The sequence below is a fragment of the Legionella stuttgartensis genome (assembly GCF_977063405.2).
Window position 1 is genome coordinate 115,343 of the sequence record NZ_CDRUHA020000104.1, and the last position, 57,671, is coordinate 173,013.

Sequence of the window (57,671 nt, forward strand, 5' to 3'; positions counted from 1 at the left end):
CTCATTTACCCATTAAAAGTATTAAGGATTTGATATCCCGAATAGAACGATTTATTCCCCAGCTCACTGAATTAAAAATTTTTTTAGATTCTTATGGCAATCTAAGCGAAGAACTACTCCATAGTACCACCCCTTTTTCCTATAACATGATTCATACTCTCTTGTCATTAAAGAAACGGATTGAAAATCTACAAAGATTTGATAGGTGGGGGGAAGATCCTATCTATGTAATTGCCTTTCAAAATAAACTTGATGATACCCACGTTCGCAACCGTTGGACTGCTTTTTCCTTAACATGCGAAGCGCTTCGAATCTGTATCATCAACGCCTTTGCTAAAAGACTCTCCAATACTGACAGCGGACATCACATTGAAGACTTGCCCAACCATAAGATTGATGATGAACTGTGTCAATTGCTAAACCATCTGATTGATGATTTAAAATTAAAAACTCACGAATTATTTCCGCTTGTCCAAAACTCTGGATTGAGTGACCAGCAGCCGGCAATGTCTTCTGTCATGCCACCAAAGGAAGAGCACCTATTTTTTTCGCTGCCAGAAGAGCTAAAAGTAGGTATTTTGACTCATTTGGATGTAAGGGATTTAATCTCCGCCCAGCTTGCATCAAAAGATTTATCAACTACTGCAAGTACCGCTTTTGCAGTGCGCTTTAAAAAAAATCCTATGCAAGTTCTCGACCATTTGAATAAAATTCCTCCAAAGGAGGCCTATGAGTTTGTTGAAGGATATCAACGGACAAGTGAATATAAAGCTCTAAAAAGTCTGGTTGAACATAGAATGCCAATGTCTGATTATGAGGTGGCCTGTTACATGTTGACTCGACATCATCAGCTACTTCCCAATGTCGAACAATTAAAAAGGATTTGCACTGCTTCGCATATTGATGAACAGACAAAAGACCATCTACTTATACTTATCCAAAATGCCCTGGAAATTGATATAGCAAGTGAATCTAATCAGTCATCGCACAGGATATCCGAGAAAATAAATGCATTATTCGATTTATTTCTAAAAACTTTTTCTAACCGCTACCTCAATCTTCTACCCTCTGTCTATTTTCCAAGTATCCACTTGGTTGATGTAGATTTATCACATGCACCGCTTTCTCATACTCATATCTTCATGAGGGACATGTCCAAAATAAACTTGGCTAACGCAGACTTGAGGTATATAAGTTTTACACGTAGTTCATTGAATTTTGCTAATATGCAGCACGCAAATTTGAAATGGGCTAACCTGAGCGGTAGCTCATTGAAGTTCGCTAATCTGCAACACGCAAATTTGAGAGGAGCTAATTTGAGTGGTGCTGTACTTGAGGGTACTCTTCTTGATGGGGCTGATTTTACCGGCGTAAACCTAGCAAATGCTCAGCTTATTAATCTGGATATGCGCAACATCGATTTGAGCCAAGTTAATGTTGAATGGAGTTATTTGAACAAGGTGCGCGTGGTACCTGATGTAGCTCTTGCACATGTTGAAGCATTGGAAGATTTTTTTAATTCCTTTGAACAAAGTCTTACGGAACATCCTCATGAGAGTCAAATAAAATGGCGGTTCCAGATGTTAAAGGATTTGAAACGATTGATAAGTTCATCTTCAGAAAGTCATGAAACCAATCTACAATTTTTAAAAAAAATTCTCGCGCAGTATCCTCCGCAATCATTATCAAACACTATTTTTACCAAGAAACATCCATTTAAATATTTATTCGAACACTTTCAATTAATTCAAGCTGAACATCCAATGAATAATGAAAAACCCCCTCTGCAGGAGGAAGTAATTTCCATACTAGATGAGTTGCAACATCGAATTGATGGTTCTCCCTTCCCCGACTGTCCAGTCAGGACTGGGGACTTAGATAAAAAATTCGGCGATTGTTTCACAAAGGTGCCAGGGTTAACGAATGTGAATCAGATTTGTCAGCTCACAGGCAAGCATTTTTTTCTTCAGCAACTGTTTTATTTAAACTCCAAATACTCAAAGCTTAAACCCTATTTAGTGAATTACCCACAACATGAAAAAAGTGTTAGAGAGGATTACTCGCGGTATGCCAGTCAAATATTTGATGGCGAGTTGTTTAACCTTGAGCAATTACAAAAAATCCAGCCCGAAGAATTAGACACTTATCTTTATGGCGATGAAGATTTTATTATCAAGAAAAGCGGGCGCAACTTAAACAAAGTAAAATTGGGGGGCTTATTGATTAGCTATACTCCGGGAGGTAAAGGTTATTGCCCCGTTAAGGTTGAAGTTATTGATTTTCAGAACAAACGTTTAAAGTTTGGGTTTGATATCGAATCTTACTTTTCAATAAAGTCTGAAATCTACCTGCCTTTAAATCTCCTCAATCTTGACTCGACTCGTGGTGGATATTATCTATATCCAGAGGAGGTAGCAGCTACGCGAGCAGCTCTTGAGTTGAGAGCAAGCATCACGCATTACATTTTTGCAACCCAAAAAGGGCCTGTACCTAAATTGGCTCCAATCACAAGAATAGCGTCCCTCGCTGAAAAAGAAAGTGGGGGGACCGAAACTCCGCAGGATGAGGCTGAAAATCTGTTACTTGGAAAGAACCGTTATGGCTTATACCACCAAAAACCTAAAAAGCCGCGTTTAATGGTTTCTGAAACAATGCTTTGCGTACTAACGTGAGCAATTGGAGGAACATTTATATGGCCAGCGCAGCGTTGTCCATAAATATGGCAACTTGTCTTTGTTATTATTTAGAGTACTATCTTCGCTTTATTTCAAAATTTTGTCGTTTTTTAAGGTCTTAAATGAAATCGTATCGAAAAGAGTTATGGTTCCACGTACCCGAACGTATGGGATTTATTAATATCACCGAACAAGTACGTGAATGTCTAAAGGAAAGTCGCATTCAAGAAGGATTTGTTCTAGTCAATGCAATGCATATTACCGCATCGGTTTTTATTAATGATGATGAGGAAGGTTTACACCAAGATTTCAAAAAATGGTTAGAACAAATGGCTCCGCATGAGCCCATATCGCATTATCAACATAATAATACTGGAGAAGATAATGGAGATGCTCATATCAAAAGACAAATAATGGGCCGAGAAGTTGTAGTCGCGATTACGGAAGGAGCGCTTGATTTTGGACCTTGGGAACAAATTTTTTATGGTGAATTCGATGGATGTCGGGATAAAAGAGTCCTCATAAAAATTATTGGTGAATAAGGGGATCTATTTGTTAATTCATCCTCACTACTTACGTGTCGCAAACACTTCGTGGGCACGTAGGTGGAGAGGCGTTGCACTCACCTCAAAAGGTAGAACTGCTCCAAGTCGTAACAGCAATTTTATCTTATTTTCAATAAGTTGACTTAAAGTAATAATTCGCGAGTTCCTTTTAATATCAGCATGTTTGTTTTAATTTAGGCCAAAAACAGCAAAATAATCACATTAAATCAACAGGCATTCGCAATTGTCTATGATTGCCTGAAATTTCTGTGTATTATCACCGGCAATTTGTGTTTATTTTAATAAAAGGGGAGTTTTATGAAGCATCTTGTTAATAATATGCTGCGCACAAAAAATATGGTGGAATTGTTACATGCTATGGGTGTTCATTTGGATGACACTAAAGTGGTATGTCATGATGAGCGCGTTGTTTTTCACTCTAAAACAACAAAAGAAAATGAAAGTCTTGGGGCGGAGCTGCAAGAACTTTTACAACAAAATACTGTAAAACCCGCCCTAAAAAAAGTAACTATGGCAGAGTTGCTGACTGATGAGATAACTCAAGCAACCTGTGTTGACAGTGTCACTGCTGATACCCACAAAAAATCCTGCCTTGCCGTATTAAATGTTTTACAACTTACCGGGCTCGATTTCACCATCGATGAACAACAGGAATACTTGAGTATTCAATTACCGTCTTTTGCCTTTGCCCCATTATTTAATTCACTGAATTATAAAAACATGAGTATTGAAGGTGAGAAGATAAAATTCAACGTCAAAGCGTTTCTAAAAAATCACCCGCAAGAACTCATTTTGCTTGATGGAAAATCACCTTTGCTTCTGGCTCACTCAAAGTCATTTGAAGATAAAAAAGTTTTTTATGCACAAAAGCAAGTTAGCGAAGATACGCTTGAAGTAACTCCTTACTTTTTCGTTCCCGAAGCATTAACACCTCCCACTTATCATTTTATTCTAGATACTAGCTTCAGTATGGAGGGAGAGCGGTTAACGAAATTGAAAAAGAGTGTCATTGAATTTGCTGATGCTTTATTTAAATTTCAGCCCGACGCAGTCATTAATCTCATTGAGTTTAATATCAACACGACGAACGTGGGCATGGGTAGCTACCAAACTAAAGATATGGTTAAATTGTCTGATGATGTCAAAAGTTTACGTGCTCGAGGAGAGACTCGTCTTTTTGGTACCATCGCCGATCAATTATCGATGCTTATGAAATCAACTCAACACAATAATGTTCTATTATTTACTGATGGTGAGAATACCGTAGGCACTTACGACATAATGATGGAACATGTTGAAAGCTCTATTGATCTCTTAAAAAAGACTTCACCCCTTGTTCCTATTCGCAATAAATTTTTTATCCTGAGTTATGGTGTGAACCAACCTCAGATCATACATACAGTCGCTGAACTATTTGGCTCACTTGTTCTGCAGACAGATGATGTTGATTTTGTTGAGGCTTTAGACAAAAAAGAGAAACTTCAGGAATGGGCAGCGGCTCGAGAATTATTTAACTGTCGTATGGAAGTGGTTGACAATACCAGTCTTGATGCGAAAGCAGATGAATATGTTTGTTCTTATGATCTTTCCGGCCAATTTGTTGCATTAAAGCCAAAACAATATCAAAACAACGAAATGTTACATTTAACAATCACCGATAGTCAGGGTAAAACACTACTGGATGATAAAAAAATGTTTGCAAATAAACCAATGGAGACCTCTCTATTGCCAGGTACTGCAAAAACCGCAACTCATGTTGGTGTATTTAAATTCCAGCCAAATAAAACCAAAGAAGAAGAGACTTTTACAACAACACCACCATTTAATTTATAATGTGTCTCCTGACTGCAAGCAACTGTCTTGAGCACATTTCTACCCTCGCCCCGCGTCTTGTCTGTGGGGTCTAGGGGCTTAGCACAGCTCTCCTGGATCTCGCGGTAAAGCCGCGGGACGTCAGAGAATAGAGCTAAACAGGTTTTTCAGAAATGTGTATAAGATTCTGTTGCAAGCACCTGGATACGAAAAAATTCTCGATTTACAGATTGAAACCATAAGGTCTCGTGAATTAAAAAAATCGTCTTGGAACATGCAATGGAATACGTCAAAATGAATGCTTTATCTCGAGTTACTCAAAAAGCGATGCAGCAAGGATATTTAATTGAGCGCTAAGAACTTAACAAATGATGATTTTTTTGGAAAAACGATAATTTATCGCACGCATGATTCCTGGGGCAATATTTTCGTCGTTGATAGAGGAAATATTAGAGCGCTAAATTTCGATCCAGTTTATGATCAGAGCGGTATTTATATACAATTCCCTCATATTCCCGTGCATGAATACACTCGTGTGATGTTGTTAGTTCTTGCATTCGTCAATCCAAGCCACATCACTTTATTAGGCCTTGGTGGAGGAAGTTTGATTCATTGCCTTAACTTTCTTTTACCTGAATGCTCGCTTTTTTGTATTGAACTACGCGAAAAAGTATATGATGTAGCAACGAATTTTTTTCAATTACCAGAAAGCCCAAACATCGAAATATTAATTGCAGACGCCCAAACTGCAATCAAATTTCAAAAAAGTAACAACACGCAAGTCATTTTCTCTGACATATACCTCGATTATGGGATGGATTCATTTCAAATCCAACAACAGTTTATCGAACAAGCTTATCGAGTATTGGATGATACAGGTTGGCTGGTTATCAATTTCCATGAACTTCCTGAGTTGGATTCCGCTTTTATACAATACATGCAAGCTCATTTTGCTGAATTATTTATCTGCCCTACAGTGAGCGATAATTATATTTTATTTGCCAACAAGTCCCTTGTAGATTTGCATCTAGATCACTACCAAACCATCCTTACTCAACTAGAAAATAAACTCAACATCAAGTTAATTCGCTTATTTAAAAAAGTAAAACGTTATAAAAGTGAATAGCCGGGGACGACTATTCATTAAATCGAATATTACTTCAATCGCAAAACTGCTTTACAATATAAAGAAACTAACTAAAAGAGTGCTTGTCACTCGTACTATAGAATACGACGATGCCAAAAATATTCTTCTCATCCATTGTACTCATCACCTCCTGTTTATTAACCGGATGCTGGTCTGTACAAAAAGGCCAAAAATCCGGGGTAATTGTTAAAGTTGCCAAAGAAGGTAGGTTTTGGGGCACCTATGAAGGAGAAATGATCCTGGGTGGTTTAGAAAATGCCAGCGGGGCAAGCGGACGTGCTTTTCATTTCACTCTAGGCCAATTCAAATCCGAGCTGGTTGAGCAAGCCGATTTTGCCATGCAAAATAACAAACATGTAATCATTAGCTATCATTGTGATGCCTTTACTCTCCCATGGAGTGGTGAGACTAAATGTTTTGTAAGCAAAATTGATGTATTGCCAGAGAAATAAATTGGCAGCACCCTCTTATAGGAAAAATCAATTCAGTCTCTTTCAAAGAGTTCATGTTCATTTTAAGAAATGTCTTACAAAAGTTTAAGCAAGTAGACTAATGACCTTTTAGAGGATTTTGCTATGCTTAATAGAACGAGGAAACAAACAGTGGATGTTTTAAAAGGAATTTAGAGCGGCATGGACGCTGCAACACCACACGGAAGTGGTAGCTCCTCCTCGTTACCCATCATACCCTACTAAATCATTTTTTAACTTCTCGATTAAAAACCCTACTTCTGAATGCTTAAATAATTTTGAACATTACAATAGAGAGCAAGTCTTTATGTTGTAGGTCTTGGTGCTTGTTGTTCCTCAATTTTTTTCACAGCATCTTTAACAATTTGATTAATTGCTTTCACCGAAGATGTGGTAATCCATTTTTCCAAACCAACTTTATGAGCTATTCTTGTGAACTCTCCTTGACCAGCAGCAAGGGTTTTATATGCATCAGATTTTTTATATTCTTTTAAATATTTCTTAATATCCTGTTCCGAGGAAAATTCTTCAATTTTAGATTTAAAATCCGATAAAATACGAGTCTTTAATGCATCCCCTTTTGCATCTTGATATTTCTGCTTGAATTCCACTGAAGTGTTTTTAACAGTATCTGTCGTAACCTCATATTGATGATCTCTTGGATTTTCCAGGTCCGCAGGACTATAAATCGTTTTAATATATATTGCTTTTAGTGACTCTTTAAGCTCTTGAACATTTGGGCACGATCTTTTTGACATATGTTCAGCAGCATCATTTTCGTTCATCGCCTGCATCTTGGTCAACTCCTGTAAATGGGTAACTGCTGTTTTATGCGGCTCCCGCAATTCTTGGATTTGTTCTGCACTCATTTCCTGTGCCGTTGACACCTTAATTCCAAGCTTATCTTCAATTATCCTTTCGTATTCAGTTTTTAAACTTGATAGTTCAACTTTGGTCTTATTGAGTTTATCGAGAAATGGCTCCAAAGTTTTTATTTTTTCTAGTTCTTCTTTGATAACGGGAATATTTTGGTAGGTCGATTGTTTAGACATAAAAAATTTAGCAGCGTCTCCTTCCGTTTCGAGCATCTCTTGAATCTTAATTAACTCATGTAAATTAGTAACCGCTGTTTTATGCGGCTCCCTCAATTCTTGGATTTGTTTTGCACTCATTTCATGTGCCGTTGACACCTTAATTCCAAGCTTATCGTTAATTACATTCTCATATTCAGTTTTTAAACTTGATAGTTCGGCTTTTGTTTTACCAAGATTATCCAAAAACGGCTTCAAACTTCTTATCTTTTCGAGTCCCTCTTTAATTTGTGGGATATTCTGGGCAGACGACTTTTTTGACATTAAAAACTCAGCCGTTTGCAAACCTGCTCCAAGACTTTCCTGGCTTTGTGTTTTTATCAATTCCTGAATATCATTCAGCTGTTGTAAATTAATAACTGCTGTTTTTTGCGGCTCACCCAGTTCATTCCTTTGTTTATAACTCATAGTAATAACCGTTGCCACATTCATATTGAGGTCTTCGATCACCTTCTCACATTCTGCTCTTAGTTTTGCTATTTCGTCATTTATCGCATCAAGATTTGGCGCAACCTCTTCAAAGGGCAATATTTTGCCTTTGGATACCACAAAACGATTTGGTTTATCATCAAGTTCGTCAAACTCTTGTAAATTCAGATAGTTGTCGTCAAAATAATCTTCTTCGACTTCAACTCCATCTTGAGTCAACTCCTTTCGCAAGTCTCTTAATTGGTGTTCCTTATTAACCGGATATCCCTCTGGATCCGTTGTTTTATATTCAGGATGTTTTTTTTGATAATCAACTATGGCTAATTTTTCCTTTTTAATCTCCTGCTCTAGTGTAGCTTTTTTTCGCTCTATTTCTTCTAGTTCTTTTTCCGAAAGTAAACGCTGTTTAATAACGCTTATTTCTTGTTTTAATTTACTGACTTCAGATTTTTGGGCAGTTGCTAACTCACGGCCCAGTTGTTCTATTTGCTGTAGGTTCGCTTGATGTGAGCGAAGTTTCGCCATATTCCTTGCATTTTCAAGGATTAAATCCTCAACGGGTTTTAATTCATCAAAATAGGCTAATGGTTTAACCAACATAAAATCAACAGAAGTAGATACTTTAACAGGTCTACCCAGTGCCTCGGAAAGGTGTGTCACAGCATCTTCAGTAGTTTTAAGTTCATTACCTGCCATAATTTGATTGGGGATGTTCAAGGACTGAACAAACTTACTTCGTTGAGTAAATAGAATAATCTCATCATAATCGCCCTCGCGCAGTAGTTTGACGAGATCAAGATTGAGTTTACCATTTATTAAAAGACATCCGTCAATATCAACAAGTGCTACTTTTTTTTTCTTGCGAGCCTCCAGGCTTTCCGGGCCCTCAAATTTATCTTCACTCATTTTTTGCCTTAAAAAATGTTATTGAATCATACAGTGTTAATTGGTGTTATCACCTCATTTAAGTGTATATTATTACAACCATGTGTTCAATTTTGATCCCTTTATATGCCATGTAATTGCAGCAAGACATACGGAGCATTATTAATAGTTCTCAATTAAGATGGTTAAATCTTTCTGATAATCAACCTAAAATAATAGAAGTAACAAATATATGTGGGTTTTGGTTTATAATATTGTAATAAGAACATTTGAACTCTATGAGGGATATTATGATCAAAGGTTCCGAGCTCCTAGTTGCCGCCCTTGAAAACGAGGGTGTCGAACACATTTTTGGTATTCCAGGCGAAGAAAATCTCGATGTTGTGGAGGCACTTCGCAACTCTTCCATCAAACTCGTACTTACCCGACACGAACAAGCGGCAGCTTTTATGGCAGCAACCTATGGGCGATTAACCGGAAAACCCGGAGTGTGTATGACTACCCTTGGCCCCGGGGCACTAAATCTCACTACCGGAGCAGCTTATGCCCTTCTAGGTGAAATGCCCATGATCATGATCACCGGACAAAAGGGAATCCTATCCTCACACCAAGCCCGATTTCAGATGGTGAATACGATAGCGACCATGCAACCCTTGACTAAAATGTCGCGTCAAATTATATCGCCGTCGATGATCCCCACTATTGTGCGCGAAGCGTTTCATCTTGCTCAAGCAGAAACACCGGGACCCGTGCATTTAGAACTTCCTGAAGACATTGCTGCAGAACGAACCAAAAAAGTTGCACTCATTCCCCCACACCCTATTGAATATCCCGTAGCCAGCGAAGCAGCCCTAAATCGCGCCGCAGAAATGATTATACAAGCCAAGCGACCACTCGTGATGCTCGGTGCGGCAGCCTCACGTCCCAGAGCAACCAACGCGCTTGCCCAATTTATTTTGCGAACAAAACTTCCTTATTTCACCACCCAGATGGGGAAGGGAACCGTTTCTGGGGCAACCGAACTTTATATGGGGACCGCAGCCCTTTCAGCACGGGATTATGTTCATGAAGCAATCGAACAAGCGGATCTCATTATTACCATTGGCCATAGTACTGTAGAAAAACCTCCCTTTATCATGGAAACCAGTCATCTTAAGGTCATTCATGTTGGATACCTATCAGCTACCGTGGAACAAATTTATTTTCCTCAAGCAGAAGTGTTAGGTGATATGGGGCCTTCATTAAATTTGCTTGCGGACAAACTCGAAGGCAAACTTCCACATGCAACTGCACTTTTACATTTACGCGAAGGTATTTTGAGCAAAATCGCTGCGCGAGCTACTGAAGATCGCTTTACTCCACAACGCATGGTGTATGACGTACGACAAGTCATGCCACATGATGGAATTCTCGCTTTGGATAATGGGATGTATAAAATCTGGTTTGCCCGCAATTATCGGACGCAAATGGCAAACACTCTCCTTCTTGATAATGCACTAGCAACTATGGGAGCTGGGCTGCCATCCGCAATTATGGCCTCACTTTTATATCCTAACCGTCGGGTGATGGCTGTGTGCGGCGATGGAGGTTTTATGATGAATAGCCAAGAGTTAGAAACTGCGGTCCGGCTTAAATTAAACCTGGTGGTGCTGGTGATTGAAGATCATGCATTTGGCATGATCCGTTGGAAACAGGCCGTGGATCACTTCCCTGATTTTGGCATGACCTTCACGAATCCAGATTTAATCAAATATGCTGAGGCATATGGAGCGCATGGAACCCGAGTGGAAAAAATTGAAGACTTTCAATCCATTCTGGAAAATGCCTTCACTGCTGGCGGAGTACAGCTTGTTATTTTCCCAATCGATTACTCAGAAAATAAACGTGTCCTGGTCGATGAATTACAACAACGTCTGCCACCAGCACCAGCGAAATAAGGATCATCATGAGAAAAACACTCCGCGTGGTACAAGCATTTGATCGGGTCTTAATCAAAGAAATTCCCGTCGATGATGAGCCAGCGCTGAAAGCAAAGCTTGGGACTGCTGCATCAACCCTAAAAAATCGCAAAAATTGGCTTAAACCCTATGAGCGCATGGCGATTTTAAAACGCGCGGCCCAATTATTAACCTCTGAACAGGAGCGCTTTGCAAAACTCATTGCGCAAGAAGGTGGGAAACCTTTTACTGACGCAGCAATTGAAGTGACACGTGCCATAGATGGCTTAAACGATGCCGCAGAAGAATTGCGCCATTTCGCAGGCAAAGAAATTCCTATGGGACTTACCGCTGCAAGTGAGCATCGATGGGCGTTCACAATTAAAGAACCCATTGGGGTCGTAGCGGCTATTTCTGCGTTTAACCATCCTCTAAATCTTATTGTGCATCAAGTTGCTCCAGCAATCGCGGTGGGATGCCCGGTCATTATTAAGCCTGCTTCCACAACACCCTTGTGTTGCTTAGAACTTATCAACTTATTACGACAAGCAGGACTTCCAGAAGCATGGTGTCAAACCCTAATTACAGAGGACAATGCTCTTGCAGAACAACTTGCAACCGATGAGCGGATTGCGTTCTTAAGCTTTATTGGCTCCGCCAAAGTCGGTTGGAGTTTACGCAGCAAACTGTCACCTGGAACTCGTTGTGCCTTAGAGCATGGCGGTGCAGCGCCAGTAATTGTCGATCGCAGCGCGGACATTCAGAAAACCACCCAATCGCTTGTCAAAGGTGGGTATTACCATGCTGGACAAGTATGTGTTTCAGTGCAGCGCATTTTTGTCCATAAAGACATTATCACAACATTTATGGATGAATTCGTGAAACGGGTTAACTCATTGCACGTTGGGGATCCACTCCTAAAGGAAACAGAGGTGGGGCCATTGATTCTCCCACGCGAAACAGAACGTGTCATGTCTTGGATTGATGAAGCAGTTGCTAAAGGAGCAAAACTATTTGGTGGGGGCCGACTTTCTGAAACCACCTTACTTCCAGCCGTATTACTCAATCCACCCGCTGATGCTAAAGTGTCCCAATTGGAAATTTTTGGTCCGGTAACCTGTGTTTATGAATATGAACAACTCGATGAGGCAATTCGTATTGCAAACTCCCTCCCCGTTGCCTTTCAATCCAGCATATTTTCTGAGGATATAGAGCCTGCACTAAAAGCAGCAGAATACCTTGAGGCCTCTACAGTGCTCATAAATGATCATACCGCCTTTCGCGCCGATTGGATGCCATTTGCAGGATTAAAACAATCAGGTTACGGCATCGGAGGGATACCATGGACAATGAAGGATATGTCCAAGGAAAAAATGATTGTTTTAAAAAAGAATTGAACATGATGCAAACCAAGGAAATCTGGTTGCTTACAGTCGGTGCATTCCCATCTTGATTTTTGTAGGTCAAATTTAAATTATCGGCACCATCAGGCTATACTTAAAATAACGTGTTGAAAAAATTTTGATAAATGGCACCAATTCTAGTTTTACAACATTCACCTTATGAACCCTTAGGTATCATTATTAGTACCTTAAAGAGTTCGGATTTGCGGGTTCGCTATGTCAATTTTGCTAAAGAGCCCCATCAGCGATTAGACATGAATTGTTATCATGGTATTGTTGTACTTGGTGGAATGATGCATCCCAGCGAGATTGATCTATATCCCCACTTAACTCACGAAATCGAATTATTGCAAGTAGCGATTGCCAAAGAAATACCCATTTTAGGTATTTGCTTAGGTTCACAATTGTTGAATATCGCCCTAGGTGGAAATTGTTATGCTTTAGACAAACCTGAATTTGGATGGGTAAGGGTCGACAAGCGTGGTGAACATGACTTATTTGGAGCTTTTACTCAGCCCATACATGTTTTTCAATGGCATCAATTTGCAAGCCAAACAGCCCCAGGTGTTGAGGTTCTTTTGGAAAATACTCAATGCGTACAAGCTTTTTGTTATCATCAAAATAGCATAGGGATACAATTTCATTTGGAAGTCGATCCCCATTTGATTCAACGCTGGCTAGAGCATCCAGACTATTTAGAGCATTTGCTCCGTCATCTACAGCCCGAAGATATTAGTGCCATTCGCGCAGAAACCCCACTCCATTTACCTCAGTCAATGACCATAGCACAACATTTTTTTACTAACTTCTGCAGTTTATTTAATAAGAAAACTGATATCTTATCGCTGAAAAGAACTCGGAGAGATTTCTTTTAATTGTTGGTACGAGACACCTCTAGCTTAAGCAAACCCTATTACCAAGACACCGATGAAGATTAAAAGTCCCCCAAGGATCACAGAAAAATTCACATGCACTTGATTAAATAAAAACCAAGTAAAAATAATGGTAAATATAGGATAAGTTAATTCAACGATACCAGCAATTGTAGCGTTTTTAAGGGTAATGGACGTAGCGATAAAATAACTGGCGATGAGTACAATTGCAATCTCAGCTCCAGTTAATAAGAGGAGACTTGAGTCTGTTGTTAGTATTTGAATGTCTCTTTTCATCGTGGTAAAAAAAGAAATACCAGTAAATAATATCGCTCCAATTGTCATTTCTAATGCCAATAAGGTAATAGGTGAAATACTATTTAGTATTTTTTCAGCTAAAGCATAGTTAAATCCCCATAAGATGGCGGCAAAGATAGCAAAAGTGAACCACATGATGTACTCCTGGAAACAGATTTTCTTTTTTGATTTGTTTCGATTTTGAAATAGATCTGGTTTTCTGAAACAACCTGGAACTCCAAAACCAGATGACCATTATAACATCAAATAGGTAAAAAATCAATCACTTATGAATGAGGTAATGCCAAAAAAACGCTCAAGTCCTCTGATTTTTTGAAGAATTTTTGGAGTGACTCTTTTGTCTTACACCATCTCAACAGATAAAAATTAACTATTTGTTTTCACATGCTCGTGCATTTGCAAATGTTAGGACATACTCTATATTAGGAGCTGTATTTATCACTAACCTGCGATAGGCAAAGAGAGGAAAATGAATAATCGAAATTTCAATTTAATCTTTGATTTTGATGGTACATTAGCAGATAGTTTTCCCATTGCTATTGAGAAATTGACCCTCTTGGCAAATGAACTTAACCTACGCAAAATAGATCCTTCAGAACTAGAAATATTAAGGAATTTAACATCAAAAGAACTCATCCGTTATCTAAAAATTCCATTTTATAAACTGCCTCATATAATGCATCGAGCAAGAGAGCATATGAAAAAGGAAATTCCCATCCTATCTACCTTTATCGAGCTGCCCGAAGTACTTGGTGAATTGAAAGATTTAGATTGCACCTTAGGAATAGTAACATCGAATTCATTAGCAAATGTTTCAACCTGGCTTGAACAACATCAAATGCAAAATATATTTAATTTTATTCACGCAGAATCAAGTTATTTTGGTAAACGATATTTATTAAAAAAAGCAATTAAATCATACTCCATGAACTTAGATGATACTTTTTATATAGGAGATGAAACACGCGACATTGAAGCAGCTAAAAAATGTCATATCCAATCTATCGCGGTCACCTGGGGATTTAATTCAGAATCATTACTGACTCGTTACAATCCAACCCATATTGCGAGAAATCCCCAAAATATATTAACTATTGTGAAAGAGTTGTTTTAATTAATGTTAACCGTTTCCAGCTCATACAATTAACTCGTACAATTTAAAATGAAAGTAACACCATTTTTGAGTCATGTTGCAAATTCTTCAACTCTAAAAAAGCATCAGAAAATTGTTTCGCAACCACATGATTAGGATGCAGGCTCACACAAAACTGGACCTTTTTAAACCAAGATGAATTTGTTAATGTGTGGATTTCTTTGCGCGACGATTCAAGAATTTGATACAACTTACTGTTATTGGGGCCAACGAAAAAGGGTACCCTCGTACTGATTCCATATTCACGGGTTATAGCTCTTTGAATTTCATCTATCCTTTGCTGGCAATGAAACAATTTTGCCAACGGCTGGGTTAAGGAACTCATTTCTTCTTCTAGTTTCTTTAACTCCCCCACTTGCTTAGGACGTCTTCGAGTGAGTAAGGAGTAATTCTCAACCTTCTTCAGCAAACTGTTCAGCATACCCTCAAAATTATAAACTGAAATGACGTTTGGTTTATCACGTGCGACCTCATTAAGAAAAGTATCTGCCCCACACACCACTAATCGTCGCCATTCACTGCTTACATTAAAAAGTGAACTCCAATCTCTAATAGGAAGAAATGTAAGAAGCTCGCATTTTAGCTCTTCGGGTAATATATGAATAAACGGGGTTATCTTTGTGAGAACTTCAGGAATATTAGAATCATCAAAACTTTTATTTTGAATCAGCTGAATACTTAAGAATGGATTTTGAGCAATTTGCTTAAGTATAATATCTTTCAAGCTTTTTGGAGAACTTTTTCCCTCTTCTGAGGTCTCTACTGATGCAACTATCGCTCCGGATAACTCATCTCCTACACAACTACTTTTTTTATTTTTAGTATCCCGCGAATGACCAGGCATTTTATTTAACCACTTAGTAAATAAGAAAGGCAGTGTACAACATTTTATAAAAGCGCAAAACTCTATTTCTAAACTGTACTAAGTCACTAGACCCGCGGATAAGCCGCGGCGCGTAGGCAGATCTAAGCAGAAAATAGGTTGCAAACATCAATGCTCTATTTCAAAGCCAGAAATGTGGAGCATGATTGTGTTATTTTGGTCTAAATGTTAAATTATTGTCCTTTTGATAGAATGACCTCATTTTCGACCCCTCAATGAGCACATGCGAATTAATAAATTATACCGATTGGGTAAATCACATTTGTAACGATCTATTTAAAGTTACAGGTATTAATCATTTCAGTTATGTCGAAATAAATAATCAAGGTAATTTGATTTGGTTGGGAAGCGACAGCAATTATTTGGAAGAATGCGTTAACCAACAATTGGTTAATAACGCACCTACCAGTATTTTAAAAACTTATCCTAAAAAAGGATTTTATCTTATTGATGTATATCAAGATGAGTACAAACAATATAGTCTTCCTGTATTTCAATTACTAAATCATTTCGATTATGGACATTCTTTTCGTATATTAGAAATTACAGATCCTTGCACCATTAAATTGTATTCATTTGATGCTCCCCTTGGAAAGCAGGATATAAACCAGGTTTATTTAAATAACCTCCATATTTTTAAAAAGTTTAATCTCTATTTTGAAAACCAAATTGCATTCATTCGTAATAAAATAAATCTAAACCCCCTTCCAGAAGATCAATTTTCTGAATTTACCAATTTATGGGATTTAACATTTAGACAAAATAATTTTATAGAGCAAACGCTACCTGCCACTTTTTATTCGTTAGAATCTAAAATTCAAATTACGCCACGTGAAAAAGAGGTATTATTTTGGTATATCAAAGGAAAAACATCTGATGAAACGGCACAACTATTGAATGTATCCAGACGAACTATTGAACGACATTTTGAAAACTTACGCGAGAAATTTGGTTGTTTTTCTAAAAGCCAAATCGCTTTAAAATTAATGGATTGAATTGCCTCTTCCGCGTCACCCCTACTAAAAAAACACAAGCGATTGGGTAATATTACACATGTGACAACCCTTCAAAATGTATTATATTTGGGCCAACAATTAATTTATTAGGTATTTAGAAGAAAATATGAACTCACGCGTTACGTACTTTCAAGAACAAATAAAATTTATTCACGCTGTTTACTTACTATTAGCACATTCCTACAATTATTTAGGCCGATTTGATCTGGAAGGCCCTGATGAGTCTAATGGAGCGAGTCAATTATTAAAAATTAAACAGGCATTGGATGAGCATGCAGGACTGGAGAGCAATTTACAAGAAATGCTTAACGCGCTAAAGCAAAAAAAAGACGACAAATCAGCCTTTAATTCCCAGGGCGCTCAAATAGGAATGCACGTAGAAAAACTACTTGCTAACATCATTGATCTGAGCTGCCCTGCTTCATCCCAAACGGCGCTTAAGAAACAATATAGTATGCTTCTGGCAAAAACATTTAGCGCCCTGCAGGCTCAAGAAAAATCGTTTCTGACGCAATTTACTTCACCTTTTACTGACTTGCTTGCTATCAAACAATTTAAAGTGGGATTAAAAAAATACATTGCTGAATTGACTACCGCCATTCAACAAAAGCAAAAAGTCATTGAACGCAACTTGCCTCTAAAAAAGCAAAACCAATTAATTACGACCAGGGCTGGCAGTTTCAGTAAACTACCTTGGGAAATTACAGCATGTATTACTTCTTTTCTCAAACCCAAGGATCTATGCAGACTCTCAGAAACAGGACAGTTTTTTAGAAAAATAACCGAGATCCCCAGAGCAACGTGTAAAACTTCTTTTGAGAAAAGTATCCCCCAAATTAATGTTAATCTTATTGGCGATTCAGATATCGGTATTAGAAGCCTCATCTGCCAGCTGGCCGAAAACAAATTTATTGATTCACATACGTTTCAAATTGAGAAGAGTGAGGTTCGGAATGATAAAAAATATGGAACGCTGCGGTTGAATTATCAAAGCCCGTTAATTCAGGGACGCGATTATCCAATGACTCATAACGCGGTGGCTTATTATCAAAGGCAATATCTGGGAGATAAAATTCATCTTCTGTGCTTTGATATCAGTTCTCGCGAGAGTTTTAATAATTTAAAATTCTGGTATCAGGATGTTTTTCGATATAACGAATATAATTCTCGATTCGGGTTTTTATTTGTAGGATTAAAAGGAGATACCAATTCGGAGCGACAAGTAAGCAAGCAAGAGGCACAAGAACTTGCGGGAAGTTTCTATACGGATTATATCGAAACATCCGCGAAAGAAAGAATTGGACTTGATCAATTAAAATCTCTAATTATCGAGACTTATGCGATGAGGCATAAATCAACGTTCGAAAAACAAAAAGAAGAATCCCATCATTCTGCCAAGCCTTAAAATACTGAGAGGGACTCTGTGTCGCGCTTAGACACTGAAATCCCTCATCTTGAGTGGCTTATTTTTTTCATATTTGCACAATAACAGACAAATAGTATATATATTATATAGAACTCAAATAATGATGGCTATTCCTATGAAAAACGCCGAATTGCTGGAAATAGCGAACGAAGCATGCGCCTATGCTAGGGAACATATAAAACAAGGTGAGACAACACCGCGGATTAAGTTTTATAAGAAAAATGCCGCTTTATTGGATAAAGATTTAACTTCGAAAAGAAAAGATGAATTGAAAAATAAATATGCAGAACGTTTTGAACAACGTAAAGCAGCTGGACATTATGAAAGCTCTATTTTCCATAATTTACAGTATTTAGATAGATTAACTCTTGCAAATGAAGTAGCTGATATAAGAGAGCAAGCTGATAAGTTATGGATGGCTTTTTGTGCCCATAAAAAGGTGGACGAAGACTCTGCGCGCGGTCAGTCCATTAGAAGGTATTGCCTAGAACTCTGTGTTTTAGAGAAACAAATAGGTAATTGCGGGGAATTTGCCACTCTGGCCTTTCACTATATTGAGAAAATGCATCCTGGACAACTTGAGGAAATGAACCTTACCCTCCTGGGAGTTAGTGGTCGACATGTTGTAGTCAGTTTGGGGAGTGATGAAGATAGGGTTATATGTGATCCCACCTTGGATCTTGTTTTTGAATTAAATAAAGAGCCTGAAAAATTACATAATTTTAGTCAATCTCGCGGGAAGAACACTTATTACCCATACAGCCCCGAGTTTGACAGGCTTAATAAATTAGCCATATCCACCCCTGAAGGAATGCTTACTCGGGAAGAAATCGAAGAACTAAAGCAATTCAAAATCGAACAAAGTCACGTCGTGGCTCCATCTTCTAATTTAGGGCAAGGTTGATCCAAGAATATCATCGATTCACCCCGCTGCAATCAGCTGAATCTTATACACATCGCTGAAAATCTTGTCTAGCTCTGAACTCTACGTGCCGCGGCTTGTCCTTGGGCTCCAGGAGAGCTCCGCTAAAACACGGGATCCCGCGGACAAGCCGGGGGACGTCGGCAGAGATGTAACCAAGAGACGGCTGCAAGAGCAGCTAGGAAATTTCATACAAAAAGTATTTCGTGACTTTAAATACAACATGGAGTGTTGCTGAGTTGCTCCTCTTCAAACACACCTTCCACATTAGGATAGATATTTAAGAATTTTATACCTGTTTCAAGTTCTTTAAGCTGTTTATCTCCGATAAACCGTGCATCTACATAAACACTGTAAGCAGCAGTGCTACAAATGAGCGCAGACACAATGGCCATCCCTAATCCTAAAAGAGCGACCCCCAGTGGTCCTGTAGCTACGGCAGTCCCAAATAAAACAACACCCAGAGCAGCTACAGAAGTCACTATGGAATTCCCGAGTAAGTTACATCCAGAAAAACACTTCTCCAAATTCTTATATTCTTCAATCTCATCTTTTAATAGCGAAAATTGATTGTTCAATAAATTAAAATGCTTACTTGCATCGAAGTGTGTCTCAGATATTGCTTCTTCAAGCGCTGTTTCGATGAGTGAATACATCGAATTAATTTGTTGCCCCTCTGTAACTCCTTTTAATTGCTCAAGACTTGAGATCATTTGAGAAGCATGCTTCTTTAAATTTAACAAAGCTTGATATTGAGCTCGTCCCCAATTCAAAGTGTTCCTATCGGAAAGCTTGTTTTGAATTTGTTTTTCAAGAACTGTGGGAAAAAAACGTGGAAAATATATTCTGGAATAAAAAAACATAACTTATTGAGATAGTTAAACATTCCGGCATTATAGAAATTTAATATATTTTTTCAAGCATTTACCGCAATTTTTATCCAACAATTCAATTTATTGATCACTACGTTGTCATTACAAGCCCATTAGTAAATCATACGAACAAAAAGACCACCTTAAAAACAAAAAGCAGGACCAATTTACAAAAAAATATATTTTTTTACTATAAGTATATTTTCATTATAAAATGCGCAACTTTTATTTTAAGGACCCTTTATGGCTAAAAATACACTCTTTAATTTCCTTTCTCTCCATAAAACTACTGTCCAATTCCCCCAAGGGCACAAATTGGAATTAGACACCAATAAAAATGGTCACTACTATTTCCGTGTAATATGCCCTAACCAAGAAAAATTGGTGATTACAGTTGAAGAGAAGGAATATCTTTTAGAAAACCATCATATTAGTGTGTATGAGAATGAATGTCGTGACGATCCTAAACTAAACCAATATCATTATACTGCCGAATTGAGAAACAAAGCAGGGGAATGCTATCGGTTGCATGTCTATTTCAACGCTTTTGATGAGCACCTAAACAGTACCTTTGAACAAAAAATTGGTGCTAACTATAAATTGGTGGATATCAAAAATCCAAAAAATCAATTCCTAACCCTAGCACTCAAACATACAGAGCCTTTGCTCAAGCAATTACGACAACAACATAATGAAGTCATTAGGGCGTTAGAACATCGTTACACCACATGTGATGAGCTACTTTCAAAATATTTTGAGTTCCAAGAAAAAGATGCAAATGAACTCCTTGTAATTACGACAGAAGCCTGTGAAATCTTAAGAAAAATCCTTCCTCTTGTTCGCTCCTCATATTACTCAAAGCTGCTTTCATTTCACGAAACCACCACACGGGCACTTCAGGAACGTCTAGTAACTCCTATAGAACACCCCCCCCAAATTCAAGCAAAAGAACCAGAGAAGAATACCACCTCAGAAGTAGATACGGAAACCCCTCTAGCATCATCAATAACCCAAACTTCCTCATTAGTTATCTTATCTTCGCTCACCCCAAAACAGGTCGAGAAATCAGATCCAAAGATTATCAGTCAATTAAAACTTGAGCTTACAACCTTGAAATCTGAATTTACAGCATTGTCTATGGCGCCAAGGGAGCTTAAGGCTAAGAAAATTGAAGATTTGCTGGCTAAAACATATGAAATAGGACTTATCTTCGAAAAAGTAATTAGCATAGATGAGTTGGAACAACTACAAAAGATCCGTCGAGAACTATACATAATTGGTGCTAATTTATTACCTGCTTTATTGTTTGAAAATCAATTTGAGTTAGCATCCCTATTAACTTCATTTCATCATCTACTGCATGCTGAAAAATTCCTCAATCTTGCCTTGCAAAAAAGAAATAGCAAAATGCTAGATTTTATTTTGACTTACGGTGACTTGGATTTAAATAATCAGCCCGTCACGGTACAAAAAAAACAATATCCTTCTCCCGTACAGGCCTGCTTTTATGAGAATACCCCCTCTACCCCAATGAATGACTGCCTTGCAATTCTCATCCAACATGGGGCAAATCTTTTGGCACCCGATGAGAAAGGGCTACCTCTTGTTTATTCAATACTAATTGATGAACTCCATCCGCTTCAAAAAGTTTTATTCATGAATCGTGAGAAGACAATTGATTCCGTTGAGTTTATAAAAAAATTGATTGCCCTATTGCGAGCCCACCTCACGCGAGGTGATATCAGTCCGGCGGATGCAAATTCAACAGAATCAGAAGTGAAAAGCTTTGAACAACATTTGGAATTTTTACAAAACGATAAACTTAATAATCCAAGCATACGTTTATTAATAAAACAGGGTAATCAATTAGAAAATAAATACTTAAATGGACTGAGAACTAAATTAAAAAATGATCCTGATATAGCGAATTTAAACAGGGAAGTTCAACAAACAGCAACAGAATTAACGCTCAGGCTTACCAAAGCGCAACAAAGACAAGCCAAATTACGTGCTTCTGAGCACTTGGACGATTTAGAACAGCTTTTTGAAAAATTTGATACCACGGACCTTGATTTTGATACACTGAAAAAAGCAGCTTTAAAACAATTGAACAAGGATTTATCGTTACTCACCAAAAAGATAGAGTTGTGCGATGTACAGCAAGAATTAATTGGAACTCGTCCAACAAGCAAATCCTACCGAAGACTTAGGAGCCGTGAAGCAGGTTTACTTCAAGAAATTCATGAATTACAAAAGGAAACGGCTCGGGTGCATAATCCTAAATATCAGGAGGCAGCAGATTCAGACAAAAAAGTAAGCACTTTATTGTTGGAATTTTCAGAACTATTTTCTTCTTCTGTAAAGATCTCAAAAACTTTATCAAAACAAGAAGAGGGAAATAAAAAAAATGATTTTTCGGCGCTGAGCAATGAACTGGAACAGCTAAGTACATTAATGAAGAAGTCTTAAATGATGTAGCCTAGGCGAAAGTGGTAACCCTGGAAGTCAAGCTGAGGTATCCACAACTATTTAATTTTTTTAAACTACAAAGTTCAACCTCCCGGGCTCGTCCGGGGAGTTCCTCGCGAAATTTACCTTCTACGTACCGCGCATAAAGCGCGGTACGTAGAAGGTTGAATGTACTTTATTTAAAAAGTTAAGTTATATTCTAATTTCGTGTGGAATTCTCCGCAGGCGGTAAGAAATGAGATAATTTAGCTTTATAAAGATTGATGAGCCTTATTAAGCATAAGAACTAGGTTAGACTAGGGTTTTGCTGAGCCCATTTTCTCTATTATTATCTTAATAAAATCTTAAGGTTTTCTCGATACAATACAAATCCCAATTATTAATCAAAATGAAAAAAAATATGCCTAAATTTGTTTCGGTTTCAGAAGATGATGCTGTTCAATACTCACCAAACCAATCAACTTATTATGAATTACATCCACAATTCGATAAGACTTTTCAGAGCTATAAAACCCCTTATGAATCCACAAAAATCGATCCTAAAGAACAAGTAGTCTTAAAATCAAAAGGTATTCACCACTGCCATACTGTGATTATCAAAGATCGCACATACAACAGTTATTTTATGCTCCATGTCTCCCCGCAATCACTGCGTAGACCCTATGATCCAGTAAATAAAGAAGTTGGAACCTTAATGAATACTAGTGGTTTTGGTCTGTTTTCCATGGACAGTGATACAGCCATGACTAACTCAAAAAAACCAGCCTATATTGATTTAGACCCCTATTATTTTGATGGTAAATTAGGCACCCATCCGGATTCAGAATTAGAAGTAATTGTTGTTGCAAACCATGAATATTGGAATACAGAGAAAGTTCAACAAAATATTTTAAAAACGTTGCAAGAACGAGTTCCGGGAAAAATAAGCAAATCTAATGTAATTATTAATGAAGCATTACAGCATGCCTATTATTATAGCGTTGCATTTGATCCAAAATCTGAATCTTTAACCGTCATTTCTGATAATGGTTTATACACCGAACCTTATGAGAAGGCCTTTGACAATAATGTACATCAATATGCTAATGAGATGCTCCCAGCAGAAAAGCAAACAGAGCTTAAGAACAATCTTAAAGATCTTCGAAATCAAGCTGTTGGAATTTTAGAGCCCTTATTTGGCGCACTTTCTCCCTATGACGGATTAGAGCAACTCGTGTTGAACCCACCCCATAATTTTATTGAGTTGGCTCGGGGTCAAAGAACCCAAATAGAATCACTTATCAATAAAATGGAGTCCGTCATTAGCGAAAGTAAAAACCCAGTAATAAATCTGGGTAGTCCTGCTTTGTATGATACATACAAGCAGCTAGGCTTGTTGTATGTATGTGCTGAAAACTATTCTAAAAGTGCATTTTATTTTAGCAAAGCAGCCGATTATGCAACCAGTATGCAAAAAGCTGAATATGAAGATGATAAGCTATTCTTTTCAACTCTTGCTGGTGCGGCATGTGAACGCAGCGGGGATCTGAATAATGCCTATGCTTATTATAAAAATGCAAGTTTTCTATTTCTTGGTTATGTTAAACGCGCTGATGCTAATATAAACATTGCCCGTGTTGCATCACAAATTAAAGGGAAGGAACTTAAAGCGCTAGAGGCGGTCATTGAAGCCAAAGAAAGTCTGGATGAAGCAATAAACCAAGTTAAAGAAGAAGTCTTCCCAGAAAAAGAAAAAACTCTTGAAGCATTAAATTTAAGACTGGCTAGATGTGACGATTTGTTGCACTCATTACAAAACGTCTTAATTGAACACCGTCATGAGAATGAGGAATTGCAACATGAATACGATAAACTTTTTGCCCTCTCAACAGTCGTATTGTAATGTATAAGTTGCAACTAAGAATATAGCAGGGGAAAGCGAACGTCGTATCCGGAAATCTGCAAAGAAAATCCGGTTACGCTACGCTGCACCCAGGCTACGATTCCCAAAGATCCAATTAAGGTAATGCAAAATGCCAGTTCATGGCTTTAGACAAGCCTTCCAGCATGATTTCGCCGCGAATACTATTTCCTTTCGCATTAACGCGTGGACTTAATACAACAATCCCTGCTTTGCCAGGAACAACGGCGATGGTATAGCCCGACACCCCGCTTTTAGCCGGCATCCCGGTTTTAACCATATGAGTTCCAGTTTCATCATATAATCCACACGTTGCCATAATTGCTAAAGTAATCTTACACGTTTCGGCGGAAATGATTTGCTCCCCACTTTCTGGATCTCGTCCCCCATTAGCTAATAAAGTAGGTAAAAAGAGCATTTGCTCTAACTTAGCTTCATAGGAGCATAGGGCGAAATATAAATCCAAGGTTTCATGAACATCCGCCCCAAGATTACTCCTGCTTTTCAATAAATAGGCGAGTGCACGATTGCGGTTACCCGTTCGTTTTTCAGAAGCGAAAACCAAAGGATTAATACTCAGGCGTTGATTAAACAACTTTTGGGTCCAATGTTCTAACCATCCAAATTGTTGCTCGCCTTTGCCTGGAATATGTGAACATAAAGTAATCGCCCCAGCATTCAACATGGGATTTGAAGGTTTAGGACCAAATTGCTCTAGGCGAGTAATTGATGCAAAATCATCTCCTGAGGGCTCAACCTTAACCCATTCAAACACCTGTTGGTCACCCACTTCTTCAAGGAGTCCAATTAGAGGGATCATCTTAGATGTACTTTGCAAGGTCACAGGATTCAGGGGATTGTTGCTGTGCGCAAGAACTTGACCACCTAATGGTTGAACAGCGATGGCTGTCAAATCGGGATTCACATTGGCTAGTTCTGGAATATAATCTGCGGTCTTACCCTCTTCATTCAACTCCGCCACACGAACTAAATCTTCGAGCAAATTGATTGTAAGCAATGATGACATACGATCCTTAGACTGAAAAAAGGGCCATTATGATAAATTTAGCACATTAAAACAAATAAATTTGCAAAACGGATTCATTCGGAGATATTGCGCATTTAAGATAATTTGCTTTTAAAAACCAAGAAGAGAGAAAACTTAAAAATGCTACCTCAAAAAGATATAGCATTTTAGACAATATCCTCTTAACCTTTCACAATAGGTTTCAAGTGATCAATATCTTCTTGAATTTTTTCAACATTAGCTTGTGACTCAGTTTTTAATTTAAAAAACAATTGGTTTTCGGGAATGCTTTTACTCTTGCTATAAATTTTAACAGGTAAAGCAATAATTAAATTAAGTATTGCTCTTCCAACCCATGTTCGAAATTTTAGATCTAATGCATTATTATCCATTAAATCCGTTTTAACAATTTTTGCCATTTCAATTTTGCAATTGGATTTTATTTCTTCCTGCTTCGTGCCGGGTTCTTTTGATAAATAAGCGCTTTTAGATTCTTCTTTTGCTTTCTTAATTTGCTGTTGTAGTGAACTATTAACGCCCTTTAAAGGACCAAGACGGCTATCCTTAGAATTTTTACCTCCAATTCTCGTTATTTCCCTTTGAATTTTATCTTGAATCTCCTGTACAGCGATAAAAAACGGATCTTTTTCTACCTGTTCAGATATTTTTTGTATTCTTTGTTCTTCTTGCAATCTTTTTATTTGTAATCGTTCTTCTTCATCTAATCTTTTTTGTTCTGCTTTTCTTTCTTCTTTCAATTCCTCAGCTTTTTTTATAATACGCGGAAAATCAGATTCAAAAATTTCTATCGATATTGAAGATTTACCAGCAGGTTCTTTTGATGCCTCTTGCAATTTCTTTGCTAAATTCATAACCACAGGCAAATTTTGCGCAGATGCAACTTTAAAAAATGTACATGCAGATTGTAAAAAAGTCCGAGCATCAAGAAAAAATATCTCACCGCCAGGTATTTTCTCAGGAGTCTCTGCTAGAACAATAGTTTTCTGTCTAAAACTGGACCATGAGTCCATTAATTCTAATAACTCAGAAGGAGTTGGCAATTGCAGAGAGAATATTTTTTCCCATTGCTTTTTAGAAGCAAGCCATGGCTCTAAGATTTGTTTTGACGTAGCCATAATTCCCCCCCTAATTACAGCCTATATATATATATTATATTACTTGATTATTATTAACAGAAGATGACGTGTTTTTTTGTTTGAAAAATGGTCGTTATTCAGTGCATAGAATTGTTACGTAGGTAGACAATGTTGTAGCGATTGTTCAGGTGTTCCATGCTTAAAACCTGCGAAAAACATTCCTGGCGCTCTCATTTATATTGAGAGTGGCTACCATATTATTGGGTTAGGGCACGTTGACTTAGAGCCTATCAGTTATCATATTTTGATCTCTATTTTCAATAATATTCAACATTGATAATCAGCTCAATTTGCAAGGCTGGTTCCTGCAAAGCTAGACGCACGCATATATAAATAACGCCCATATAAATCCAAAAAGACCCAAAAAATAACTAATTGACATAAATTTAATCTAAAATTAATCATAAGACGTATTCTTTAGATTGAAATGTTATGAGTAATGTCAGGAAAATATTTAAAGGCAAATATGGAGAATATGAAAAAGGAACCATGCATGTACAAGAAGGAGGTACAGTACCCAAAATACTTAGGAAGGTGAAAAGCAATGGAGACCATGATAATGAAATTCATTTTATTGAAAAAATGGAGGATGGTGCTCGCGGAAGTGTGGTGAAAGAAAAAATTTGCCTCGACTTTTATGGACTCGCTGCTAAATCACCAACTTCTCGAATCGGTTTACATTCACAAGACTATATGCTCGATTTCCTCTTTAACTACTTTAAAGGTAAAGGTTGGACTCATAAAGATATAGAAGCATTAAGTAGTGATTATATAGCAACCATGACCTATTATGGTTCAACTCATAATAGGCAATATGCTACTTTTTTAGGAAAAAAAATTGATCAATACAGCGATCTTGGTCCTGAGTTTGTTGACTACATTGCAGTGCATAAAAGACCACCGGAGGTGGTGGTAAAAAAGGGGACCGAATTTCCGTTAGACGGATTAATGAAAATTGCTGCGATAGCCAAAATACTTGGTGATCCAGACTGGATAGGGGGCTCTGGTAGTAATTCGGGTTATACCATCGAAGATGGGCGAGCAGAAGCAATAATTGTAGATGGAGGGTTAGCATTATCTGGACCCCCCGCTGAGCTTCAGAGTAAAGACATCCAATTTGGGAACGCAATAGGGTTTGGCATAGAGTATGAAAGCTTAACTGAAAGACAAAAAGATGAATACATTGGCACTTTGAATAAATTCATTTGTTGTGAAAATCAAGGGACTTTAATTGAATATACAGTAAAGAGAAATGGTGCCTTTAACGCCGAAAAGGACGACAAGGGAAAGCCCATTATCTTATTGGATGATAAGGCGACAAAAGATATTATTGCTAAAATTACTAAAAACCTAAACGTGTTGGCGCAAACCTACAACACAGAATTAGAGCTTTATAGAAAAAAATACAATGTTCCTGAAACAATACCCTTAACTGAATTTAATATAGAAATTACAGAGACCCTAGAACAAACGGCGGAAGTTAATCAAGGTGAGAACAGTTATAATTTTTTATTAACAGCAGGGCTTAAAATTTCTACAGGGCTTGCTTTATCACTGGTTGCAGGTTTCGCCTTAAAAAAAGTAGCACAAGAAGGTTTTTTTCAAGATTCCAAGACAACTTTAGGGGTTGGTTCAGTGCTCGTGTTAGGTGGATTGGGCTTTTATAAAACTGTAAATTCGATAAAAGGTAGATTAAGCAATTCCAAAAATGCTCAGGAAGAAGACCCAGATTTTAATCGCTCACTCGACATGTGATGATTATGCTACTCCCCCTCCTTTACGTACCGCGCGTAAAGCACGATACCCAGGATTCATCAGGGTCTGTTGAACCTATTTACTGCTCTTTTTTAGGATCAATTCGATATAAAATACAATAAAAAGCCGGAACTAAAAACATTGTGAGGATCGTTCCTATAGTTAATCCAAACATAATAGTAACTGCCAGGGAAACCCAAAAAATATCTTGTAATAAAGGAATAACCCCCAATATGGTTGTCACAGCTGCATTCACCACAGGCGATAACCGACTGACCCCTGCTGAAATGACTGCATCATAAGGCGTCATTCCACTCGCACGATTTATATTCACCTGATCCAATAACACCACGGAGTTTTTAATCATCATCCCCGATAGACTCATCGCGCCCAACAAGGCAATGAACCCAAAGGGAACGCCTGTAAGAAGTAAACCAAAGGTAATTCCAATCATCGCAAAAGGAATTACCGCAATAATAATCAGTGGTGGTCGGTACGCATTAAAAAGCATCACAATAATCAACACCATAATTACTACTGCTGGGAAAAGTCCCGGCTTTAGTGCATCTGCAGATTCTCTACTGCTTTTGTATTCTCCATCCCATGTCAACGTATATCCAGGAGGTAATTTAATTTTTTCGAATTGTGGCAATATGCTCTCTCGTAAGGTATTTGCTGTAACCTCATAGGGAGAACATTGGACAGTAATTGCTCTTTTACGGTCCCAACGCCAAATAATAGGGTCTGTCCAGGCGAGTTTAATATCATTTACTACTTGCGAGACGGGAATTGTTTTTGTACTAAATTGTGAATTAACTTGTAACAAAGGCAAGTCAACTGCTGCGGTATCTCGTTCATTTAAAGGTTGGCGTAAAATAATCGGAATCAAATTATCTTGTTCTCGATAAAGACCAACCGTAACCCCATCACTGGCTCTTTGCAAGGCTTGTGCCAAATCAAGCCGAGAAATATTTGCCCAACGCGCACGTTCTTGGTGGTAATCAGGAACAATTTGCAAAACCGGTTCCCGCCAATCGGTGCGTACATCAATCGTGTTTTGATTGTTCCGTAGTATTGCTACCGCCTGATCGGCAAGATCTCGTAAAACTGCAGGATTAGCATTCGCAGGCCCACTAAATCGTGCTGCGATTTTCCAGTTATTAAATGCACCCACCGCATATTTACGAACTCGCACCATAGATTGTGGATAATTTTTACTATTCCATGCGGGTAAGGTCGCGACCATGCGATCGACATCCTTTAAACTCTTCATATTTACGATTAACTGAGCGTACGAAGAATAAGGAAATTCCGACTCCACCGGCAAGTAAAAACGAGGTGGACCTTGACCAATGAAAGTACTCACACTCGTAACGCCTGGATCAGCAAGCAGCTTTTTCTCAAGTTGTTCAAGGTCCTTAGATACAACCTCTATACGAGTTCCTTCTGGAGCCCAATAATCAATCATTACTTGTAAGCGTGACGAGTCAGGAAAATACATGATCGGAACAAAGCGAAAACAAATAATAGAAAGTACAAGTAGCCCACACATAATTAAGGAAAAAAAGAGGCGATAACGTACCGCTTCTTCCAATACAAACTTATATCCTTTATAAAACCGACTTGTATATTCCGCACCTTCACCTACTTGTTTTGGATCAGGCATAAATAAAATACACAAAAGAGGTGTCGCTGTTTGGGAAAATACCCAGCTTAAAATAAGTGAAACTGCAATTACAGTAAACAAACTTCCCGCATATTCCCCAGTATCATAAGTCGATGCAAAAATGGGAAAAAAAGCCATAGATGCAACAATGGTTGCTCCCAGTAATGGCCAAGCTGAGATCTGTGCTGCTTCTATTGCAGCATCTTGTCGTGTCTTACCTTGCTGCAAACGAGTAATAAATCCATCAACTACCACAATTGCATTATCAACCATCATCCCCATAGCAATAATTAATGCGCCTAAAGAAACACGTTGCAAATCAATATGCAACATTTTCATAACGATGAATGTTCCTAAAATTGCCAAAATGAGCCCGGACACACCGATGATCATGCCGGCTCTCATTCCCATAGTGAATGCCAATACCAGTAAGACAATGACTACTGCTTCAACTAAATTGATGATGAATGCATTAATGGACTCAGCAACGATATCGGATTGCCACGAAATTTTATGAATCTCGATTCCTCGAGGTAACTTTTCCTGAATCTCATTTAACCGTTTATCTACATCCTGCCCCACTTTAACTGCATTCACACCAGGCAATGGTGCTAATGCAATGCCAATCGCTGGTAATCCTGAATAACGCATTAATTGTTCAGGAGGATCAATGTATCCTTCTTTAACCTCAGCAAAATCGCGAATTCTAATGATTTCTTCGCTTTTTTTAGGTTGCTCATTTAATTTAAACTTCGGAATAATTGCTAAGTCGCCAATGGCATCGGCTGCATTAAACTCACCTGTTGGAGCAATACGCAAACGTTGTAATTGATAATTTACATGTCCGGCATCAACAACCTGATTTTGTAACTTTAATGTACGTTCCAAATCGTCTAAAGTCACTTCTAATTGGGAAAGTTGAGTATTTGACACATTCAAATAAATTCTTTTTTGCTGAACACCCCATAAATCCACACGAGCCACCCCTGGAACAATGCTGAGTTCCTTTTGAATTTCTTTCGTATAGTTTTCAAGTTCAGCATAATTGAATCCATCTGAGGTCACGGCCAGAAGGAAGCCAAACACATACCCGAAATCATCTCCTACAACGGGTTTTTCTGCTCCTGGTGGTAAACTGTTTTGAATGTCATCTACTTTTTTACGTAAAGTGTCCCAAACTTGCGGTAAACGATCCGACCAATATTCGTTTTTAATATTGACTTTAATAATTGAAAGTCCTGCTCTGGAAATAGAAGAAATATCTTTCACCTCAGACATTTCTTGGATTTTTTTCTCAATTCGATCGGTGACCTCTAATTCAACTTGCTCTGCACTAGCACCTGGGTAATGCGTAGTAATCGTCGCAGTTTTAACTGTAAATTCAGGATCCTCAAGCCGTCCTAGTTGGAAGAAACACAACGATCCTGCGATAAAGAACAACACCAGGATAAATGAGGTTACTGTTTTATTTTTAATTGCATAGTCCGCTAAAGCCATGGCTAATTATCCTGCTCATTCAAAAGAGTGACGCGCTCTCCCTCTTCCAAACTATGGATACCTGCTGTCACGATCCAATCGCCTTCATGCAACCCTTTTATAACCGAAATGCCCGTCGGAGTAAGTTCTCCAATTTGGATTTCACGTCGATTCACTTCGTGTTTTGTTAGATTGATTATCCACACATAAGTCTTTTTTTCGGAGTCACTCGTCAGCACTGCGGACGCAGGAATTGTATATTTGTTTTGTGCCTTTTTCGTTCGCTCAATATGCCCAGTCGCTTTCCCAGCCATACCGGGCAAGATTTCAATCTCTTTAGGTTGTTGCATAATTAATGTCACTGGATAAGTCCGAGTTTCTGGAGAGGCCTCATTGCTGACTTCTTTTATTTTTGCCGGAATTGCAGAATCAGGGAATGGATCAAAATACACAATAATATCTTTTACCTCAGAAATAGAACTGATCGCCCCTTCGGGAATCTGCACTACCATTTCAATTTGAGAAGTATCTAAGAGTCTGGCTATATTTTGCTGGTTGGCTATTGTCTGGTAATTTTCAACATACAAATTTGAAATTTTTCCATCAAATGGGGCTTTAAGCACACTGTCTTTAAGCGATTTTTCCGCTAATACTTGATTGGCTTGCGACACTCCAAGTTTTGCTTTTAAAAGATCGTAATCTGCCTTTGAAATATGCCCTTTGCCGACCAAGGCCTTGGCTCTAAGGAAATTTTGTTGATCTCGATTAAACTCCGCTTGAGCTGCTTGCAATTTTGCCTCAAACTCTCGCGGATCAAGTTTTGCAATTAATGAACCTTTTTTTACGTTGTCCCCAACTTTTACCGGCAATTCAATTAAAGAACCGCTCACATTAAACGACAAATTGACTTGTTGAACTGCACTTGCCCGCCCAGGAAAGGCACGGCCGTTAAATGCACTGATATTACCTATTTGAATGGCCTTAACCGGCCTTGCTGTATTCGGGGAGCTTTTCTTTTGCTCCTGGCTACATGAAACTCCCAAGGCAGCAGCAAGAATTAAGATAAAATAAGAAACTCGCGATGAAATAGGCGTCCTCATAAATTCATCCTTGATCTTGAGCGCTTGCTCTTTTTTATTATTAATATTCTTTAGGTTATCGTATTTCTTTTTCCTATCAGTATAGTTCAAAAATATAAGATAAATTTATTATTTTATTTGATTTTTTTTTATTAAACGTTTAATAATGGGCAATTCGAGATGCTCAATAGAGCACATAAAATGCCCCCTTTCCTTAAATTTCATCCCAAATCGTTTCCCTAAGATTCGAATATGCTAAAATCAAAGTAATCCGAGATTTTGAACATTTATGGCTCCGGATTACATACTCCATACTCAATGTAAATTTATGAAGACCGTTATGAATAACCATCAAAAAATCACGTGCCCTATTTGTGGGAAACAAAATACCTGGCGCCCTGAAAACCGGTTCAAACCTTTTTGCTCTGACCGATGTAAACTCATTGATCTAGGAGAATGGGCGAGCGAAACGCGAACAATTCCTGGAAATACCCTTGATCCAGACCTCAAAGTTGCTGTTCATAATGGGGAAGATGAATCGTTCTCTTCAGAAAACGAATAGTAATTGATAAGTTTCAGAGGAAGTGACCATCGTATTATTGTATCGTTTTTTGTTTTATTTGTTCTTCTGATGGTAATTTGATGTCATGGGCTAACCCAACACGTGATAATAAAACTATTAATATATAAGAAAGGTCAATTTGTCCATTTTTGAGCCCATGCTTGGCAGAGCTTGGAAAGGCATGATGTCCATTATGCCAACCCTCACCATAAGCAAGAATCGCCAAAAGCCAATTATTTTTACTGTTGTCTTGCGTGTTAAAGTCTTTCCTACCCCAAATGTGACAAACCGAATTGATGGACCAGGTCACATGTTGTTGGAAACAGACTCTGACAAATCCACACACAACAACTCCTTCCCAGAACGAATACCAGTTCATGTAGAGTAATCCATTGATAATCCCAGGAATAATTATTCCACTCAGCGCAATAGGGCCATAATATTTGTTTATAAATAATAAATCGCGATCCCGGAGCAAATCACCCAAGTAATATCGCCAGTTCTCAAGAGTATGGTTAGACATCCATCCCATATGGGCGTGATAAAAACCGTATAGCTTCCCTTTATTTGCCGAAAGGGGCGAATGAGGATCGAATTCGGTTTCTGTATATTTGTGATGTCTTCGATGAGCTGCTATCCAAAAGAAGGGAGGACCTTCATAAGCCATACAACCAAAACAAGCAAACACAAGTTTAACCCATCGCTTTGTTTTGAATGAGTGATGTGTTAACAAACGGTGAAAACCAATCGTAATCCCTAACACAGTACAACTGTAACAAATCAAAAATAATATTAAGGTACCAACACCAATATTAAATAACATCCCTGAAATAATACTGTAGAGTGTCACTAATAAGGGTATCCAAATGATGGCCCTACTGTAACGTTTTTCCGAACTGGTTAAACCACGATACAAATGCAATTCGGTCTGATTCATAACTACCTTTTATAGAAGACTTGTTAAGTCACCCCGATTGAATTGATAATTCTTATAACTATAGGTAATTGGTTTCCACAATTCAACCAATCAGAGTAATATTCAATCAATCCCTTGCAATAATAAGGCGTCCCGTACGCTTAGTCACAATAATTCGGCTTACTCTTATATGAAAAAAATTAGCAAAAAACTGATTATTTTTTGAACATTCCCGAAAAAAGACTACACTCATAAAATATGTGAAAACTAAGATATAGATAAATTTGTATCTGAAAATTATTTTGGCTGTGAAAATGAACTCCAGGACAAAAATCGAAAGTTTAGTCGAACTGTTCACCGAGCGTTGTCTCTCCAATCCATCAGCTCCGATATATTACTTTTCTGCAACAGGGCTGTTTGAAAACAGTCAACAACTCACCTACGGTGAACTACAACAAAAGATATATTCTATAGCTGCATTGATTCAACAGTACACTAAACCTGGAGAGCGAGTATTGTTGATTTTTACGCCTAGCCTTGATTATATAGTTACTTTTTGGGCTTGCTTGTTTTCTGGAGTGCTTGCAGTACCCGCGTATCCTCCATTTGATAAAAGTACGGTTGAAAAATTACAAGCAATTATTAACAACTCAAAACCATCTATTATTTTATCAAATACAGAAATAACCCAAAAAATTAGAAAATTAGGGTTTATAAAAAATCTTGCCTCCATTCCCTTGATTCAAAAATTTGTTAGTAAGTTCTCTACAAAAGTAGATCATTTAATGGAGTGGGATTTTCAAAGTTTTCGCTGGGTTGACATCAATAAGGCCTCCCTTGAGATGGCTGATTTATATAAGCCTTTATCATTCAAAAGTTCCGACATGTGTTATTTGCAATACACATCGGGATCAACAGCTATGCCCAAAGGGGTCATCGTACGGCATGGAAACCTATTGGATAATTTGAGCTTGGTTTATGAAACTATAGGAAAAACAAGCAATGAACGGATGGTTTCCTGGTTACCGCCTTACCATGATATGGGATTAATAGGCAATTTATTATTCCCCGTCTACACAGGCTTTAGCATTTTTATGATGTCTCCTATGTCGTTTCTCAAACACCCTTATTTGTGGCTAAAAGCAATTTCTGATTTCCAAGCGAATATCAGTGGCGGGCCGAATTTTTCATATGAAATTTGCGAAAAAAGAATTGATGAGCAATTACTCGAAAATCTGCAATTAAATTCATGGAGAGTTGCATACAATGGAGCAGAATTTATTAATCATAAGATCTTAAGTAATTTTTATAATAAATTTAGTAAATATGGATTTCAAAAAAAATCTTTTTATCCGATTTATGGTCTGGCTGAATCAACTGTATTCGTGAGCGGCTACAAAAATGGACATGACTATCCGCAATTATTGAATCTTGATCTGGAATCCTTACATCAAGATAGGGTCGAGCTATCTGACGGAACTAAAAATAACGCACATAGTGTTCTGGTTGGCTGCGGTAAGCCAATGGTCCCTTTAATTATTGTCTCTAAAGCGCCTTTTAGACTGTGTGCGGAGGGTGAAATCGGAGAAATCTGGATACGCGGGCCTAGTGTCTCCTCAGGTTATTGGGAAAATGAGGAAGCAAACAAGGAAACATTTCATGCCAATTTAGAGGATATAAAAGAAATAAAATATCTGAGAACTGGAGACTTGGGATTTTTATATAAAGATAATTTATACATTACAGGAAGAATAAAAGAACTCATTATAATCAATGGCAAAAATCACTATCCTTATGATATTGAAATCCTCATTGGCTCATTAGAGTCTCGTTTAAAAACGGGTTGTATTGCGGCATTTTCGACGCATGTTGCTGAATCGGAGCAATTGGCCATTGTAGCCGAAGTCAAGCAACTGTTCCCTGTTCATGAATGTGAAGAGATTGTAAATAAAATAAAAGCCGCTATCAGTTCAAGTTTTGGTTTAACCCCTCATTTCATCGCCTTATTACCACCTAAAAAAATTCCTAAAACCACCAGTGGCAAATTGAGAAGAAACATCATTAAAAAATTGGTAACCAACAATGAGTTAAACGCTTTTTATGTATGGCAATCTGGAAGTAAAAACTATGATGAGTAAAGATCATGTTACTGTTAGCGAAATTGAAGATTATTTACAAAATAATATAGCGAACATTCTAAGTCAGCCTAAAGACAATATCGATACAACATCTCCTTTAATGAATTTTGGGTTTGATTCTTTGCATATCCAACAGTTCATTGCCAATATTGAAGATGGCTTTCAGATTACAATCGACAGTGATTTAATTATAAATTTCGAGAATATTAAAGAACTGGCCGACTATCTACTGGAGTGCATTAATGAACAACAAGCAAAACCTGACTTCAGTACACTCAATGGTTTTTCAGACACAAAACAAAAAAGTATCGAAAAAACTAATGGGAATTATACCGAGTTTAAGGAATATCCTCCCTATGTGCAGCTAAAAAACATGCAAGCAAAACTGGGTAATACTATTTTTTTTGATTCCCAAGAAGGAACTTCCGAGAGTACGTGCATTATTGATGGAAAAGAATACATTAATTTTACCTCCTATAATTACTTGGGTCTTGCTTCTCATCCAGAGGTAATTGCCGCAAGCTGCGATGCAATTAGAACATATGGGACCTCGGTTTCTGCAAGCCGGCTCGTATCGGGACAAAAAATAATTCATCAAGAACTGGAAGATGGATTAGCGAAGTTGCTTGGAGTCGACGATGCCATTGTTTTTACCAGTGGCCACGCTACAAATGTAATGACCATTGCTCACCTCTATGGACCTGATGACTTAATTTTGCATGATGAATTAGCTCATAACAGTCTGGTCTTAGGCGCGGTTTATTCTAAAGCAACGCGCATTGCTTTTCCTCACAACGATTGGCAGGCTGTTGATACTATTTTATCTAAAGATCGAGGTTTTTATAAAAGAGTATTAATTGTTGTCGAGGGAGTTTATAGCATGGACGGCGATATCGCTAAACTTAACGAACTCATTAGCGTAAAAAATCGCCATGGTGCCTGGCTCATGGTAGATGAAGCACACTCCATGGGTGTTCTTGGGATAAATGGCAGAGGCATTGGTGAGTACTATGACCTTAATCCAACAGATGTAGAAATATGGATGGGAACTTTAAGCAAATCGTTTGCCAGTTGTGGTGGATACATTGCCGGTAAAAGAGAATTAATCGAATACTTAAAATATACGTGCCCCGGATTTGTATTTACAGTGGGGTTACCTCCAGCAAACACAGCTTCCGCCTTAGCCGCCATAAGACTTATGGCTAAAGAACCTGAGCGAATTAAACGATTGAATGAGTTGAGTCAGCTAGCAAGGAAGACTGCAATGCAATATGGTTTTGATATAGGATTAAATGAGAGTACACCTATTCTACCCATTATATTGGGAGACTCACAAAAATGCTTCAATATCTCAAAGCAATGTTTTAGCCTGGGATTGAATGTAAAACCCATTATTTATCCCGCTGTACCTGAAAATTCTGCTCGATTACGCTTTTTTATAACTGCTATTCATACACCAGAGCAAATTCTAAAATCGTTAGAAATTTTATCGCAATCAATTCATGGTTAGAATGAGGGTTTAGCACATTGAAGCAAGCCTGTTTTAATCTATTTTGTATTATACTATTAATATTGATATGGGCATTGAAACAAATAAGGGATTAATCAATGACTCAAGGAAAGAAGCCGCCTCAACTTTTTCTTGCATTTCCAGATGATTCTGAAGCATCGGAACCAATTCAAGGTGCAAACGCACCTGAGCCCTCAGCGAATGCAAGACCATGGTCACGTTTCTTTGCTCGCTCTATTGATATTACCCTATGTTCATTCCTTTTCGCCCTAATTCTCTCTTATTTGACTCCCTCATTTTTTCTCGATTTACCTGATCCAATCTTTGTCTTTATTTTTCTTTTTTTATGGATATTTGTTGAAACTATATTATTGACTACCTGGGGCACTACCCCAGGAAAAAGGCTTTTAAATATTCGGATAAAAACCACTAATGATAAAAAACCCCAACTGCTCAATGCGTTTCGACGAAGCATCAAAGTTTGGTTTTTTGGAATGGCAATGGGTATCCCGTTCATTGCTGTATTTACCTTATTTTGCGCTTATTTTGAATTAAACAAAAACAAGATAACTACTTGGGATAAATCAGAGAATTTTACAATTACTCATCAATCGATATCGATGTATAAAATAATCATTGCTGTACTCATTTTAGGAATCCCTATAGTACTGACTATTTATGAATTATATGCTTCGCAATGACATCCAAAGCAATTAGATAATCAGTTTTTTGCATTATCTTGCTCTTTCCAACTATCGGTAGTTTTTGGAAAAATTCTTACTTTAATAATTTTTGAGGGCGTTGCTTTTTCAATTTTGGCATTAAACTCTGGGAATTCAATACGTTCGCCTTCCTTAGGTAAGTAACCTAATCGATGAATGAATAATCCATTTAAAATATCAATTTCATCTTCTATATCAATCTCTTGATTAATTGCTTGCTCTAAAAAATAAATAGAGCAATTCCCAGAAGCAGATATGCTTCCATCCGCATTTAATACCCAATCCACTTTAGTACGATGAAACTCATCTTTAATGCGGCCAAGCATTACTTGCAGCAAATTATCGAGAGTGACAAAGCCTAAAATACTTCCTTTGCCGCTATACACAAGGGCAAAATGAGACGTTCCTTCACGAAATTTGTTTAATAAATCTAAGGCAGGCACGCGACGTGACACTTTAAGAACAGGTCTAATCAATGAGTGTAGTTCTTTGATTTCGCCCTGCTGATAAAAAATAGGTAGCAGATCCTTTACATGAATAATCCCAATCACCTCTTTTTTATCTGGATCATAAACCGGATATCGACTGTAGCGATGCTGCATGATTACCTCAATAATTTGCTGCATGGGCTTATTGATGTGAATCATAATCATTTCTTCACTATATCGCATGACTTCAGTAACTTTTAGATCGGCTAAATCAAGGGTATGTTCAATGATTTCGACCTCTTCCTCTGTAAGCTCACCATGCAAATGACTGGCTCCCAAGAGCAATTTGATTTCCTCTGTGGAATAAAAATATTCCGTATGATGAACTTCATCTAATTTAAAAACTTTCAAAAGAAAATTTGAGCATGTATTAAGCATCCATATTGCCGGGTACATTATCCAGTAAAAACCATATAAAGGGAGCGCAGTCCACACCGATACACGTTCTGATTGACGAACTGCAAGGGATTTAGGCATTAACTCGCCAACAACAATATGGAGAAATGAAATAAATGAAAACGCCACAAAAAAAGCAATTACTGTAATTAATCGTGGTGAGTCAATGCCAATAAAAATCAAAAAAGGTTTAAGCAATTCCGCAAAAGCCGGCTCTCCCACCCACCCCAATCCAAGTGATGCAATAGTGATCCCGAGCTGACAGGCAGATAAATAGGCATCCAGATGTTTATGTATATGAACTAAAATAGTACCGCGTAGACCATAACTATCCTTGATCGCTTCAACGCGAGTTGCGCGAAGCTTTACCATGCCGAATTCGGCAGCAACAAAAAATGCATTGAGTAAAACCAACAGGAACGCCAAAAAAACCTGTAACAAGTTAATCACTTATTGTCCTTATCTAAAAACCCTAGGAATTTTTATCCTTTTTTAGGGACTCTTTCCAAGCTTGCTCTTCAGACTGCGTTGCAAAAATCTCTGTGTCTGATTTTTCCGACAGATCTTTCGCTACTTTTTTATGTTTAGGAACTGGCATGCCACCGGGTTTATTTCGAACCTTATTTACTCGTTCCACGGCATGTGGATGAGGATTTAAATAGTTTTTCATATAAGTCCTTTTTAAACTTTCACTATTAGTATAAGTATAGACCGTTGTAGTTGGGTAAAGCACAGAGTCCCCAACACATCTCTGAGAAACCATTCCATCTCTATTTCGACACCCCACGGACAAGCCATGGGGTGTAAGCGCAGATGCGATCAAGGTAGCATAGCAGGCTTGACTAATTCGTTCTTGGTGACCGACTATTGTATGATGCGACCCGGGCGCCCCATTCCAATAGATTTTTATTGCAATCATCTTTATCTAAAATTACTTCAATAAAGCATAAAGCATCTGATTTTTTAGCCTCTTCGATTGCATCAAGAAGTGTTTGATGGGTAGGAGCTCTAAAAGCTCGAGCGTTTACTTGTTCTCCATTAAACACATCCACTAAATCAGCATAACGCCAATTATTAATTACATTATACGGACCATCATGAATTTGAACTTCAATTGTATACGAAGCATTATTCATTAAAAAAATAATCGGTTTATACCCATAACGAATGAGTGTTGATAACTCTTGGGCACTCATTTGAAAGGAACCATCGCCAATCAAAGCAATAACGCGCTTTTTATTATGAAGTGCTGCTTGCATTCCCAAAAGAGCACCTACAGACCATCCAATAGAGCCATACTGCATTTGAATTTCAAAAGGGCAACCTTCAGGTAAATTAAGACGCATGCCATTAAACCATGAGTCACCGGTTTCCGCCAAAACCCCATAATCACTACTTAGTAGCTTTTGAATTTGCCCAAATAGAAATCGTGTCGTAAGTGGTGAGTTCAAATCATCTGGCTCGTTATATAAAGGGGCGGAACCAGCAATTCGTTTGTACGCTTTAAGAGATGCATCATTGAATTTCAATTGATCCTTTAGACCGCGTAAAAACTCATTCATATACACGTCGGTATAAACCTTTCCTGCGATAGACACACTACCATCGGCAATAACAATCAGCTTCTTAGGCTGAATATTACATACATGGCCTACCGTCGTATAATCATTAAAATTGGGTCCTATAAAGAAATACAGATCACTTGATTCTACAATTTCGCCACATCCTGGTGAGCTCACCGGTCCCCAATAAATACCAATGTAATTGGGATGCTGCTCTGAAACGAATCCCTTCGCATCAGGCATTGCAGCCAGGGCATAGCCACAAGATTGGCTTAACGTTTCGATCATCGCTGTTGCTTCACAAGAACGCGATTTACTGCCAGCGATAAGCACCGGTTTAACTGCAGCGTTGAGTTTAGCAGCCGCATCTTCAATTGCAGCAGCAAGAGATGAAGTATCACTTAATCGTTTGACATTCAGTGCCCTTTGCGTTGGCGGCGAAACACTAAGCCCTGCAATATTACATGCGATTTCAATATATACGGGTTTTTTCTTTTCAAGTGCGATTGCTAACGCGGTATCAATTTGCATGGGCGCATCACTTGGTCTATGGATAAACACGCTGTGTGCCGTAATTTTCGCAAAAATTTCGCGAACATAGCTGTAATTTTCGGTTGCCAAAGTATGGTGCAAAATTTCCGCATCTTGCACGGAGTTTGTATTCGGTCCCCCTGAAATAACGATAATGGGTAGATTCTCTGCATAGGCACCGGCCACAGCATTGACCGCACTTAAGCCCCCTACACTAAAGGTAACAAATAACGCTGAAACCCCTTTTATACGTGCATAACCATCAGCTGCATAACCTGCATTCAACTCATTGCAACAATTGATCATGTTGAGTGATTTATTTTTTAATAGCTCGTCCAATAAACCCAAATTATAGTCACCAGGGATAGCGAAATAATCCGTCATACCTAATTCTTGGAGGCGTTGTGCGAGATAAGTGCCTACAGTAGCCATAAGGAATCCTTTTCTTGAAAATACTGCTAAAGAGTAAATTCATTATGGCAGTGGGTTACTCTTTCTTCAAGGAATTCATCGGTAGTCACTTTTTAAATGATCCACAAAATAATCCCAAATTCGACGCCAAACATAAGGATTCATAAAATACAAACCATGGTTTGCATTAGGAACTAATAACATATCAAAATTTTTATCTGCTTTAATCAACGCATCAATAAGGTGCATCATATTGGATGGATGAACGTTATCATCTAAATCACCATGAATTAGAAATAACTTACCTTTAAGTTTATCTGCATGGGGATAGTTGGATTGCAATGTATAGTCTACATCATTTGGCAGTCCCTGATACCGCTCGCCCCAAAATGCTAAATAACTTCGTAAATCTTGTAATCCGGAAACACAGACGCCCACTCGATAAAAATCAGGATAGTCTAATAATGCCCGGGTCGCAGCATATCCGCCTGCGGATTGTCCCAAAATGCCGACTTGATTTACATCAATATATGAGTAGTGTTGTGCGAGGCTTTTAATAACAGCAACGTGATCTTCTAATCCTCCCGCAGTTTCTAAATGTTGATAGGAATAATCATGGAATTTTTTAGACCGCAAAGGCGTGCCTCGTCCATCGATGTTGACGACAATAAAACCTAATTCCGCAATACTTTGAGGCCACCAACAGCCATAAAAATATTCAGGAGGGTCATAACAATACGTTTTAGGTACTCGTGTTAATTGTGGCCCCGGATAAATATCATCAATTATTGGATATTTTTTCTTTGGATCAAAATCAGTAGGGAAATAAATGACGCCATAAATATCAGTTTCTTCATCTGCACCTTTTAGACAAAAAGGCTTAGGATGTTTATATCCTAAGGAAAAGAGCTGAGAAAAATCAGCCTTTTCTAAGGTATCAATTTGTTGGCCATTTTTATCCCGTAGTTTTGTGACTGGAATGGAATCCATAGTGGAATAATAATCGATAAAATATTCTTGAGATGGTGAAAAAACAATTGAATGATCTGCAGTTTCTGGGGTCAACAATTGCACCTCACTTCCATCCAAACGAGCACGATATAAATAACGGAAATATGGATCAACTCCAGGCTCTTTACCATTACCCAAAAAATAAACCCATCGATGTTTCGCATCAACATGAAACACTTTGCGAACTACCCATGGCCCTTGCGTAATCTGATTTTTTATTTGCCCCGTTTGTAAATCATGTAAATAAAGATGAGCCCAGCCCTGATGATCGGATAACCAAATAAATTCATTTGACGCTTCAAGCATTCCCGTGTAATTCTGCCACAAAATTAATTGGCTGGGTTCGACATACCTCTTGGACTTTTCGGTAAAAATAACGCGTAGCTTTTGGGTGGCAACATGCAATTCACATAAAGAAAGTTGATGATTACCTCGTTCTTCCTTTAAAAAAAAGATTTTCGTGCTGTCTTCACTCCACCAGACATAGCCAGCTTCAATTGGAGAGCCCACCAATGCAGGCATCAGAGGAGGCATATCGATTTCGTGCAGCTTCTTTTCACTGACATCAATCCAACATAATTTAATTTCCGGGATCAGTTCATCACCTAAAAAAGGAATATGTGCTTCATGCACTTGGGGACGAAAAGAACCATCTTCAGGAACATATTGTAATAATGCCAATTTTTTTACATGTTTTTGCTTGCATTGAAAGCTGACAATTTTTTGTGAATCAGGAGACCAAATAGCCATAGGAGGCAGTACAACTTGGGTGCGGCGCAGCGTTAATGAAGTTAAATTAGTATCGGGAGAAACCGCGTATGCATTCGTTGAAGTACCCTCTGTAGTGAGCTGATATTCTTTATTTTCGTCAAATGAAAAAAGAAATAGATTATGCTCCTTACTGTATAAATCCCAATGTTTATTTGGGGAGCGAATTCTTGGCCCCATAGGAATGGGCAAAAGCCCCCATATCTCCATAATCGTGGGACACCGAGACATCGCAACCGGCTTCTCCTCGCTGACTCGCGAAAGTACCTGAGTTGTTCGATCATATTGAAAAATAAATTGCTCAATATGCAATTGCAAAATGTGTTCGTCAAAAAAATCAATTTGATTGATTGGCAAGGCAAAAGCCTTTACATCCCGATTTAATTGTTCCGCAATTTGTCCTGCCAATATTGAGTGGTCAAAGGCAAGCTCCTTCGTTTTAGTTTGTAGATTGAAAATAAAATATTCATAACCTTCAGCCGTGTCGTGGCGATGGCAAATACGCTTATCATCAGGTGACCACGCAATTGCAGGTTGAATGTTTTTTATCAAACGCACCACATTTTGCGGAAGAAATTTTTTTGCCCGCTCATAACGCTTTTCCTCATCTTTTTTCATAATCATGCCTGTTATTTTTGAGCTTGTTGCATTTTGGAGATCATCTCGTTCAAATCACTATATACCCAGGCTTCAGCGATTTGCTGATTCTTATCCAAGCGAAAAATGGTAATCCCACTATAAAATACAGGGATACCCGTGGCAGGAATTCCCGAAAATTCATCCCTGTGGGTACCCTGACCATGCCAACGAGTCACAACTTTATCACCACTTACCATCAGATCATCAATGGAGTGCATCAGATCTGGAAAAGCGAGATACCATTGTAGTAAGGCTTCTTTAAAATTCTGCAAATTGGCCGCTTGCTCATAGCTAAAATGGATTGAGGTCTTTGCTGAAAAGAGCTCATCAGCTAAGGCGGCCTTTTGCTGGTTCCACATCTCATCGAAAACTCTTCTCACTGTTTTTTCCATTGCCGTGACAGTCATGTTCATTCGTTTTTCCTTAACCTGTAAGTGTTTATTGCACTCAAGTGTGCTGGTTCTGGGAATAATTACAGTATAGTTCACTCAATTGAGAATTTATGGTGTTGGCTTGCTCAGTCCGGTAGTTGTAACAAGAGCACTCGACTTGGCTGATCCTAGTGCCCAGACAGATTTAAAAAAGCCAAAATGATTGTTTTTCTTTTCTGTATCCGCTTTAGGTGCTTCGAGCATTGTAGGGCCGAGTGGCGGGCTGGCATTCACAATCATTCCTTTACGTGCTTTGATGGCTACTTTAGAAAAAGGAATATTATCCTTTTTGGCCTCCATGATGTAATCACCTGGCGGGACATTAATGAACGCAACTCCGCCATCCAATGACGTCGATTTCAATTTATGAATAAAAGGGTTTGTTTTGTGAACTATAGGAAAAATACCAAAATAAAAGGTTTCTGCATTAACTTTAGGCGATAAACTAACGGTCACTCCCTCCACTCCTTGCGGGATATCATCCATCGTAGTATTGGGTGGGGTAACTGTTGCCGCGATTTGGCAGGTGTGGGGATCTTCAGTTTTCCACATCGCATAAGATAAAAATTGATAAGCCATAATTGAAGGCACTTGGAAGGAAATATTTTTTAGAAAATTCTCATTATTTATGCCTTCAGGCGGGACAATTAAAGTTGCTGTTTGTATGGTCTTATATCCGGTCCAAAAAGATCCAGGTTTCTCAAAAACCAAAGTAATCGGCTCTCCCACGGGCCATTCAAAAGGTCCAAATCGTCCCGAAGAGTCTGTTTTAAATTTTAACTTCTCATTTTCAAGAACGGTAATTGTTGCATCTGCGATGGGCCAACCGGATATAAATGATCGTGCAAATCCAGATACCAATGCTGTTTTCATAATAATTCCTTTTGAAAATTGAATGAAAATCCTAATTCAATATACCTTAGGTTCACAAGCCCAATTTTTATTTAAATTTTTTCTGCCAATTAGAATCCTTGAAGGTGGTCGACATTAGCTTAAACCGTTTAATGTATTACTTTTGCGTTCTATCAGTTCAGCTTGAGCCTCCGGATCATCAGGATTCAGATCCCCCGAACGAACTTCCCTAGCAGTCAAGGATTTCGCATCGGTCGAGAAAAACATTTTTTTATGTACCAGAGAAGTTACTTGACGCCAAGAAGATCTTCGTGTTTTCTTTGAAAACGTTAATTCATCACATGAAGTCGATTGATGACTTAAGTGTTTTATTTTAGCCTGATAAAATTCTAGACTTAGGGGTGCCATAAGCTTTTGTTTCACATAGTATGTTCTATTCACTTCGATGATTCGTCCAATCGTTTTTTCAAGTTCCTCAATCAACTGATCCAATGTTCCATGCGCCTCTTTCAATTTGAGTTGCTCAGGGGAAAGCTCCTCGACCGCCTTGAATTCTCTAACCGCTTTATTTAGGTTTTTTATATAAGAACTAACATAAGAAATTAAACGATTCGCCAACTGAATGGGAGGGTGAAGTTGCCCTTTAAAAAGAACCGCTGGTAGCAAATTATTGTTTAAAAAATTCTGGTTCAGATCATCCAAAATCGATTGGCAATCTCTGCTTGGATCATCTAAATTAATCACATCAGTTTTTCTTAGTTGGATCCTAAGTGAAGCCAAATATAAGTCGTCCTCATTAGCTTCAAAACTATTATTTAAAAGAACCCTCAGGTCTGTAATATTTCGGCTGAACTTATGATTCAATAAAGTCTTGAGCTCAAGAACTCTCATCAAGATTGCACCTACTGCCTCAAATCGGCCTAAAGGATAATGATTTCCATCCTTAGCAAAAGTAACATCGGTTAAAATAACTCCTAAAAATGGCAATGTCGTTCGATAAAGTCGATAGACTTCACGCATCCATTTGGAATTTCCTTCCTTACTGACCATTTGCTCTAATTCAATAAGTGTTTTTCGTTCTTTGGATGACAAAAGTTCAAATGAATTCGTGAGTCGTAAAATATTCGTGTTATTAAATACGCTGCAAATTAACATTAAATGGTTTAAATCTGGATATTTTTCACCATCTAAAAGACAAAGCTCGTGAGCCAATTCCAGCATAAATTGTAAAGCATTTTTAATGTTAGCACTGGTCTGACTCAATATTTTCTTTTCAAAATAAGCGCTTAACTTGTTAAAAAATTGAGTTAAATCATCGATGTGAGGAGCATTTTTTTTAGCCCCTGCTTTTACCCAATCGGTGCCAAATTCTTTAATAAGTACATTTTGGTAAAAACTGATCGTAAGAAGACGCATTTCTTGAGCAATTTGTTTTACTTCGTGCTCCCGTTCGCCTTTCTTCAAATCTAATGCTTGATCCACAAGCTGATCAAAAGACTCTTGTGCAACCTCATATTCTGCCAATCGTTGAGTGATTATTTGATAATTACTTAAAACAGGATCATTAAACACTTCCGAATTATTTTCAATTAATGCCTCAAAAAGAGAGTTAATTTGCATACCCAACAAGCCTAAGCCCATTTCTTCATCAACATTACATTTGAAAAATGATTCCATTTGTAAAAAAACCATGGGATCAGAGCTTATCCCTTCAATGCATTGATAGGTAAATAATTGCCACACAACATAATTAGCAACGAGCTTTTGGTGATAATCAAAGTTCTTATATAATTTTCTCAAATTAATGAGGATGGTTACTAAATCATAAGAACTTAACAAGCCTAAAGTTCTATGAGCAACTCGTTCAAAATCAAATTCTCGTATTGAATCGGGTGTTTCCTTGCAGGCTGTTAATAATTTGAGGGTGTTAGTAAGCGATATTTTTTTGGAAACTTCTATTTCTTTTTGCTTTGGAAGCATTAAATTATTACCGAGTAACAAAGAAGAAAAGTCACTGAATAATTTGAAATTTCTATTTTGAATTTGTTTATATTGTGCGTTCACAACCGAATACGAAGAAGAAAGAATATTCAGGAGGACCTCTTGAACAGTGTCCGCTGAAAACTCACTTAAATCCAACGCCTCGTTGATATGATATTTACAAAATAGCTTAACTACTCGTTCGAATAATATCTGATAAGAAGAGTCTTTTGCTTGATGTGCCGCGAGTAAACTCTTGAGATAAGGTGTTAACGAATAAGGTCCAACTGGTTTTCTATCAAGCCCCCCTCTTCCCCCTTGTTCTTCCATTGGCTCAAAGTTAAGTGCCTGCGAGTTGATTTCTTGTAATTTGTAGGTGGGACTAGAAGAGCCACCACTATCTGGAGAAACTAAACGATACGAGGAGGCACTTCGTGAAGACATCAACGGAAATGATACTTGAAAACTATTAAGAGAACTCGAGTCAGGGCTACTTGGACGTTTACGTAAATCAAGTAATTGAATCTTGGACAAATCAATATTGAGAATTGCCTGTCTGATTGCAGGGTTTGCAACAGCCAATTCGGGAGCTGTTTTCTTGTTTGCATTTTTTATCGAACGCTTTGTTTGCTTATGTTTAAGAAGAATGTTAACCGCCCAAAGCTGATCAAAAAGAACCGCTTCATGTAAAGGGGTATTTCCATTGCTATTCTGACTATTGACCATGTCTGGGAAATGCTTAAGCACAATATTCAAGGTTTCTTGATTTTCTTCTCCATTTCTTATTGCGAAATGTAATAGTGTATTACCTAGTCGATCGGGTCTTTGCGCAACTGCTTTTCGATGTTCATCAGATAACAAGATATCAAGAACCTTCGTTTTGTTTTTTAATACTAAAAGATGAAAAACATTGCGTCCCAAAATGTAGGTTTTTTCAATTAATTGGCGATCTTTACTAAACCATAAATCCAACTTTTTTAAGATCGCCGCTTGATCGTTTTCTGTAGAAATTAAATTTTGTATTTTTTTTGTTTTCATTTTTCCACATCCTGTTTTATCTAAATACTACTTGAACAGATTTAAAATGGCCCAATTTTAACCTTTATTAGAGACATTTATATATACAGTGGTTATTTTTTTCATGTAAATGGTGAAATATGATTATGAAACAATAAGATGCAGAAAAAAAATTTATAATTGACAGCCCTTCAGAAAAAGTTGAACCTGAGTTATAGAGCATGCTCCAAGGTACTAAGTTAAGAACTTTTCTTCCTGTCTGCGACTTGTTCGCGGGAGCAGCGACGAAGCTACATTCCTTGGTTTTCGCGAACAGGTCGCTGAACGTAGACCTGGGGAAAAGCTTAGCTTCGTGCCATTGGAGTTGCTCAATTTATTGGTCTTTTTTCATTTTAAATATAATTTGGAACGAACTCGCAATGGCAAATATTAAAAAAATAATTTTCTTCTCGTTATATTTCTTTTTAAATATCAACGTTCATAGCCAATCACAAGCAATTGATGAGAAAATTCTAGTTGATTACAATTACTTAGGCACGTTTTCTAAAGAGATGGCGCAAATAGCATTAAGAAAAATGCCTCCACTTGATGTACTTGAAGCCAATTACGATGTAACTCTTTATAAGATCAACTATAAAACTCCAGCTCCTGATGGTCATATCACCACGGCTTCTGGCTTGGTTGCTGTACCTCGTGTAATCGGTAGGCTAGGAATTGTCAGCTATCAGCATGGAACACGCTTCAACCATGATGATGCTCCTTCGAGGATGAAAGAAGGCGATGCAATATACCCGGCTCTATTTTCCAGCCATGGCGGTTATCTAACCGTTATGCCGGATTATCTTGGTTTCGGAGACAACGAGTTACCACTCCATCCTTACGTACAATATGAAACCCTGGCCAGTAGCAGTGTAAATATGCTGTTAGCCGCCAAGGAGCTTACGAAGATAATAAAGATTGATCTCAATGACCAACTCTATATTGGAGGCTATTCAGAAGGAGGTTTTTCTTCTTTAGTATTGTTCGAGTTACTTACCACCCAGTATCCTAATATCCCGGTTACTGCTGTTGCTTTAGGTTCGGCTCCTTACGACTGGAATGAAACCATGCAATTTATTATGCGGGATCCGGGGCCACGAGCTACCGCATATTTGGCGTATTTTTTCTATTCGCTGCAAACCTATAAAAACTATTGGGCTGATTTAAACCAGCTATTTGTTGCCCCCTATAATAGTAAGATCCCCGAGTTATTTGATGGACATCATTCCACTAAGGAAATACTCAATGCGCTGCCGCAAAACCCCGCATTAATTTTTCAGCCCGAATTTTTTGATGCCATTTTAAATCATACGGAAGAAAATTCAGAAATACTGAAGAACTATTTCAATCATTATAGTTTTTCTCCCACGGCACCTTTATTACTTGTTGGTACCAAGGGTGATAGAGATGTTCCTTATCATGGAGCAGAAATGGCTTATGAACAATTTAGGAACGCGGGTAGTAATGTATTTATTCATTCAGTAAGTGACACACTCGATCATCGTGATGCAGGGCCCTATGTCTTTTATGAAATGCTTCGATTTTTTAAGCGATTTCATCCTGAATAAAAAATTAAACACCTTCTCCCCTTGGGGAGAAGGTGCCCGACAGGGCGGATAAGGGCCACTCCCCTAAATCACCATTAATTCCTTCCCGCCATAACCCCGCCATCAACATTAATAATTTCCCCGGTGATCCAGCTGGATTTCTCGGACAGCAGAAATTCAATAGCATTTGCAACATCAGTAACCTTTCCTATCCTACCAATAGGGTGAAAGCCATTAAAATTCTGCAGCGATACTTCAATTTGCTCTTCAGCGATGAAGGACTTATAGATAGGTGTGACAACCACTGCCGGAGCTACCGCATTCACTCTGATGTTGTGATCTGCAAGCTCCATAGCTAAATGCTGGGTTAATGAATGAAGACCTGCCTTTTGCATTGAATAGGCCGAAGAAGGAGTAGCCTTGATCGCTTGATTTGCCCACATGGATCCAATGTTAACTATGGCCCCACCGCCCTCGTGTTTCATTTTTTTTGCAACAGCCTGAGTAATAAAGAAAAATGCTTTATTAAGGTTTATTTGCAGATCATAATCCTCTTCTGTATGGTCTAAAAAAGATACTGGTCTAAAATAACCCGCCGCATTGATAAGATACTTTATTGTACGCGTTTCATTCTTTATTTTCATAACCAAGTGTGCCACCTGTGCTTTATCATAAAGATCAATAACGAACTCTTCGACCTGGCCTCCCATCTGTTTTATTTCATTGGCTGCATGTTTCAACTTTTGCTCATCCCTGCCGGTGATGAGTAAATCAACACCACTTGCAGCAAGCTTTTTTGCGGTTTCCAATCCCATGCCACTAGAACCACCGATAATAATGGCTAAATTATGATTTAACATGTCTCTCACCTTTTAGTTGATAGAAAATCTGTTCCGCTGAGTATGGGAGATATATAATCCTAAAAAAAGTAAGTACTTAGTGGTACAGTAGGTACTTATTGGTATGCATTCTTGAATTATTTGAAGAAGACGTTGAAAGAAAAAAAACCTTTAAAAACAGCAACTATGGTTGAGACTATTTACGGTTGTAAGTGGTCACTTACCATCTATTCTCTTTTGCGAGAAGGAATCAATCGTCCAGGGGAAATGGTACGTTGTGTCGAGGGCCTCTCCACTAAGGTTTTAAATCAATGCCTTAAAAAAAATCTTGAATTCGGAATTCTTGGCAAAACCACTTTTCACGAACTTCCCCCTAGAGTTGAATATTTCGTCACTCCTTTTGGGGAAAAATTTCTAAAGATTCTCGATGAAATCGAAGAACTGAATCGTTCGATTGAACCCTAAGAAAATGAATTTACTTTAATGTACAGGAAACCAGTCCATTATCCAGTTGCAATTCATTACCTCCAAAATCCGTCATAAATTGCCCTATGTACGCTTGTTTTTGTTTGTTAAATTGTGCTGAAAAGAAAATCCGTGGGCGATCTTTCTCATCCTGATCCATTGCCACAAGGAGTAAATTATCTGCTCGCAAGCTGAATCGGGTCACATTCACTGGATAATCAAAATCAATTTGAGGTAAATCCCCGATTTTATTGGGTGCCACAAAGGAAATAGCATCTTCTATTCCTTGCATATGACAGACAACAGTCTTTTGCGCAGCAGATGCTGCACCAAAGCCAACAAAAATCAGTAGCAATGATAAACCAAGACGTTTCATTAAGAATGAACTCCTATCCTTAGGCTAAGCACATCTCATTAGGAATAAATAATAACTTAATCGGTACCACTTCACCAGTGAGGTATAGATTTAATCTGGAGCCCCAAACGAGCGGAAACAACACGTGCATTCTAAGTGAAACTGAAAAGTTTATAGCGATGGGTATAATTTGCCAACCGTATTTGTAAACCGAAGTAGAAATATACGATTGACATCAGTGTGTACTGATTTATGAAATCATGCTTAACACGCTGGTGCAGGAAGAAGTCCATCCACTAAAAATATATCTCGCTTAAAACTTAATCGCTTATGAGTATCATTAGAGATGAAACCAATTTCCTGATTGGTTATATTACATATCCAACGCTCAAGACTTATTGGTTTTTTAGATTGAAACGCTTTGGGGGTAAATAACGCGACATTGATTCCTTTTTCAGGATCGCGAGCAGAAATATATTGAAATGCTTCTACATCCGCGTTTCTCATTGAAGTACCCAATTTTTGAGTATCACCATAGTATTGAGGCGATGTAATTATTTTTTCAAATGCATCAAATGGCTGCTTATTCAAAAAAACGCCGTGAGCTGTTTTAATCCCTACTGTGTAGCTTGAATAAGTCATCTGAATGTTATCAGGATATGGTTCCTTCATCCCTGACATAAAAACAAATCGATAATAAGCAGTTTCAGCTAATGCGGTGGAACTATTCAGCGCTCCGTAAAATAGGCTGGGTTCAAAAGTACTGCCAAATCGTGAACCATATTGCAACGGTGGATAGCGAAATGGAGTGATGAGTAAATAATGCAAATCTTCATATTCTTCAGGCTTTTTAGGTTTAGATGTTTCTAATAGTTCTTCTAATATACCTTGTTCTTCAATATTATTAACAAGAGAGAGTGTTGCAACCTCTTCTTGGTCTTCTACAACTCGATGTATTGTTGCCATTATCGAGGTAATATATTGTGTACCATCCATTTCATCCCATAGATCTCCCACTAAACTTTACCTCTCATTGCATCTAAATAATTCACAACACGTGATAGTCCCATTATGGTTTTCATTTCCTGCAAAGGAACGCCTTGAATATGGTGGTTATAGGTATTTAACCAATGAATCATCGCTTTTTTATCCCCGCCATTAAGTGCGTATAGTGATCGATAAACGCGAATCAATAGCAAAGCCAACTCTCCTGGCTTGCTACTAGGGTCAAGCTCACCTTTTTTTAAACATCTATCAATAGTATTGCGATGTTGGCCAATAATGGCCGCCAGATCCTGGCTGTTAATTTTAATCACGTGTTTAAGTTGATTTATTGCCGTAGCCAAAACAGTTGCAGGATTAGGCTTCTCTGCTGCATGCATCATTCATACTCACTCATTAACCATATGGTGAATTATAGCATAAAAATCACCATTTAGTGCAGCATCTTTCTTTTATGCAGCGAACTTATCCCAAATAGTCATAAAAAGTGCCGGCAGCGGTAAAATTGAAATTAATATGGGCCTTAGATGGACTTAATCTTTCAACATTCCGGCCTGGATGCAACGAAGCGAAATCCGAAAATTGTCATTCTCATAACAAATCACATGGTCTTCAAGTATTCATTTGAAACTAATTTTCATTGCGAATAATGACGTACCCTTCATCTGTTTGACAATAGCTTACTGTGGCTAAATTATTGATTATGTCGAGCAACGATTCTATTTCAATTGGCTTAATCAGATAACCTGCAGCTCCTAGAGCGGCGGATTTTTCTCTGTCCTTACTATAATCCGAACCGGTACACATAATAACCGGAGTTTTACCGAGTATTTTATCAGTTTGAATTTGTTTCAATATTTCAAATCCATTCATGCCTGGCAGGTTAATATCAAGAAATATCAGATCAATAGGATTATTTCGAGTAAATTGATCATGTAATAAATTAAGTGCTTCTGTCCCGCTTTGCGCTATAAATAGATTAAAATTTATATGCGCTCGCTCTAGGATAATTTTAGTAAACTCCAGATCCTCATTAAGATCATCTACAAATAAAATATTCGCTAAGGATGTTTTACTGGATACATTAACTGGATTCACTGAGGTTTCTTTTACTTTTCCTCGTCTATTAATCTTCAAAGCACTTGGGAGAGTAAAAGAAAATATTGTGCCACCTTCAGGTTTGGATTTACAATTTATTGTTCCACCATGTAATTCTACAATTTTGGCACATATCGCCAACCCTAATCCAGGCCCATTACTTATGCGGGTAGCTCGTTTGAATGGTAGAAAAATGGTTTCATTGTCTTTGCAATCGAGACCTAAACCATTATCCGATACATGAAACGTTACACATTTTTTCTTTGGGTTTGCAGAAATAGATATTTCGGGAATATTTTCATTATAATAAATGGCGTTGCTAATTAAATTTTGCATCAATTGGATCATTTGAGTTCGATTTGCACATACGTGAGGTACCGTATCTGCACGAATATTCGCATTTTTTTCTCTGATCAGGTAGTCAAGGTTTTTTACAACCTCTACGATAACCTCATTCATATCACATGGTTCATTAAGTTTCGTTTTCAATTCATCAAGTTGCATGTAATTAAATACAGTATCGATTAGCGTCAGCATGCGTTTACTGGCATTGTAAATATGCTGAAAGTAATCGGCTACTCTACCAGTAAAATGAGATTCTTCCTGAGCGATGATGTCAACGAAAGAACTCATGGTTCGTGCTGGCTCTCTAAGATCATGAGCTAAGGCACGGGTAAAAATCTCCAAGGTATCTCGTTGCTCTCGAACATTCGCCTCTCGCTCTCGTATGGTTTCTATATGTTTTTTTAGATCGATATAAAGATGCGCATTTTTCAATGCAACCGATGTCGTATCGGCAAGAGCTTGTAAAATATTGAGTTCTTCTTGTGTGGGTAAGCGTTTTTTGGCCCAGTAATTGCCAATAGCACCTATAGGATCTTCTCTACGAATAGGTACCATCGCCAAACTCTTAACAAATGTCGGTCGATATGCATCTTGTGGGATGCGTGGATCACGATAAATGTCCTCAATCACGGCTAATTTTTTATGCAGCATCACCCAACCACTGATACATGTTTTCATTGGAAAACGTTTGCCTTTCCATAGTGGACCGATCGCATTTTCTTCCACATAGTAACAATAATTACCGTCCTTTAATACAAATGTTGCACCATCCGCTCCAGTGAGTTCGCGCGCGGCATGACGCACAATTTCAGTGATCGCTTGAATATCATTTGCCTGAGATAAATCTTGTACGACCTTAACCAAGTGTTCCATTGCTGAAACATACCAAGTAGAACACTCTTTGCCGTTAGAAGGTAATTTGGCATCCTGCATAAAAAAACTCGTTATGTTAGTTAATTTAAGTATAGCAGCGAGCAAATAGAAACATTTTCATCATTTGCATACTCATTTTTTTAACAATTTAAAATCTTATCGAAAAAATTAAACACCTTGACACCGAAGCTGGCGCACTGTAGAAATTGAAACAATAAAGGATAGAGAAGGAGAAATTATGGAAGAAAAACTAGAGCTCCATCGCCAAGAAATAAACAAAGTAACTCAGCCAATTTTTACCCGTCTTGATCACTATGGTACGGTCATGTTGGAAATAAGGAAATTACTAAAGGACTACTTTTTTAATGAAGGACGAACACAAAAACTCACCGAAGTGGCTCATGGAGAAGAACAAGTTTTTAGCTTCAACCTGGTTCGTGAAGCGATGGAACAATGCCTTGTCGAAGAACATATATTAGCGAAAACCGCAGAAGAAATTAACAATTCAGCAGGACATCCAAACCTTGTCGCAGCTTTTGATACCCACGTATCAAAAAGTGGCTTACCGTTAGAGTTTCACAAGCAAGAGGGTACATATTACTTTAAACCTGAAAAAAACTATACTCCTGAAGCCCAAGCTTTTATGCGACAATTTGCTTATGCTTTGGGTGCTTACCGAGTATGTTTGGGGATTGGCGAGATCTATTTTGCTATCTATAGCCACAAAAGCATACAAACGAAGCAGCTTCAAAATCACATTGACTCAGCGCATTATTTGAAACAACAAGTAAATGAAGAAGTCGATTTAATTTTGCTATATAAACAAGTAAAAACAATAAAAAAAGAAATCACGGGTTTGCTGCGAGCGGCGAAAGTACATGAAGGATTAACTCAATTTGAAAACGATATTGATTTCTTCAAAAGAAAACTGGTTGACCTATTAGAGTCTGGCGCTGTTCATTTACAAAATTGCTATACAGAATTTCCTAACAATCCCATCTTATGGATGCTACATGATCGCAGCTGGCATGCGTTACTCAAGACTCTTTCGGGACTACTCTATGCAGATCAATATACCTACTCTACTTTATATGGCACATTGACGATTAAGAAAGAGTTTACTGGTCTTATCAAAACTGAAATAGATCAGTTTGAAGCTACAAACTTAACCCAAATACCTTTGCTTAAAATCGAACTATTAAGAAAAGCAGCAAAACTTATTGCTGAAACAAAAGTCGATATACAGGCAAAGCTTGCTGAAAAAGGGATTGAGTTGATTGAAGCACCTACCGTAGGCATGTTTTCTACAACGCTCTCTAGTGTTTATGGAGTAATGCTTGCCTATCACCAAAAACAATTAACAGGTATTAATGCAGCAAAAGATGAATTATTTGACACGGATGAAGAATCGAATCAGGATATTCCATCATTAAATGCTTCTCCATAATAATAAAAATTCCCATAAAGGAGACTCTTTCGGAGTCTCTTTATTTTCCTAGACACCATTGAATAGGAAGAAGAGTACGGGTAAAAAGTTCGTACATCGCAGCTCCCTAAAAAGCCCTTTTTCAACAGCATAGAACTGATATTTAATACTCGCATCACCTCATTACAGTTTGCTTGCGTTAATTAAAAGTTCTCCTGCAAAAAGAACATCACTCATCCCCTTCTCTTAATTGAGCAAAATATAATCGTCTATACTATTAAAAAAACCAAATGAGTTTATTTGGATCATGAGAGAAAGAATTGAGGCTATTTCCAAACAACTATCAGAACTTGGCATTAAGCACCAAAGTGAATTGCCTCAGGACTATGATCATGACTTAATGCAACGAGCGGCTTATATTGAGCAGTTAAATCACGTGGCATACGACGCTATCGAAGCGCAATATGCTCAATTTAACCCTCAAGCATCTAAAGATGAGCAAATTATATTTTCCCAAAAAATTCTTGCGATAAAAAACATCTTGAGGGACTTACAAGTTGTCCATAATGACTTAACAGAAAATTTATATGCAAGTTCAGCGCTCTATATTCATGATGAACAAGAAATTGCATTAAACCCTCAATACATTCTTCCAGAGTTAAAAGAGAAAGAACCTAAAGAAATCGTACGAGCCAATTTTTATCAACTCCTTGCTAATATAAGTAAAAATAATTCACTAAATAAAAAGGAATTTAATTATGTTAACTCTCTATTAATGCAACTGGCTTCCAGACCCGAAGGAATAAAGTTGATTGTAAAACTAAATTATTTACTGACTACTAAAGACGCCCAATTAATATTAAAGCCCAGCAATAATTTTGAATGCTCAATGGCTGCAGGTGGACTCGCAAAAACCAGTCCAGAATATGCCAGAAAATCGATAACATCCGAGCAAGATTTTAAAGCGATTTTTAAAAGAGAGACCGTTCGCGGAACCGGTACGGCACGAGTGAACATTGGTGTAGATTATCACTATAATGATAAAATTTCCGCCTTAAATTTAGAAGTATATGCTTCACCTGGCAAAGGACTAACGGATATTGGCCCACCCTTTATTTTATTAGGTCATGAGCTGATTCACGCCCTGCACAATCTTACTGGCAAAGCGAGGCATAATTTTGCGCCTTTTTTCCATGGGCCAAAATATACTGATGACCCCTTAATGCAAGCCTTATATCCTACAAACTCCATGTATAGTTATGGGCCGTCAGCTGAGGAGTATTGGACCATTGAAGGGGGAACTCTTTGTGAAAATTCGCTTCGCAAAGAACATGGATTATCT

General features: G+C 37.9%; 44 protein-coding genes (2 of these 44 running past the window's edge). 23 read left to right on the forward strand and 21 right to left on the reverse strand.

What is annotated here, in order from left to right; genetic code table 11:
• The 5 genes from ACWTEW_RS32840 to ACWTEW_RS32860 form a co-directional block, all read left to right on the forward strand.
• Positions 1-2,672: the 3' portion of a pentapeptide repeat-containing protein gene (locus ACWTEW_RS32840; RefSeq protein WP_454782176.1), read on the forward strand. 37 nt of this gene lie to the left of the window's left edge; the window shows 2,672 of its 2,709 coding nt (coding positions 38-2,709); the start codon falls outside the window, past its left edge; it ends in the stop codon at positions 2,670-2,672.
• Between the two features lie 125 nt (positions 2,673-2,797).
• On the forward strand, positions 2,798-3,217 hold the full coding sequence (locus ACWTEW_RS32845) for a secondary thiamine-phosphate synthase enzyme YjbQ (protein WP_454782177.1): 420 nt from the start codon (positions 2,798-2,800) through the stop codon (positions 3,215-3,217).
• Between the two features lie 321 nt (positions 3,218-3,538).
• Positions 3,539-5,074, forward strand: coding sequence for a VWA domain-containing protein (locus ACWTEW_RS32850; protein WP_454782178.1), 1,536 nt, complete (start codon positions 3,539-3,541; stop codon positions 5,072-5,074).
• Between the two features lie 325 nt (positions 5,075-5,399).
• Complete coding sequence (locus tag ACWTEW_RS32855; RefSeq protein WP_454782179.1) at positions 5,400-6,179, forward strand: polyamine aminopropyltransferase; 780 nt, start codon at positions 5,400-5,402, stop codon at positions 6,177-6,179.
• A 110-nt stretch (positions 6,180-6,289) separates the two neighbouring features.
• Positions 6,290-6,652 (forward strand): hypothetical protein, encoded by a 363-nt coding sequence (locus ACWTEW_RS32860; RefSeq protein WP_454782180.1) that lies wholly within the window; start codon positions 6,290-6,292, stop codon positions 6,650-6,652.
• A 323-nt stretch (positions 6,653-6,975) separates the two neighbouring features.
• On the opposite strand, the gene ACWTEW_RS32865 is transcribed toward ACWTEW_RS32860, so the two are convergent.
• A complete protein-coding gene (locus ACWTEW_RS32865; RefSeq protein WP_454782181.1) occupies positions 6,976-9,096 on the reverse strand; it encodes a hypothetical protein in 2,121 nt (706 codons plus the stop codon).
• Between the two features lie 269 nt (positions 9,097-9,365).
• Here ACWTEW_RS32865 and ACWTEW_RS32870 point away from each other — a divergent pair, with 269 nt between their 5' ends.
• From ACWTEW_RS32870 to ACWTEW_RS32880, 3 genes are all read left to right on the forward strand, one after another.
• Complete coding sequence (locus tag ACWTEW_RS32870) at positions 9,366-11,012, forward strand: acetolactate synthase large subunit (protein WP_454782182.1); 1,647 nt, start codon at positions 9,366-9,368, stop codon at positions 11,010-11,012.
• Between the two features lie 8 nt (positions 11,013-11,020).
• Positions 11,021-12,409, forward strand: a complete 1,389-nt coding sequence (locus ACWTEW_RS32875; RefSeq protein WP_454782183.1) for an aldehyde dehydrogenase family protein — start codon at positions 11,021-11,023, stop codon at positions 12,407-12,409.
• A gap of 131 nt (positions 12,410-12,540) precedes the next feature.
• On the forward strand, positions 12,541-13,290 hold the full coding sequence (locus tag ACWTEW_RS32880) for a type 1 glutamine amidotransferase (protein ID WP_454782184.1): 750 nt from the start codon (positions 12,541-12,543) through the stop codon (positions 13,288-13,290).
• 24 nt (positions 13,291-13,314) lie between these two features.
• Here the strand turns inward: ACWTEW_RS32880 and ACWTEW_RS32885 are convergent, their stop codons facing one another.
• Positions 13,315-13,740 carry a DMT family transporter gene (locus tag ACWTEW_RS32885; protein ID WP_454782185.1) on the reverse strand — a complete coding sequence of 142 codons (426 nt, stop codon included), beginning with the start codon at positions 13,738-13,740 and terminating at the stop codon, positions 13,315-13,317.
• Positions 13,741-14,074: 334 nt separating this feature from the next.
• Between ACWTEW_RS32885 and ACWTEW_RS32890 the strand changes: the two genes are divergently transcribed.
• Positions 14,075-14,719, forward strand: a complete 645-nt coding sequence (locus tag ACWTEW_RS32890) for an HAD hydrolase-like protein (protein ID WP_454782186.1) — start codon at positions 14,075-14,077, stop codon at positions 14,717-14,719.
• A 43-nt stretch (positions 14,720-14,762) separates the two neighbouring features.
• Here the strand turns inward: ACWTEW_RS32890 and ACWTEW_RS32895 are convergent, their stop codons facing one another.
• Positions 14,763-15,602, reverse strand: a complete 840-nt coding sequence (locus ACWTEW_RS32895) for an F-box protein (protein WP_454782187.1) — start codon at positions 15,600-15,602, stop codon at positions 14,763-14,765.
• Between the two features lie 254 nt (positions 15,603-15,856).
• Between ACWTEW_RS32895 and ACWTEW_RS32900 the strand changes: the two genes are divergently transcribed.
• The 3 genes from ACWTEW_RS32900 (at position 15,857) to ACWTEW_RS32910 (ending at position 18,987) form a co-directional block, all read left to right on the forward strand.
• Complete coding sequence (locus tag ACWTEW_RS32900; RefSeq protein WP_454782188.1) at positions 15,857-16,636, forward strand: helix-turn-helix transcriptional regulator; 780 nt, start codon at positions 15,857-15,859, stop codon at positions 16,634-16,636.
• A 127-nt stretch (positions 16,637-16,763) separates the two neighbouring features.
• Positions 16,764-18,062: a hypothetical protein gene (locus tag ACWTEW_RS32905; protein WP_454782189.1), complete on the forward strand. Its 1,299-nt coding sequence runs from the start codon at positions 16,764-16,766 to the stop codon at positions 18,060-18,062.
• A gap of 136 nt (positions 18,063-18,198) precedes the next feature.
• Positions 18,199-18,987 carry a hypothetical protein gene (locus ACWTEW_RS32910; RefSeq protein ID WP_454782190.1) on the forward strand — a complete coding sequence of 263 codons (789 nt, stop codon included), beginning with the start codon at positions 18,199-18,201 and terminating at the stop codon, positions 18,985-18,987.
• A gap of 230 nt (positions 18,988-19,217) precedes the next feature.
• Here the strand turns inward: ACWTEW_RS32910 and ACWTEW_RS32915 are convergent, their stop codons facing one another.
• Positions 19,218-19,778 carry a hypothetical protein gene (locus ACWTEW_RS32915; RefSeq protein WP_454782191.1) on the reverse strand — a complete coding sequence of 187 codons (561 nt, stop codon included), beginning with the start codon at positions 19,776-19,778 and terminating at the stop codon, positions 19,218-19,220.
• Between the two features lie 342 nt (positions 19,779-20,120).
• Here ACWTEW_RS32915 and ACWTEW_RS32920 point away from each other — a divergent pair, with 342 nt between their 5' ends.
• Complete coding sequence (locus ACWTEW_RS32920) at positions 20,121-22,346, forward strand: hypothetical protein (protein WP_454782192.1); 2,226 nt, start codon at positions 20,121-20,123, stop codon at positions 22,344-22,346.
• A 400-nt stretch (positions 22,347-22,746) separates the two neighbouring features.
• Positions 22,747-24,228: a hypothetical protein gene (locus ACWTEW_RS32925; protein ID WP_454782193.1), complete on the forward strand. Its 1,482-nt coding sequence runs from the start codon at positions 22,747-22,749 to the stop codon at positions 24,226-24,228.
• A 115-nt stretch (positions 24,229-24,343) separates the two neighbouring features.
• Here ACWTEW_RS32925 and glsA read toward each other — a convergent pair whose 3' ends face one another.
• On the reverse strand, positions 24,344-25,273 hold the full coding sequence (gene glsA, locus ACWTEW_RS32930) for a glutaminase A (RefSeq protein ID WP_454782194.1): 930 nt from the start codon (positions 25,271-25,273) through the stop codon (positions 24,344-24,346).
• 182 nt (positions 25,274-25,455) lie between these two features.
• Positions 25,456-26,409, reverse strand: coding sequence for a hypothetical protein (locus ACWTEW_RS32935; protein ID WP_454782195.1), 954 nt, complete (start codon positions 26,407-26,409; stop codon positions 25,456-25,458).
• 453 nt (positions 26,410-26,862) lie between these two features.
• Between ACWTEW_RS32935 and ACWTEW_RS32940 the strand changes: the two genes are divergently transcribed.
• Positions 26,863-28,185 (forward strand): hypothetical protein, encoded by a 1,323-nt coding sequence (locus ACWTEW_RS32940; RefSeq protein WP_454782196.1) that lies wholly within the window; start codon positions 26,863-26,865, stop codon positions 28,183-28,185.
• Between the two features lie 79 nt (positions 28,186-28,264).
• Here ACWTEW_RS32940 and ACWTEW_RS32945 read toward each other — a convergent pair whose 3' ends face one another.
• Together ACWTEW_RS32945 and ACWTEW_RS32950 are read right to left on the reverse strand one after the other, a co-directional pair.
• Positions 28,265-31,348, reverse strand: a complete 3,084-nt coding sequence (locus tag ACWTEW_RS32945; RefSeq protein ID WP_454782197.1) for an efflux RND transporter permease subunit — start codon at positions 31,346-31,348, stop codon at positions 28,265-28,267.
• A 2-nt stretch (positions 31,349-31,350) separates the two neighbouring features.
• Positions 31,351-32,427 (reverse strand): efflux RND transporter periplasmic adaptor subunit, encoded by a 1,077-nt coding sequence (locus tag ACWTEW_RS32950; protein WP_454782198.1) that lies wholly within the window; start codon positions 32,425-32,427, stop codon positions 31,351-31,353.
• Positions 32,428-32,746: 319 nt separating this feature from the next.
• On the opposite strand from ACWTEW_RS32950, the gene ACWTEW_RS32955 reads away from it, so the two are divergent.
• Positions 32,747-32,968: a DNA gyrase inhibitor YacG gene (locus tag ACWTEW_RS32955; protein WP_454782199.1), complete on the forward strand. Its 222-nt coding sequence runs from the start codon at positions 32,747-32,749 to the stop codon at positions 32,966-32,968.
• Positions 32,969-33,002: 34 nt separating this feature from the next.
• Here ACWTEW_RS32955 and ACWTEW_RS32960 read toward each other — a convergent pair whose 3' ends face one another.
• Positions 33,003-33,905, reverse strand: a complete 903-nt coding sequence (locus tag ACWTEW_RS32960; RefSeq protein WP_454782200.1) for an acyl-CoA desaturase — start codon at positions 33,903-33,905, stop codon at positions 33,003-33,005.
• Between the two features lie 293 nt (positions 33,906-34,198).
• Between ACWTEW_RS32960 and ACWTEW_RS32965 the strand changes: the two genes are divergently transcribed.
• From ACWTEW_RS32965 to ACWTEW_RS32975, 3 genes are all read left to right on the forward strand, one after another.
• Positions 34,199-36,022, forward strand: coding sequence for a fatty acyl-AMP ligase (locus ACWTEW_RS32965; protein WP_454782201.1), 1,824 nt, complete (start codon positions 34,199-34,201; stop codon positions 36,020-36,022).
• Positions 36,012-37,532: an aminotransferase class I/II-fold pyridoxal phosphate-dependent enzyme gene (locus ACWTEW_RS32970; RefSeq protein WP_454782202.1), complete on the forward strand. Its 1,521-nt coding sequence runs from the start codon at positions 36,012-36,014 to the stop codon at positions 37,530-37,532. The genes ACWTEW_RS32965 and ACWTEW_RS32970 overlap by 11 nt, the downstream gene beginning before the upstream one ends.
• Before the next feature lie 98 nt (positions 37,533-37,630).
• Complete coding sequence (locus ACWTEW_RS32975; protein WP_454782203.1) at positions 37,631-38,233, forward strand: RDD family protein; 603 nt, start codon at positions 37,631-37,633, stop codon at positions 38,231-38,233.
• A 20-nt stretch (positions 38,234-38,253) separates the two neighbouring features.
• Here ACWTEW_RS32975 and ACWTEW_RS32980 read toward each other — a convergent pair whose 3' ends face one another.
• The 7 genes from ACWTEW_RS32980 to ACWTEW_RS33010 all read right to left on the reverse strand — a co-directional run bounded on the left by ACWTEW_RS32980 (position 38,254) and on the right by ACWTEW_RS33010 (position 48,361).
• Entirely contained in the window at positions 38,254-39,588 is a 1,335-nt protein-coding gene (locus ACWTEW_RS32980) for a hemolysin family protein (protein ID WP_454782204.1), read from the reverse strand.
• Between the two features lie 22 nt (positions 39,589-39,610).
• Positions 39,611-39,808, reverse strand: a complete 198-nt coding sequence (locus tag ACWTEW_RS32985; RefSeq protein ID WP_454782205.1) for a hypothetical protein — start codon at positions 39,806-39,808, stop codon at positions 39,611-39,613.
• Positions 39,809-39,980: 172 nt separating this feature from the next.
• The gene (locus tag ACWTEW_RS32990; RefSeq protein ID WP_454782206.1) at positions 39,981-41,663 is read right to left on the reverse strand and encodes a thiamine pyrophosphate-binding protein; all 1,683 of its coding nucleotides are present in this window, start codon (positions 41,661-41,663) and stop codon (positions 39,981-39,983) included.
• Between the two features lie 75 nt (positions 41,664-41,738).
• Positions 41,739-44,039, reverse strand: coding sequence for a S9 family peptidase (locus tag ACWTEW_RS32995; protein ID WP_454782207.1), 2,301 nt, complete (start codon positions 44,037-44,039; stop codon positions 41,739-41,741).
• A gap of 11 nt (positions 44,040-44,050) precedes the next feature.
• Entirely contained in the window at positions 44,051-44,473 is a 423-nt protein-coding gene (locus ACWTEW_RS33000; protein WP_454782208.1) for an ester cyclase, read from the reverse strand.
• Between the two features lie 87 nt (positions 44,474-44,560).
• Positions 44,561-45,364 carry a carboxypeptidase regulatory-like domain-containing protein gene (locus ACWTEW_RS33005; protein ID WP_454782209.1) on the reverse strand — a complete coding sequence of 268 codons (804 nt, stop codon included), beginning with the start codon at positions 45,362-45,364 and terminating at the stop codon, positions 44,561-44,563.
• 114 nt (positions 45,365-45,478) lie between these two features.
• A complete protein-coding gene (locus ACWTEW_RS33010; protein WP_454782210.1) occupies positions 45,479-48,361 on the reverse strand; it encodes a RasGEF domain-containing protein in 2,883 nt (960 codons plus the stop codon).
• Between the two features lie 398 nt (positions 48,362-48,759).
• On the opposite strand from ACWTEW_RS33010, the gene ACWTEW_RS33015 reads away from it, so the two are divergent.
• Complete coding sequence (locus tag ACWTEW_RS33015; protein WP_454782211.1) at positions 48,760-49,947, forward strand: alpha/beta hydrolase family protein; 1,188 nt, start codon at positions 48,760-48,762, stop codon at positions 49,945-49,947.
• Positions 49,948-50,021: 74 nt separating this feature from the next.
• Here ACWTEW_RS33015 and ACWTEW_RS33020 read toward each other — a convergent pair whose 3' ends face one another.
• Positions 50,022-50,786, reverse strand: coding sequence for an SDR family NAD(P)-dependent oxidoreductase (locus ACWTEW_RS33020; protein WP_454782212.1), 765 nt, complete (start codon positions 50,784-50,786; stop codon positions 50,022-50,024).
• Between the two features lie 165 nt (positions 50,787-50,951).
• Between ACWTEW_RS33020 and ACWTEW_RS33025 the strand changes: the two genes are divergently transcribed.
• Positions 50,952-51,230, forward strand: a complete 279-nt coding sequence (locus ACWTEW_RS33025; RefSeq protein WP_454782328.1) for a winged helix-turn-helix transcriptional regulator — start codon at positions 50,952-50,954, stop codon at positions 51,228-51,230.
• A gap of 10 nt (positions 51,231-51,240) precedes the next feature.
• Here the strand turns inward: ACWTEW_RS33025 and ACWTEW_RS33030 are convergent, their stop codons facing one another.
• From ACWTEW_RS33030 to ACWTEW_RS33045, 4 genes are all read right to left on the reverse strand, one after another.
• Positions 51,241-51,606 (reverse strand): hypothetical protein, encoded by a 366-nt coding sequence (locus ACWTEW_RS33030; RefSeq protein ID WP_454782213.1) that lies wholly within the window; start codon positions 51,604-51,606, stop codon positions 51,241-51,243.
• Positions 51,607-51,849: 243 nt separating this feature from the next.
• Positions 51,850-52,602, reverse strand: a complete 753-nt coding sequence (locus tag ACWTEW_RS33035) for an RES family NAD+ phosphorylase (protein ID WP_454782214.1) — start codon at positions 52,600-52,602, stop codon at positions 51,850-51,852.
• On the reverse strand, positions 52,602-52,970 hold the full coding sequence (locus tag ACWTEW_RS33040; RefSeq protein WP_454782215.1) for an MbcA/ParS/Xre antitoxin family protein: 369 nt from the start codon (positions 52,968-52,970) through the stop codon (positions 52,602-52,604). Before ACWTEW_RS33040 ends, ACWTEW_RS33035 begins: the two co-directional genes overlap by 1 nt.
• 247 nt (positions 52,971-53,217) lie before the next feature.
• Entirely contained in the window at positions 53,218-54,963 is a 1,746-nt protein-coding gene (locus tag ACWTEW_RS33045; RefSeq protein WP_454782216.1) for an ATP-binding protein, read from the reverse strand.
• Positions 54,964-55,141: 178 nt separating this feature from the next.
• On the opposite strand from ACWTEW_RS33045, the gene ACWTEW_RS33050 reads away from it, so the two are divergent.
• Together ACWTEW_RS33050 and ACWTEW_RS33055 are read left to right on the forward strand one after the other, a co-directional pair.
• Positions 55,142-56,350: a hypothetical protein gene (locus ACWTEW_RS33050; protein WP_454782217.1), complete on the forward strand. Its 1,209-nt coding sequence runs from the start codon at positions 55,142-55,144 to the stop codon at positions 56,348-56,350.
• 286 nt (positions 56,351-56,636) lie between these two features.
• Positions 56,637-57,671 carry the 5' portion of a type III secretion system effector protein gene (locus tag ACWTEW_RS33055; protein ID WP_454782218.1) on the forward strand. It continues 567 nt past the right edge of the window, so only the first 1,035 of its 1,602 coding nucleotides appear in the window; its start codon is at positions 56,637-56,639; the stop codon falls past the right edge of the window.

Excerpts from the sequence above, each read along its gene's own strand:
- ACWTEW_RS32845 (WP_454782177.1), top strand. The coding sequence starts at position 2,798 with ATGAAATCGTATCGAAAAGAGTTATGGTTCCACGTACCCGAACGTATG.
- ACWTEW_RS32850 (WP_454782178.1), top strand. The coding sequence starts at position 3,539 with ATGAAGCATCTTGTTAATAATATGCTGCGCACAAAAAATATGGTGGAA.
- ACWTEW_RS32860 (WP_454782180.1), top strand. The coding sequence starts at position 6,290 with ATGCCAAAAATATTCTTCTCATCCATTGTACTCATCACCTCCTGTTTA.
- ACWTEW_RS32865 (WP_454782181.1), bottom strand. The coding sequence starts at position 9,096 with ATGAGTGAAGATAAATTTGAGGGCCCGGAAAGCCTGGAGGCTCGCAAG.
- ACWTEW_RS32870 (WP_454782182.1), top strand. The coding sequence starts at position 9,366 with ATGATCAAAGGTTCCGAGCTCCTAGTTGCCGCCCTTGAAAACGAGGGT.
- ACWTEW_RS32875 (WP_454782183.1), top strand. The coding sequence starts at position 11,021 with ATGAGAAAAACACTCCGCGTGGTACAAGCATTTGATCGGGTCTTAATC.
- ACWTEW_RS32880 (WP_454782184.1), top strand. The coding sequence starts at position 12,541 with ATGGCACCAATTCTAGTTTTACAACATTCACCTTATGAACCCTTAGGT.
- ACWTEW_RS32885 (WP_454782185.1), bottom strand. The coding sequence starts at position 13,740 with ATGTGGTTCACTTTTGCTATCTTTGCCGCCATCTTATGGGGATTTAAC.
- ACWTEW_RS32890 (WP_454782186.1), top strand. The coding sequence starts at position 14,075 with ATGAATAATCGAAATTTCAATTTAATCTTTGATTTTGATGGTACATTA.
- ACWTEW_RS32895 (WP_454782187.1), bottom strand. The coding sequence starts at position 15,602 with ATGCCTGGTCATTCGCGGGATACTAAAAATAAAAAAAGTAGTTGTGTA.
- ACWTEW_RS32900 (WP_454782188.1), top strand. The coding sequence starts at position 15,857 with ATGAGCACATGCGAATTAATAAATTATACCGATTGGGTAAATCACATT.
- ACWTEW_RS32905 (WP_454782189.1), top strand. The coding sequence starts at position 16,764 with ATGAACTCACGCGTTACGTACTTTCAAGAACAAATAAAATTTATTCAC.
- ACWTEW_RS32910 (WP_454782190.1), top strand. The coding sequence starts at position 18,199 with ATGAAAAACGCCGAATTGCTGGAAATAGCGAACGAAGCATGCGCCTAT.
- ACWTEW_RS32920 (WP_454782192.1), top strand. The coding sequence starts at position 20,121 with ATGGCTAAAAATACACTCTTTAATTTCCTTTCTCTCCATAAAACTACT.
- ACWTEW_RS32925 (WP_454782193.1), top strand. The coding sequence starts at position 22,747 with ATGCCTAAATTTGTTTCGGTTTCAGAAGATGATGCTGTTCAATACTCA.
- glsA (WP_454782194.1), bottom strand. The coding sequence starts at position 25,273 with ATGTCATCATTGCTTACAATCAATTTGCTCGAAGATTTAGTTCGTGTG.
- ACWTEW_RS32935 (WP_454782195.1), bottom strand. The coding sequence starts at position 26,409 with ATGGCTACGTCAAAACAAATCTTAGAGCCATGGCTTGCTTCTAAAAAG.
- ACWTEW_RS32940 (WP_454782196.1), top strand. The coding sequence starts at position 26,863 with ATGAGTAATGTCAGGAAAATATTTAAAGGCAAATATGGAGAATATGAA.
- ACWTEW_RS32945 (WP_454782197.1), bottom strand. The coding sequence starts at position 31,348 with ATGGCTTTAGCGGACTATGCAATTAAAAATAAAACAGTAACCTCATTT.
- ACWTEW_RS32950 (WP_454782198.1), bottom strand. The coding sequence starts at position 32,427 with ATGAGGACGCCTATTTCATCGCGAGTTTCTTATTTTATCTTAATTCTT.
- ACWTEW_RS32955 (WP_454782199.1), top strand. The coding sequence starts at position 32,747 with ATGAATAACCATCAAAAAATCACGTGCCCTATTTGTGGGAAACAAAAT.
- ACWTEW_RS32960 (WP_454782200.1), bottom strand. The coding sequence starts at position 33,905 with ATGAATCAGACCGAATTGCATTTGTATCGTGGTTTAACCAGTTCGGAA.
- ACWTEW_RS32965 (WP_454782201.1), top strand. The coding sequence starts at position 34,199 with ATGAACTCCAGGACAAAAATCGAAAGTTTAGTCGAACTGTTCACCGAG.
- ACWTEW_RS32970 (WP_454782202.1), top strand. The coding sequence starts at position 36,012 with ATGATGAGTAAAGATCATGTTACTGTTAGCGAAATTGAAGATTATTTA.
- ACWTEW_RS32975 (WP_454782203.1), top strand. The coding sequence starts at position 37,631 with ATGACTCAAGGAAAGAAGCCGCCTCAACTTTTTCTTGCATTTCCAGAT.
- ACWTEW_RS32985 (WP_454782205.1), bottom strand. The coding sequence starts at position 39,808 with ATGAAAAACTATTTAAATCCTCATCCACATGCCGTGGAACGAGTAAAT.
- ACWTEW_RS32990 (WP_454782206.1), bottom strand. The coding sequence starts at position 41,663 with ATGGCTACTGTAGGCACTTATCTCGCACAACGCCTCCAAGAATTAGGT.
- ACWTEW_RS32995 (WP_454782207.1), bottom strand. The coding sequence starts at position 44,039 with ATGAAAAAAGATGAGGAAAAGCGTTATGAGCGGGCAAAAAAATTTCTT.
- ACWTEW_RS33000 (WP_454782208.1), bottom strand. The coding sequence starts at position 44,473 with ATGAACATGACTGTCACGGCAATGGAAAAAACAGTGAGAAGAGTTTTC.
- ACWTEW_RS33005 (WP_454782209.1), bottom strand. The coding sequence starts at position 45,364 with ATGAAAACAGCATTGGTATCTGGATTTGCACGATCATTTATATCCGGT.
- ACWTEW_RS33010 (WP_454782210.1), bottom strand. The coding sequence starts at position 48,361 with ATGAAAACAAAAAAAATACAAAATTTAATTTCTACAGAAAACGATCAA.
- ACWTEW_RS33015 (WP_454782211.1), top strand. The coding sequence starts at position 48,760 with ATGGCAAATATTAAAAAAATAATTTTCTTCTCGTTATATTTCTTTTTA.
- ACWTEW_RS33020 (WP_454782212.1), bottom strand. The coding sequence starts at position 50,786 with ATGTTAAATCATAATTTAGCCATTATTATCGGTGGTTCTAGTGGCATG.
- ACWTEW_RS33025 (WP_454782328.1), top strand. The coding sequence starts at position 50,952 with ATGGTTGAGACTATTTACGGTTGTAAGTGGTCACTTACCATCTATTCT.
- ACWTEW_RS33030 (WP_454782213.1), bottom strand. The coding sequence starts at position 51,606 with ATGAAACGTCTTGGTTTATCATTGCTACTGATTTTTGTTGGCTTTGGT.
- ACWTEW_RS33040 (WP_454782215.1), bottom strand. The coding sequence starts at position 52,970 with ATGATGCATGCAGCAGAGAAGCCTAATCCTGCAACTGTTTTGGCTACG.
- ACWTEW_RS33045 (WP_454782216.1), bottom strand. The coding sequence starts at position 54,963 with ATGCAGGATGCCAAATTACCTTCTAACGGCAAAGAGTGTTCTACTTGG.
- ACWTEW_RS33050 (WP_454782217.1), top strand. The coding sequence starts at position 55,142 with ATGGAAGAAAAACTAGAGCTCCATCGCCAAGAAATAAACAAAGTAACT.